Annotated in this window: 49 protein-coding genes and 1 pseudogene (1 of these 50 cut by a window edge); 19 read left to right on the forward strand and 31 right to left on the reverse strand. The window is 65.1% G+C overall.

Annotated elements, in window-relative coordinates:
* The 3 genes from HEP74_RS05945 to HEP74_RS05955 form a co-directional block, all read left to right on the forward strand.
* A protein-coding gene (locus tag HEP74_RS05945; protein ID WP_185815619.1) for a RebB family R body protein crosses the window boundary here: on the forward strand, window positions 1-20 show its end. It extends 307 nt beyond the left edge of the window; 20 of the gene's 327 nt are visible here — the last part of the coding sequence; its start codon lies beyond the left edge, outside the window; the stop codon is at window positions 18-20.
* A gap of 86 nt (window positions 21-106) precedes the next feature.
* The gene (locus HEP74_RS05950) at window positions 107-448 is read left to right on the forward strand and encodes a RebB family R body protein (RefSeq protein WP_185815620.1); all 342 of its coding nucleotides are present in this window, start codon (window positions 107-109) and stop codon (window positions 446-448) included.
* A 232-nt stretch (window positions 449-680) separates the two neighbouring features.
* Window positions 681-1,541, forward strand: a complete 861-nt coding sequence (locus HEP74_RS05955; protein WP_221893165.1) for a Crp/Fnr family transcriptional regulator — start codon at window positions 681-683, stop codon at window positions 1,539-1,541.
* Window positions 1,542-1,643: 102 nt separating this feature from the next.
* On the opposite strand, the gene HEP74_RS05960 is transcribed toward HEP74_RS05955, so the two are convergent.
* From HEP74_RS05960 to HEP74_RS05990, 7 genes are all read right to left on the reverse strand, one after another.
* On the reverse strand, window positions 1,644-2,177 hold the full coding sequence (locus HEP74_RS05960; RefSeq protein WP_185815621.1) for a hypothetical protein: 534 nt from the start codon (window positions 2,175-2,177) through the stop codon (window positions 1,644-1,646).
* 134 nt (window positions 2,178-2,311) lie between these two features.
* Entirely contained in the window at window positions 2,312-2,545 is a 234-nt protein-coding gene (locus HEP74_RS05965) for a hypothetical protein (protein WP_185815622.1), read from the reverse strand.
* A 67-nt stretch (window positions 2,546-2,612) separates the two neighbouring features.
* Window positions 2,613-3,020 (reverse strand): DUF2251 domain-containing protein, encoded by a 408-nt coding sequence (locus HEP74_RS05970; protein WP_185815623.1) that lies wholly within the window; start codon window positions 3,018-3,020, stop codon window positions 2,613-2,615.
* Window positions 3,021-3,078: 58 nt separating this feature from the next.
* Entirely contained in the window at window positions 3,079-5,805 is a 2,727-nt protein-coding gene (locus HEP74_RS05975; protein WP_185815624.1) for a hypothetical protein, read from the reverse strand.
* Complete coding sequence (locus HEP74_RS05980; RefSeq protein ID WP_185815625.1) at window positions 5,802-6,239, reverse strand: hypothetical protein; 438 nt, start codon at window positions 6,237-6,239, stop codon at window positions 5,802-5,804. Before HEP74_RS05980 ends, HEP74_RS05975 begins: the two co-directional genes overlap by 4 nt.
* A gap of 171 nt (window positions 6,240-6,410) precedes the next feature.
* A complete protein-coding gene (locus HEP74_RS05985) occupies window positions 6,411-6,848 on the reverse strand; it encodes a hypothetical protein (RefSeq protein ID WP_185815626.1) in 438 nt (145 codons plus the stop codon).
* A gap of 107 nt (window positions 6,849-6,955) precedes the next feature.
* Window positions 6,956-7,864: a LysR family transcriptional regulator gene (locus tag HEP74_RS05990; RefSeq protein ID WP_185815627.1), complete on the reverse strand. Its 909-nt coding sequence runs from the start codon at window positions 7,862-7,864 to the stop codon at window positions 6,956-6,958.
* 111 nt (window positions 7,865-7,975) lie between these two features.
* Between HEP74_RS05990 and HEP74_RS05995 the strand changes: the two genes are divergently transcribed.
* Window positions 7,976-8,842, forward strand: coding sequence for an NmrA family NAD(P)-binding protein (locus HEP74_RS05995; RefSeq protein ID WP_185815628.1), 867 nt, complete (start codon window positions 7,976-7,978; stop codon window positions 8,840-8,842).
* Window positions 8,843-9,135: 293 nt separating this feature from the next.
* Here HEP74_RS05995 and HEP74_RS06000 read toward each other — a convergent pair whose 3' ends face one another.
* The 3 genes from HEP74_RS06000 to HEP74_RS06010 all read right to left on the reverse strand — a co-directional run bounded on the left by HEP74_RS06000 (window position 9,136) and on the right by HEP74_RS06010 (window position 11,329).
* Window positions 9,136-10,473 carry a sensor domain-containing protein gene (locus HEP74_RS06000; protein WP_185815629.1) on the reverse strand — a complete coding sequence of 446 codons (1,338 nt, stop codon included), beginning with the start codon at window positions 10,471-10,473 and terminating at the stop codon, window positions 9,136-9,138.
* 211 nt (window positions 10,474-10,684) lie between these two features.
* Entirely contained in the window at window positions 10,685-10,891 is a 207-nt protein-coding gene (locus tag HEP74_RS22040; RefSeq protein WP_185816522.1) for a SymE family type I addiction module toxin, read from the reverse strand.
* A 102-nt stretch (window positions 10,892-10,993) separates the two neighbouring features.
* Complete coding sequence (locus HEP74_RS06010; RefSeq protein WP_185815630.1) at window positions 10,994-11,329, reverse strand: hypothetical protein; 336 nt, start codon at window positions 11,327-11,329, stop codon at window positions 10,994-10,996.
* A 483-nt stretch (window positions 11,330-11,812) separates the two neighbouring features.
* Here HEP74_RS06010 and HEP74_RS06015 point away from each other — a divergent pair, with 483 nt between their 5' ends.
* Both HEP74_RS06015 and HEP74_RS06020 read left to right on the forward strand, forming a co-directional pair.
* Window positions 11,813-12,637 (forward strand): DUF5694 domain-containing protein, encoded by an 825-nt coding sequence (locus tag HEP74_RS06015; RefSeq protein WP_185815631.1) that lies wholly within the window; start codon window positions 11,813-11,815, stop codon window positions 12,635-12,637.
* A gap of 261 nt (window positions 12,638-12,898) precedes the next feature.
* Window positions 12,899-14,053, forward strand: coding sequence for an MGDG synthase family glycosyltransferase (locus tag HEP74_RS06020; RefSeq protein WP_185815632.1), 1,155 nt, complete (start codon window positions 12,899-12,901; stop codon window positions 14,051-14,053).
* Between the two features lie 161 nt (window positions 14,054-14,214).
* Here HEP74_RS06020 and HEP74_RS06025 read toward each other — a convergent pair whose 3' ends face one another.
* From HEP74_RS06025 to HEP74_RS06045, 6 genes are all read right to left on the reverse strand, one after another.
* Complete coding sequence (locus tag HEP74_RS06025; protein ID WP_185815633.1) at window positions 14,215-14,709, reverse strand: hypothetical protein; 495 nt, start codon at window positions 14,707-14,709, stop codon at window positions 14,215-14,217.
* Entirely contained in the window at window positions 14,699-15,001 is a 303-nt protein-coding gene (locus tag HEP74_RS21745; RefSeq protein WP_255427897.1) for an RNA polymerase sigma factor, read from the reverse strand. The genes HEP74_RS06025 and HEP74_RS21745 overlap by 11 nt, the downstream gene beginning before the upstream one ends.
* Window positions 14,943-15,284: an RNA polymerase sigma factor gene (locus HEP74_RS22095; protein WP_524540770.1), complete on the reverse strand. Its 342-nt coding sequence runs from the start codon at window positions 15,282-15,284 to the stop codon at window positions 14,943-14,945. Before HEP74_RS22095 ends, HEP74_RS21745 begins: the two co-directional genes overlap by 59 nt.
* A 194-nt stretch (window positions 15,285-15,478) precedes the next feature.
* The gene (locus HEP74_RS06035) at window positions 15,479-16,183 is read right to left on the reverse strand and encodes a transposase (protein WP_185815634.1); all 705 of its coding nucleotides are present in this window, start codon (window positions 16,181-16,183) and stop codon (window positions 15,479-15,481) included.
* A 123-nt stretch (window positions 16,184-16,306) separates the two neighbouring features.
* On the reverse strand, window positions 16,307-16,747 hold the full coding sequence (locus HEP74_RS06040; protein ID WP_185815635.1) for a hypothetical protein: 441 nt from the start codon (window positions 16,745-16,747) through the stop codon (window positions 16,307-16,309).
* 439 nt (window positions 16,748-17,186) lie between these two features.
* Window positions 17,187-17,435, reverse strand: a complete 249-nt coding sequence (locus HEP74_RS06045) for a SymE family type I addiction module toxin (protein ID WP_185815636.1) — start codon at window positions 17,433-17,435, stop codon at window positions 17,187-17,189.
* 594 nt (window positions 17,436-18,029) lie between these two features.
* Between HEP74_RS06045 and HEP74_RS06050 the strand changes: the two are divergent.
* Window positions 18,030-18,332: pseudogene (locus tag HEP74_RS06050) on the forward strand (ATPase); the annotation flags it as partial.
* Between the two features lie 157 nt (window positions 18,333-18,489).
* On the opposite strand, the gene HEP74_RS06055 reads toward HEP74_RS06050, so the two are convergent.
* The 12 genes from HEP74_RS06055 to HEP74_RS06110 all read right to left on the reverse strand — a co-directional run bounded on the left by HEP74_RS06055 (window position 18,490) and on the right by HEP74_RS06110 (window position 40,886).
* On the reverse strand, window positions 18,490-19,266 hold the full coding sequence (locus HEP74_RS06055; protein WP_185815637.1) for a hypothetical protein: 777 nt from the start codon (window positions 19,264-19,266) through the stop codon (window positions 18,490-18,492).
* Window positions 19,267-19,464: 198 nt separating this feature from the next.
* Window positions 19,465-20,238, reverse strand: a complete 774-nt coding sequence (locus HEP74_RS06060; protein WP_185815638.1) for a cbb3-type cytochrome c oxidase subunit 3 — start codon at window positions 20,236-20,238, stop codon at window positions 19,465-19,467.
* Window positions 20,239-20,337: 99 nt separating this feature from the next.
* A complete protein-coding gene (locus HEP74_RS06065) occupies window positions 20,338-21,069 on the reverse strand; it encodes a hypothetical protein (protein WP_185815639.1) in 732 nt (243 codons plus the stop codon).
* Window positions 21,070-21,383: 314 nt separating this feature from the next.
* Window positions 21,384-23,231, reverse strand: coding sequence for a glycoside hydrolase family 35 protein (locus tag HEP74_RS06070; RefSeq protein ID WP_185815640.1), 1,848 nt, complete (start codon window positions 23,229-23,231; stop codon window positions 21,384-21,386).
* Between the two features lie 121 nt (window positions 23,232-23,352).
* A complete protein-coding gene (locus HEP74_RS06075; protein WP_185815641.1) occupies window positions 23,353-25,695 on the reverse strand; it encodes a GH92 family glycosyl hydrolase in 2,343 nt (780 codons plus the stop codon).
* Between the two features lie 138 nt (window positions 25,696-25,833).
* The gene (locus HEP74_RS06080; RefSeq protein WP_185815642.1) at window positions 25,834-27,279 is read right to left on the reverse strand and encodes a glycoside hydrolase family 125 protein; all 1,446 of its coding nucleotides are present in this window, start codon (window positions 27,277-27,279) and stop codon (window positions 25,834-25,836) included.
* Window positions 27,280-27,415: 136 nt separating this feature from the next.
* A complete protein-coding gene (locus HEP74_RS06085; protein ID WP_185815643.1) occupies window positions 27,416-30,103 on the reverse strand; it encodes a glycoside hydrolase family 3 C-terminal domain-containing protein in 2,688 nt (895 codons plus the stop codon).
* 41 nt (window positions 30,104-30,144) lie between these two features.
* Complete coding sequence (locus HEP74_RS06090) at window positions 30,145-32,844, reverse strand: beta-mannosidase (RefSeq protein WP_185815644.1); 2,700 nt, start codon at window positions 32,842-32,844, stop codon at window positions 30,145-30,147.
* Between the two features lie 16 nt (window positions 32,845-32,860).
* Window positions 32,861-35,344, reverse strand: a complete 2,484-nt coding sequence (locus HEP74_RS06095) for a family 20 glycosylhydrolase (RefSeq protein ID WP_185815645.1) — start codon at window positions 35,342-35,344, stop codon at window positions 32,861-32,863.
* A 55-nt stretch (window positions 35,345-35,399) separates the two neighbouring features.
* Entirely contained in the window at window positions 35,400-36,455 is a 1,056-nt protein-coding gene (locus tag HEP74_RS06100; protein WP_185815646.1) for a glycosyl hydrolase family 18 protein, read from the reverse strand.
* Window positions 36,456-36,469: 14 nt separating this feature from the next.
* Window positions 36,470-38,164, reverse strand: coding sequence for an alpha-L-fucosidase (locus tag HEP74_RS06105; protein WP_185815647.1), 1,695 nt, complete (start codon window positions 38,162-38,164; stop codon window positions 36,470-36,472).
* A 103-nt stretch (window positions 38,165-38,267) separates the two neighbouring features.
* Window positions 38,268-40,886, reverse strand: coding sequence for a TonB-dependent receptor (locus HEP74_RS06110; RefSeq protein WP_185815648.1), 2,619 nt, complete (start codon window positions 40,884-40,886; stop codon window positions 38,268-38,270).
* A gap of 893 nt (window positions 40,887-41,779) precedes the next feature.
* On the opposite strand from HEP74_RS06110, the gene HEP74_RS06115 reads away from it, so the two are divergent.
* Window positions 41,780-42,802, forward strand: coding sequence for a glucokinase family protein (locus HEP74_RS06115; protein WP_185815649.1), 1,023 nt, complete (start codon window positions 41,780-41,782; stop codon window positions 42,800-42,802).
* Window positions 42,803-43,167: 365 nt separating this feature from the next.
* Here HEP74_RS06115 and HEP74_RS06120 read toward each other — a convergent pair whose 3' ends face one another.
* The 3 genes from HEP74_RS06120 to bioA form a co-directional block, all read right to left on the reverse strand.
* Window positions 43,168-45,786, reverse strand: coding sequence for a TonB-dependent receptor (locus HEP74_RS06120; RefSeq protein WP_185815650.1), 2,619 nt, complete (start codon window positions 45,784-45,786; stop codon window positions 43,168-43,170).
* Window positions 45,787-46,275: 489 nt separating this feature from the next.
* Complete coding sequence (locus HEP74_RS06125) at window positions 46,276-47,007, reverse strand: 16S rRNA (uracil(1498)-N(3))-methyltransferase (RefSeq protein WP_185815651.1); 732 nt, start codon at window positions 47,005-47,007, stop codon at window positions 46,276-46,278.
* Window positions 46,998-48,389: an adenosylmethionine--8-amino-7-oxononanoate transaminase gene (gene bioA / locus HEP74_RS06130; protein ID WP_185815652.1), complete on the reverse strand. Its 1,392-nt coding sequence runs from the start codon at window positions 48,387-48,389 to the stop codon at window positions 46,998-47,000. The genes HEP74_RS06125 and bioA overlap by 10 nt, the downstream gene beginning before the upstream one ends.
* Window positions 48,390-48,463: 74 nt before the next feature.
* Here bioA and nudE point away from each other — a divergent pair, with 74 nt between their 5' ends.
* The 11 genes from nudE (at window position 48,464) to HEP74_RS06185 (ending at window position 56,825) form a co-directional block, all read left to right on the forward strand.
* Entirely contained in the window at window positions 48,464-49,018 is a 555-nt protein-coding gene (nudE, locus tag HEP74_RS06135) for an ADP compounds hydrolase NudE (protein ID WP_185815653.1), read from the forward strand.
* Window positions 49,015-49,815, forward strand: coding sequence for a 3'(2'),5'-bisphosphate nucleotidase CysQ (cysQ, locus tag HEP74_RS06140; RefSeq protein WP_185815654.1), 801 nt, complete (start codon window positions 49,015-49,017; stop codon window positions 49,813-49,815). The genes nudE and cysQ overlap by 4 nt, the downstream gene beginning before the upstream one ends.
* A 272-nt stretch (window positions 49,816-50,087) precedes the next feature.
* Window positions 50,088-50,867 (forward strand): nucleoside triphosphate pyrophosphohydrolase, encoded by a 780-nt coding sequence (mazG, locus tag HEP74_RS06145; protein ID WP_255427957.1) that lies wholly within the window; start codon window positions 50,088-50,090, stop codon window positions 50,865-50,867.
* Window positions 50,864-51,187 carry a YnfA family protein gene (locus HEP74_RS06150; protein WP_185815656.1) on the forward strand — a complete coding sequence of 108 codons (324 nt, stop codon included), beginning with the start codon at window positions 50,864-50,866 and terminating at the stop codon, window positions 51,185-51,187. Before mazG ends, HEP74_RS06150 begins: the two co-directional genes overlap by 4 nt.
* Before the next feature lie 246 nt (window positions 51,188-51,433).
* The gene (locus HEP74_RS06155; protein ID WP_185815657.1) at window positions 51,434-51,736 is read left to right on the forward strand and encodes an Mpo1-like protein; all 303 of its coding nucleotides are present in this window, start codon (window positions 51,434-51,436) and stop codon (window positions 51,734-51,736) included.
* Window positions 51,737-51,802: 66 nt separating this feature from the next.
* Window positions 51,803-52,771, forward strand: a complete 969-nt coding sequence (locus HEP74_RS06160) for an SPFH domain-containing protein (RefSeq protein ID WP_185815658.1) — start codon at window positions 51,803-51,805, stop codon at window positions 52,769-52,771.
* A 3-nt stretch (window positions 52,772-52,774) separates the two neighbouring features.
* On the forward strand, window positions 52,775-53,206 hold the full coding sequence (locus HEP74_RS06165; RefSeq protein ID WP_185815659.1) for an NfeD family protein: 432 nt from the start codon (window positions 52,775-52,777) through the stop codon (window positions 53,204-53,206).
* A 261-nt stretch (window positions 53,207-53,467) separates the two neighbouring features.
* Window positions 53,468-54,574, forward strand: coding sequence for a glycine cleavage system aminomethyltransferase GcvT (gene gcvT, locus HEP74_RS06170; protein ID WP_185815660.1), 1,107 nt, complete (start codon window positions 53,468-53,470; stop codon window positions 54,572-54,574).
* Window positions 54,575-54,674: 100 nt separating this feature from the next.
* The gene (gcvH, locus tag HEP74_RS06175; protein WP_053838778.1) at window positions 54,675-55,070 is read left to right on the forward strand and encodes a glycine cleavage system protein GcvH; all 396 of its coding nucleotides are present in this window, start codon (window positions 54,675-54,677) and stop codon (window positions 55,068-55,070) included.
* A 670-nt stretch (window positions 55,071-55,740) separates the two neighbouring features.
* Window positions 55,741-56,028 carry a hypothetical protein gene (locus HEP74_RS06180; RefSeq protein WP_185815661.1) on the forward strand — a complete coding sequence of 96 codons (288 nt, stop codon included), beginning with the start codon at window positions 55,741-55,743 and terminating at the stop codon, window positions 56,026-56,028.
* A 338-nt stretch (window positions 56,029-56,366) separates the two neighbouring features.
* Window positions 56,367-56,825 (forward strand): histone H1-like repetitive region-containing protein, encoded by a 459-nt coding sequence (locus HEP74_RS06185; RefSeq protein WP_179566365.1) that lies wholly within the window; start codon window positions 56,367-56,369, stop codon window positions 56,823-56,825.
* Window positions 56,826-57,323: the final 498 nt, after the last annotated feature.

Below are 57,323 nucleotides of genomic sequence, written 5' to 3' on the forward strand. Positions count from 1 at the left end.
ACGCGTTCACCAATAAGTAAGCGTCGGCCCGCTTGCCGTCGCCGTAGCGCGGCGACGGTAGCGCGGAGCGCGAGCCTGCTATTCCTTTCCTATCGAGGAGCGTTTCATGGCTTATCCCACCGCAGTCAACAACCAGATCACCGATGCCGTCACCCAGTCCAACGTCAAGGTCATCGGCGAGGCGCCGGCCTTCGCCATGGGCTCGATCTACCAGAGCCTGGCGCACTCCAGCGGCATCCTGTACGAAAACGCGGTCGCCTCCCAGCAGCAGCAGAACACGCTGGCGCAGGCGGCCAACAACCAGGGCGTGATGCAGATCTACAGCCTGGATACCACCGCCGCGGCGGGGGCGTCGGAGAAGATCGGGCAGACCGGCGTGTCCGACAACCTCACCAGCCTGATGACCGTGCTGCAGGCGTTCAAGGGCGGCACGCCGACGGGTCTCTGAGCCGGCGCTGGCCGGCATCCGGAACGGCGTAGCGCTCGGTTGCGCCGTTCCTTCTGCGCCGTGTCGATACCGCCGCGCCTGGGCGCGCGGGGCAGCGGCACGCAGCGGCAGCGCCACCGTGCTGCTTTCCATCAATCATGACCCGTCAAGGCCGGCCTGCGTCGCGGTTGCCGCCATGGCCGGGCACGTCGATGCCGGGTGCCGCGCAATGCGGGGCCCGAAAAGGGGGGCTATGGACGTTCTTGCAGTCGCCGCGCCGATGGCCGAAGACATCGGCGATCCGATCCACGGCAGTGTCGGCCTGCAGTCGCATGCAACGGACGATGGCTACCGCTCGCTGCTGGAGCGGTCGATGCTGTTTCAAGGATTGCCTGGCGGACTGCTCGACCATCTCCTCGACCACGCCAGCGAATGCGAGTTGGCGCCCGGCGCCGTGCTGTTCTTCAAGCACGACCCGAGCAGTTTCGTCGGCGTGCTGGTGCGTGGACGCCTGTACAAGGTGCTGTATGGCCCCGATGGGCAGGAGCTGATCGTCGGCACCATCGAACCGGGTGGGTTGGTGGACGAGGCCGCACTGCTCGAACCGCACGGGCGCAGCTTCACCGCCATCGCCTTCGGCGCCAGCACCGTGCTGAAGCTGTCGCGCCGGCATTTCGCGCCACTGATGGAATCGCCGTTGCTGCGGCAACGCATCGAAGCGCTGCTGCGCCTGCGCCTGCGGCAGACGCTGGATAGCCTGGAAAGCATGTGCCTGCACCGGCTGGAAGTGCGCCTGGCGCGCTACGTGCTGCGCCAGCTGGAGGTGCAGGAGTGGCAGCGCGGCGGCAGCTGCGCGATCGCGCTGCCGCCCAACCAGAGCATCCTGGCGGCGATGCTCAACGTCAGCCGCTCCAAGCTCAATGCGCAGCTGCAGCAATGGAAGCGCAGCGGCCTGGTCAGCCGCCGCCGCAACCTGCTGCGCATCCACGACCTCGACGCATTGCGCGCCAAGGCATACCTGCACGCCAACGCGCCGCCGCGCACGCCGGCCTGGCACGGCGAGGACGGACTGCGGCCGGCCCCGTGCCTGCCGTTGTTGCCTTGCAGCGGCTAGCGCATCGCCGATGCACAGCCCCCCTGTAGGAGCGGCTTCAGCCGCAACAGATTGCCTCAATAGCGAAATGCCGTTTGCTCGATCGAACGATTCGACGGCTCGTCACTGCTCGTCCTCTGGCCGCAAAGGCGTGTGGACCCAATCAAATGCGGTCAGGACTTCTGCAGCCAGAGCATCGAACTCTTCACGATAGTGATGCTCGTGTAGTGCGGGGATCTGGAGATCGCCAGGAACAAAACCGAGCGACATGAGTTTGGAAGAGAGCCGATCGATTGGTCCGTAGCCGAAGAGTTGGTTGTGTCTGTCCCAGACCAGCGTGGCCTTGTCGCCTGGAGAGTGTGCCCAAAGATCGAAGCGGGCGTCGCCAGACAGAAATGGGCCAAACCGAGCGAGAAAGTCGTTGACTTGAGCGAGCGTCAGGGACCGGCTTTGATAGCGACCCGGTCGAGCTTCGCCGCGCGGTGTATGGAGTACATAGAGTAGAGAATACGGCGGCTCCAGGCATCCGACCATGTGTCCAAACAAAGAAGGATCGCCGCCAGGAACGCCAGCGACGATGCATTCGCCGACGGCAAAGACCGCCTGGTGCGAGTGGGCGACCCAGTTGCCATCGACAAGGTGTCCGAGACGGTACATGCGTGGTCTATTCCTGATCGAGCCTCACCAAGAAGTGGCGTCTAGAGTTGTTGCCATGACAGCTGCGATATGTTTCATGTGCACCGGATGCTTGGTTAAGTCGCGCCGCGGGTGCGGTTTGGGTGGCTAGGTCGTCAGTCGAGGCCTGCGCCTAACAGCCTGCCAATACGTTTGGATGTGACCACCATGATGATGCCGACAAACAAGTAACAACCATCGGCCGCAAAGAGATGCGCCGTCATGGCTCTGGTAGTCAGGCCTGCAAGTTTCTCAACGCCAAAGAAGATAAAGCTAAGTACCATCAAGCCAGCCAGGCCTGCGCCAACCATCCTGATCAGCAGGGCGGCCAATTTTTGATACTCGGTCATCTCTAGCGCCACGCCAGCCAGGCTGCAATTTCACTATGGCGCACTGCTATCTGACTCTGTCCGCGCATCACGCGAACAACTCCACGGCGGCATCGCTCCACTCATGCCCATGCAGCCCCCAGGGAGTGTTTTCCGGCGCGGGCGGGAATCCAGTGCGGCAATAGCCGCGCTTCGCTTCGAAATCGAAGATCGCATGCGGATAGTCGTTGATCAGCAGTACCACCTTCTTGCTGTCCTGGGACCAGCCGATCTTCACTTCGGAAGGCGTCTCCCTGTCGGCGACGTCGGCAGCGTTGTAGATGTGCAGCGCGTCCTGGATCGGGTTGTCATCCGCCGACGGGTCGACCGCATAGAAATAGCCAGTGTCGCCGTCGTCCTCGAAGACGGCCACGAACGGCTGTTCGGGCGCCTGCGCCTCGACGACCAGGGCGGTGCCGACGATCAGTTCGCTTTCGGCGGTGAGGGTGATTGGCATGTTCGTTCGCTCAGGTGTTGGACAAGGCAGCGCTATCGCTCAGCGCCTGTAAGATTATTTACACCGCCGGTCCTCCACGACCGGGGACATCTTGATTGCGCTGCGTCGCTTCCTGCGCAAGCTGCTGCTCCTGGTGCTTGTTGAACGCCAGCGATTGCTGCGACGTTTCCTGCAACGAGGGCACGGGTTCGTTGGTATTGACCGAGGCCCTGAAGCCCGGTGTGGTCCCCGTCACCCATAACGTGTCCCCCGCCAGTCGTACGCCATCGATCTTGCCGGCGTCGGTCATGCCCTCCTTTTTGCTCAGCAGCATGGCGTGGGCGACATGGTCGTCCGCGATATGGGGTGGCGTGCCATCCCTGAGCTTCGCGAAGAGCGCCTGATCGTTCGGGGGCAGTTGCCCGAGGGGCGAAGCCTGCTTGTCGGTGTGCTCGGTAGCGGCGGATGTCGGTGAGCCGTGCGCCGGCAGGGATGCGTGTGGCAGGGGTTCCTCTGGTTTGGTCCCGCTTGGGATCGCCGGGTCTTTGCCTTGCAGTGCCGGCTTTTCTGCCTGCTTGATGTCTTCCGCGGTGGTGATCGCTTTGGGCACCATCTTGCTGTCGGACAGGAAGCCGTCGCGGCCATCGTCCATCATCGTCACGATCGCGCTGTTCGGCCCCGGGCGGCCGGTCTTGGGGTCGGGCTGCAGCATCAGGGAATACGGCTTGCCGGCATCCAGACCGTCGTGGGCGTGAGTGCGGGAGACGGCGGCCGTGGCGGCGTCGATCTCCGCTTCGGTTCGCGCAATCCCGGCGTTGGCGTAGGCGCCGGCCACCATGCCGCGCATCGTCGTGGCTTTCGGCAGCGTCGGATTGGCCTGCGCTTCGGCCGCCATGGCGGCGTATTCCTGCAACCCGGCCTGCTGGCTGCGATGCACTTCGTTCAATTCGTCGCGGACGTTGCCCTGGGCCTGGTTGGTGCCGTAGATCATGCCCGGCGTCGCCCACTCGCCATTGGCGCCACGGGTGTAGGTGTGGCCATCGGACGCCTGCAGGGAGTCGGTCTGCGCGCTGGCGTGCTTCACCGCGGCCGGCATGTCGCCGTGCTGGTGCCAGCCGAACTGGTTGTAGGCCACTTCGTAGCGGCCAGCGATCGCGGCCGGCGTGTTGGCCGCGTTCTGGGCGATGATCAATTTCGAGGCCTGGTCCAGCTCGGCCGCGCGTTGCGGGGTAGCGGTTTCGGCATGGGTAACCTTCATGCCGTGCTCGATGTATTGGTCGACGACCGTCCGCGACCAGGTGTGGGTCTGCGGATTGCGGTTCCAGTGTCCTTCCCCGTCCAGGCTGGGGGCTTCGCCTTTGCCCGATGGGATGGAGTAGGGGTTCTGCGGCTGCGACAGATTCGCCAGTCCCAATTCGTAGGACGCGTTGGCAGACTTGTAGTTCAGTTGGTTGGCCAGCACGTCGCCGGCCACGTATCTGACTTTGCTGTAGGTGGCGCTTCCGCTTTCCGGCGATGCTGTGGTCGTGGCCTTGATCTGTTGCGTCTCCGCCACCCGCGACCAGGTGCCTTTCGGATCGTTGGGATCGCGGCTCCATTCGTTGCCGTCCCGGTCCTTCTGGGTGAAGACGCTGTCGATATCCTTCTGCTGCGCCCATTTCTCGCCCAAGAAGGCACCGCCGACGCCACCAGCCACGCCGCCGATCGCCGACGTGACAAGGGCGCCCGGGCCGCTCGGCGAGCCACCCGCCAGGCCGTATCCGGCGCCAGCCAGGAAGCCGACGGCGATGCCGCCACCGATGCCGCCGACGTTGCGGCCGACGAAATGAGTTTTTGCCGACTCCGCACCTGTCGCGTTGCCCTGCGCTTCCAGCTTCACCACTTGATGGCCGGTGGTGGAGAAGTCGTACGCCAGCGCGGCCACCGCGATCACCGTCCCGCCTTTCGCCAACATGCCGGGACGCAGGCCCTTGGACGCCGCCACCGCTTCACCGGTGATGGCCGCTTCTCCCACCGACGCCGCAGGCGCGCCGAATCCGGTGGGCGCCCGGGTCAGGCCCGCGTTTGCCAGTTCGGCGGCGGGCGGGAATTTGGCGGCATCTGCGCCTAGGGTTGCGGCGGCCTCGCGCGAAATCGTGACCCTGGTGATCTTTGGATCAGCGTTCTCGGGCGACACGAAGATGCCCTTGGGCACTGCCTCTACGAACTGCGCCTGTACCTTGGGCAGCACGGCATCGGCCCCGCCTTGGGCGTAGGTGGCTTTTAACTCGCCTATTGGCTGCCCGCCCAAGGTCCTGACGTTGGGATTCTCCAGGATGGCTGGCAGTTCCACCTTGCCGAAGACACGCTCGATGTTGGCGTTTGTGGCGACTACCTTAATGTCGCCGCGCAGCGAGCCTGCGAATTCATGCGACGCTTCGCCCCAAAGGGAGCCTTCCAATGACGTCGCGCTCCTGGCGACAGCCTTGGGATTGCCATACAGAAAATCACCAGCGGACTTCCCGGCCTGCTCAAGACTTTGGCCCTGTCCTTTGAAGAGGCGCTCTGCCGCATCGTGGATGGCGGTTTCGACCTGCTTGTCGCCAAGGAATTGCGCCCGTGGCGTGTTGTTGATGATGGGCTCGCCTGTCTTGCCCGCAAGCTCTTTGGCGATCGTCTCGGACGATACCTCGCCGACCGGGCGGCTATAGAGGATGCCTCCCTCACCTATGGCTTTGGCGGGATATTGGCGTGCGACCGCCTGGATTTCCTCCAGCGATTGGGCTCTTCTGATCTGCTCGATCTGCTTGGAGTAGTCGTCGCTCATGTCGCGGCTCCATCATCGGCAACTAGAATCCAGCCATCCCTGAAAAGGACTTGCCCCATGAAATGGGCGTCCGGATACTCGTTTAGAAGGGATGGCCTATTTGGATAGCGGATCCCGGCAGCGATCAGTTGAGCTATCAGGGTATGGATGATGCTCGCCTCTGTTGCCGCGAAGATCCGACACGTCCTCCCCCGCATCGGCATTCCGATGTCGCCGTCGCGGCCATAGCCAAACGAGACCACTTCGATGTTGAAGTCGTTGCCATTGGGCAGGAACGCCCTTTGGATTTCGCCGAAGTATTCTTCGCCATCCACCTCGATCGCGAATGTCTCATGACGCTGTTCATCCATGATGCCGCGCACACCGCCCGAAAATCTGGCGCGCCCTTCCGGGAATTGCAGCCAATCGAAGGTGGAGTGGTTGGATAAGTCCATGTCTAGTGCTCCATGTTGGATCATCGGAAATTACAACGTTGCGCGGGCTTCAAGTTGTCGGTCTGGTCAAGCGGTTCGCTTGATGCCTGGCCGACGAAGCCCTGCGCTCCGAGTCGGCGATAGCTTCTGCCATCACAGTGAGGATTTCAAGAAAGGCGCCTATGGCTGCGATCAGGGGGTGATTCGATCATCCTTGACTAAGGCCCAGTCCTTGCTGAAGCTCACTTGGCCCATAAAGTGGGCGTTCGGATATTCCGTCAACAGAGATGGCCTGTCCGAAAATTGAATGCCAGCAGCGATCAATTGAACTGTGAGTGCCTGAATGTCGCTTGCCTGTGTTGCCGTGAAGACGCGGCATGTTCTCCCCTGCATCGGCATTCCTATGTCGCCGCGGCGGCCGTAGCCAAACGAGACGATTTCGATGTTGTAGTCATTGCCATTGGGCAGGAATACGTTTTTAACTTCGCCGAAGTACTCTTCGCCATCCACCTCGACGGCGAACGTCTCATGGCCCTGTTCATCCATGATGCCGCGGACCAGGCCAGAAAATCTGGCGCGCCCCTCCGGGAATTGCACCCACTCGAAGGTGGGATGGTCATGTAAGTCCATGCTTGTTGCTCCTGTCGGGCGAAGGGTAGGGGGCTAGGGATCAATTGCCTCCGTCCCCTTTTGTTCTACAGCCGGTCACCACCTCGCCTGGGTCGCCTGGCCCCAACTCACCGCAGCAGGCCGACCACGAAGTCCAGCAGCGCCCGCGTCTTGGCCGGGACGTGGTGTCTCGTGGGGTAGTAGGCGTGCAGTGGAAAGCGCTCGTCCTGCCAATCAGGGAACAAGGGCACGAGCTTGTTGCCGGCGAGGTAACTCTCGGCGCCCAGCTCGAACAGCTGGGCGATGCCGTGGCCAGCCAGGCAGGTGCTGTAGAGGGTGCCGGCATCGTTGACAGTCAAGGCGCCACGGGCCGCGACGGTGAGCTTTCGCCGGCGCTGGTGGAATTCCCAGGGGAATGGTCGACCAGTGATCGAGTCACGAAACAGGATGCACCGGTGGTGAGCTGTCTCGAGTTCGCGAGGATCGGTCGGCCGCCCGTAGCGTCGGAGATAGGACGGCGACGCGACGGTCAGCACCCGTGTATCGAGCAACTTGCGGGACACCAACGACGAGGGTTGCGGAAAACCAAAACGGATCGCCAGGTCGAACCCGTCGGTCACCATGTCGCCAAGGTCATCCCGGCTGCGCAGTTCCACCTCGAGATCCGGATGACTGTCCAGAAAGGCGCCCAGCATGGGTCCAAGGACCAGCCGGGAAAAGAATGGGTCGATGTTGACGCGCAGCCGACCGCGTACCGCGGCAGTGCCTCCCGCCGCGCTGCTGGTGGCCTCTTCGAGCGCACCGACCAATGGCATGACCTGCTCGTAGAAACGGCGCCCCTCGTCCGTCAAACGCACGGACCGGGTGCTGCGCTCGAAGACACGGATGCCCAGCCTGCTTTCGAGTCGCGCCACGGCCCGGCTGACGCCGGATTGGGACATGTCAAGCGCTTCCCCGGCCCGGCTGAAGCTGGCCATGTCGACGACGGCTGCCATGACGTCGAGGCCTTCGAGCAGTTGCGGGTCGAACATTGCCATTGATGACTGCCGCGCATGAACAAGATTCCTCCCATGCTATCGCCTTTCGCGGAGTTCGTATCCAGACTTCCGCTCAACGCTACGCACCCCGCGTGGCATCAGGAGAACACCATGTTTGTCATCACCGGAGTGACCGGCCAGGTCGGTGGTCAGATCGCTAGAGCGTTGCTGACCGAAGGCGTTTCCGTGCGCGCCGTTCTGCGGGACGCGACCAAGGCGTCGACGTGGGCCAGTCTCGGTTGCGAGACGGCATTGGCCGCGATGGACGACGCCGCGGCGTTGGCGGACGCATTCGCTGGGGCCGAAGCCGTGTTCGTGCTCTTGCCGCCCGTGTTCGATCCGGCGCCGGGCTACGCCGAAACCCGGGCCAATGTCGCAGCGCTGGTCACGGCACTGCAGCAGGTACGGCCGCAGCGTGTGGTGGCGCTTTCCACCATCGGCGCCCAGGCGAGGCAAGACAGTTTGCTGGTCCAGTTGCAGATCATGGAACGCGCCTTTGAAGCGCTGCCCATGCCGGTCGCCTTTCTGCGCGCCGCGTGGTTCATGGAGAACACCGCGTGGGACATCGACGGTGCGCGCTCGCTTGGTGTCGTGTCGAGCTTCCTGCAGCCGCTGGACAAGCAGGTGCCCATGGTGGCGACGGCAGACGTCGCCGCGATGGCGGTTCGGATGCTGCGCGAGGTCTGGGAGGGACGCCGGGTGGTCGAGTTGGAAGGGCCGCGCCGCATCACGCCGTTGGCGCTGGCCGCCGCCTTGGGCCGGGTGCTCGGGCGCGATGTCGTGGCGCAGCCGGTACCGCGGGCGACCTGGGACGCGCTTTTCCGCTCACAAGGCATGGCCAACCCAGAGCCGCGCATCCGGATGCTGGACGGTTTCAACGATGACTGGATCGAATTCGAAGTCGGCTGTGAGGCATCGCTGAAGGGCACGACGGAACTCGAGACGGTGTTGCGGGGCCTTGTCTCGGCGAGCGCCTGATGCGCCAGGAACAAAGGGGGCGCAGGTAATTAAGCGACCAAATCCCATGGGTTGCCGTGGTAGTGCCTGACGGCATGCGCGGTAGGCGACGAGCAGGTTTGGATCTTTCCCATCGTCATGTGAGTTGCCATGCGGAGTCGGCGGCGCATGGAGCTTCCAGGCATTCCGATGCATGTCGTCCAGCGTGGGGTCAATTCTCCTGGACGACGAAGATCGACATGGCTATCGCGGTCTGCTGTGCCACGTGTGTGAGCGCTTTGGCATGCGGGCACGCAATGGTGGACAGATACCCGTCAATTCCCTTTGACATTTTTGACAAAATACATCGCTTTGTCGGCATGTTCGAGAAGCTGATGCTCGTCATTGCCGTGCTCAGGATAGTGCGCGATCCCAATGCTCAGCGCGATGTTCAAGCTGTGGCCGTCCAGAATAAAGGGATGATCGAATGCGTCGCGAATTTTTTCCGACACCCGCGTTACGTTCTCCGGTGAAGAGGTGCCGCGGAGCAGAACAACAAACTCATCGCCACCGACGCGAGAAACGGTATCCGATTCGCGAATGCATTGCTTCAGGCGTACGGCGACCTCTTTCAGCAATAGATCTCCGATGCGGTGACCCAGTGCATCGTTCACCTCTTTGAATTTATCCAGATCAAGATAGAGCAAAGACAGTTGCCCCTGCTCTCGTCGTGCCGCTGACAACGCAACTTTCAGGCGATCGTGCAAAAAGACGCGGTTGGGAAGCGTGGTCAGCTGATCGTACTGCGCCATATATTGCAGTCGAACTTGCATTTGCTGGCGCTCGATGGCGGTGGCAATTTGAGTCGAGACGAACTGCAGCAGTTCCTGATCCTGTTCGCTGTAGCAGACACCACCCGGATAGCTTTTGACCATGAGCAGGCCAATTGTCCCTTTATGCGATTTGAGCGGAACACTCAGCCAGCAGAAAGGATTCATCCCAAAGGAGAGGCGCAGCAACTTCAGGCGATCAACCATCGTCCCAGGTGTCAGCAGCAGCGGCTGGCCGGTATGAATAATCTCGGCGTAGAGCGACCCGGGGATCAGGTTGAAAGGCTCCGGCGTTTGCAGGTGCTCATCCACATGATAGGGGAAGCTGAGTTGGTCGGTTTCATCGTCGTAGAGCGCCACGGAGAAATTATCTGCGGGCAGGAGTGTGCCGACGATCTGATGGATGCGTTGGAATAACTTGAGAAGATCTTCCGCGGTTTGCGCTGCTTCGGAAATGGAGTAGAGCGCAGACTGCAAGGATTCGGATCGCTTGCGTTCGGTGATATCGCGCGCAACCCCAATACGCAACTGATCGGCCGGCGACCAGCGCGCTGACCACATGATGTGGACGACTTTCCCAGTCTTGTGCAAGTACCGGTTCTCGAAATGCAGCTGAGGCTGGCCTGCCATCACCGCCACCAGAGAGTTGCGAGTCAGTTCGCGATCTTCGGGCAGCATCATGTCGAACATGTTCTTGCCGATCATTTCCTTCGGCGTATACCCGAAAATTCGCTCGCACGAAGCGCTCGCAAAGACGACGTGGGCTTCAAAATCCACCGCAAAAACGGCATCCATCATAAGATCAATAAAGCTGGCTGACGGCGCGTGGGGGTTGGGTTCCATGAAGAATTATAAGGCCTGAATGGCTAGGAAAACCGGGACAGAGTGCGCTTGTCGTGCCCGGTGCAGGAGGTTGCTGGGGTGCTTCGTTTGGGGGTACGGCACTGGCTCCAGCTCAAAGCGGAGGACCGCATATGCCATGCCAGTCCCAGCTGGATCTCCCCGGTGTCGCCCCCGGTGTCTCATGGGAAATTACATGCTGACCCTAGCCGTGTCAGTCCTTGCTGGCTACGCTCACCACCAGTTCGCCGTTGCGCACCTGCACGCGTAGCGTGCTGCCGATGGTAAAGGCCAGTTCCTCCATCCAGAGGCCGACCAGGCGCAGACTGGGCGTACGCTTGCCGCTGGCGGAGTGGCCACAGCCAACGGTGCACGTCTGCGGCGGGCGCGGGCGGCGGGGCGCACGTGGCGGGCGGGTCAGTTCGGCGACGAGGAAGGGTTAGCCGTCTCGTTGCATGCAAATTCATTCCGTAGCAGCACGCGCGATTTATAGATTCTCATGTAGTGACCTTCGACGTTGATCTCACCGCGGGTAAACCTTATCAAAGAGCTCAACAGGCCATGGTGCGAGTAGCTTAGCCAACTCTGGACCCGGCGAGACGGACTGAACACTGGAATACATGACGGCGTCGCCGTAAGGAACGCGTAGGCAGATCGCGAGTTTCTCTCTTTCGTCATTGACATACAGCCACCAATCTTCATCGCCGCCAAAAGTACGTGTACTGTCGGTCTCGACGTGTAATGGATTTCCGAGGTGCGAGCGCAGTGCCTCACGCTCGACCCCTCTTGCCCACCCCAATACCCAGAGTAGCGGTGCGTCGGGCTTGCTGTCTTCAATCAGCATGGGGGAAAGGGACATGACGGCTAACGCCTGAGTTAAGCCGGCCCAAAGCGGGCCGGCGACTGCGTGCCAGCGTAGCGTAGGCTTGAAGGTGCTGCCACGCTTTGGGCTGGGTTTGAACGAATTGTCAGATCGCACTGGCCAATTCTGGCTCTTGAAGCTAGAGAGCCAGTGCTCGTAGTTCTCTCTGGGTGGCATTAGTCCTGATTGCCGCGGGCTGTAACCGGGGGTCGGGTTCACTGGCCCCGTTCCTGTCCTGGCATGGCCTGAGTCGCGGCGAGCGCGTGTTCTGTCGCCCTGCGGATGCGCTGTGCGCGGGACGGTAGCCGGCAAGGCGCGGAGTCCTTTGGGCGTGGTAGCAGAAGCAGAGGCACAACGGCGACGTTGCGTGCCGGCTTTTCGTCTGCCCAGGCCTGCGATCAGCAACCCCTATGCTCAACGCGCGAACGGGTGCTTTAATGCCGGAGCCGCCATCGGCTTTACCTTACTGGAGCAAGCACCTTGAACGTTCACCGATTTTTTGTCGTCGCTCTGTCCGCTTGCCTGACCACTGTGCCCGCGCTCGCTGCCGCCGCGACGCAGGCGCCCGTCGCCCCTGCGAAAGTGATGATGCTTGGCTCGTTCCACTTCGAAAATCCGGGGCGGGACATGGTGAAGTTCAAGGTCTCCGACGTGATGTCGAAAGACAATCAGGCCTACCTCGCGGGCCTTGCCGCGCGGCTCGCCGCGTTCCGCCCTACCGACGTGCTGGTGGAATGCGATCCATCCGAGCAGGCGAACTACGACGCCGCTTTTGCTCGCTACCGCGACGGTCAGTCGACTCTGCCGGCTAACGAAACCCACCAAATCGGCTTCCGCGTCGCCAAAGCCTCAGGGATTGCGCGAGTAACGTGCTTCGACGAAGGTAAAGTCGGCTGGGAAGCCGATCCGATGTTCGATTACATCAAGGCGAACGACCCGGCAATGCAGGCGACGATGGATGCCACGTTCAAGGCTCTTTCCGAGCGCGCCGACCGCGAGCAATCGACGTTGCCGCTGGCCGAGCTGCTGCGCCTGACGAACGATCCCGCGCGCGACCGCGAAAACAAGAATCTCTACATCAGCACCAATGCAGTGGATGCCGGTGGCAGCTTTGTCGGTGCCGACGCGGCGGCCAGTTGGTGGCACCGCAACTTCCGCATGTACGCCAACGTGCAGAAGGCCGCGCAACCCGGCCACCGCTTGCTGGTGATTGCTGGATCCGGCCATACAGCGATCCTCAAGGACCTGTTGGCGATCGACATGCAGCGCACTGCCGAGGACGTGAACGGGTATCTGGCGCCGTAAGTCGACCTGGCGTTAAGGACAGCAGCGGGGCTCAACAGTGGGGCCAGAAGAAATATGTGCTCTAAATTGATATTTCCTCTGGCCCGTTGTTGGCGATCCTCATTGGTGTGGCAACCGTGAAGATGCGCCATGCGCGCGCTTTTGCAAGCCAACGCCGCTGCACAATGTTGATTGCCAAGAACTAAAGCTGGGGAAGCCTCAGACTCTGCGCCCTGTGTTTCCAGTTTCATCCCCCGACACCGACTACGCCGACCTCCAGCCATGACCAAAGTTCTGATCCTCAGCGTAAGCGCCGGCAATGGCCACGTGCGCGCAGCACAGGCGCTTGCTGCCGCCGCAGCCTCTCTCGCTCCCTCGTGCACGGCTGTACATATCGACACCATGGCCCATGTGTCAGGGGCGTTCCGCCGTATCTACACCGAGTGGTACATCCAGCTCGTGAATCGCGCGCCCGAACTCTGGTCGTATCTGCATCAGCGCAGCGACGTCACGCCGCATCACGCGGCGTCGCAGCGCTTGCGCCGCAGCATTGAGCGGCTGAGCACCGGCGCGCTGCTGCGCGAGATTCGAAACGCGAAGCCCGATGCCGTGATTTGCACCCACTTCCTGCCGGCCGAGTTGCTGATGCGCGAACGCAGAAACGCTGGCCTCGACTACCCCGTCTGGTTGCAGATCACCGACTACGACCTGCACAACATGTGGCTCGTTCCCGAGATGACCGGCTACCTGGCGGCGAACGAAGAGGTCGCGTTCCGGCTTCGCGCACGGGGCATTCCGGCCGAGCGGGTGCACGTCACAGGAATCCCGGTGATGCCGGCATTCTCGAAGCCCGACGCACCGACGCTGGAGCACGATGCGTGCGCGGCTGCCCTGGGTCTGGACCCATCGCGTTCCACGCTTCTGATGGCCTCAGGCGGCGCTGGCGTTGGCGATCTTGCGAGCATGGTCGAACGTGCCCTGGGCATGGCAAGCGATTTCCAGGTGATCGCCGTGGCGGGCCGCAATGCCGAAACGCACGCCAGACTGGCGGCGCTGGCGCTTCGCCATCCGGGCAGGATGATTGCGGTGGGCTTCACCGACGAGATGCACAAGCTCATGGCAGCTGCCGATCTGGTCGTCACCAAGCCTGGCGGCCTCACCGTGTCCGAATGCCTGGCGCTGGGCAAGCCAATGCTGCTGATCTCGCCAATCCCTGGCCAAGAAGAACACAACGCCGGCTTCCTGATGGAAGAAGGCGCAGCATGGCTGGCCTACGATGCCATTGGCCTTGACTACAAGGTCGAACGGCTGATGGCCGATCGGCCGAAATTGCGAACCATGGCCGCGTGCAGCCTTGCGCTCGGCAAGCCCCAGGCAGCAGCAACGGTGCTTCAACGTGTGCTGCAGAGCATGCCGCATGATGCGGGCCGTAGATAGAGTGCCCATCCGCGGCACACTCGTTTAACGGTGTCAGGTTCACTTAGGAAGTCAGCATGACCCCGTTACTACTGTGTTGCGTTGACCGGTTGAATCCACCGCCGGTAGCGGACATTGCCCAGCGTCTACTTCCGACTTGGCATCGCCAGCGCCGTCCGCGTTCATTCCTGTTCTCTTATCTGGCGTTCAAGCTCTAGGCGCCGAGCCTGTAGCCAGGCGACGTGGCGATAAGCCCGGACGAGAACCGCCACCGCAAGAACGAGCATCCCGACACCTACCGCCGCGGCCGCGTAGAAGGTCGCGCTACCCGTGGCGACGGTCATTCCCAGTGCACCGGCGGCAAACACCGCGGTGAAAGCCACTGCCATCCAACCTGCCACGATGCGGTGATTGGCCAGCAGAGGCCTGCGCTGCCGCAGTACCCAGAGCGCATAGGCCACCCAGCAGGAGCCAATGCACAGCATGACGACAAGCGCGGCCTGGGTGCGATCCGACAATGCCGGTTCGGTTGCCAGCAGTGCGCCCAGCAACACGCACATCATTAGTGCCGCCAGCAACAACGCCATGTGGCCATATCGCGACCGCGGAGAAAGCAGGCGTGATGTCAGTTGCTGCAACTCCGTATCGAGGGAGATCGACGAAGACTTATTGATCATGGGTAGAGTCCTCCAGAAGGATTTGTTTGCGTAGCAGCGTTCTTGCGCGGAACAGCCGCGATTTGACGGTACCGACCGGGATGCCGAGGGCATCTGCGATGTCGACCAGCGAAAGTTCTTCCAGATAGAACAGCGTCAACACTTCGCGCTCGACGATCGGCAGCAATGCCAGGTTGGTCGTCAGCGTCCGCTCGAGATCCTCATCAGCGCCGCTATCGTCGATAGATGCGATCTCATCTACATCGATGCCGGTATCCACTGGCATGGCATAGCGGGTTCGCAGGCGATCCATGAACGTGCGATGCGCGATCCCGAACAGCCAAGGACGGAATTGCGCAGCTTCCCCGCAGCCTCGCGATGCCCTGTATGACGCGCAACCAGACGTCCTGGGTCAGATCGTTGGCCAGTTCCGGGTCATTGCCTAGCTTCAGCGCATACCGATGCAACGAGCCTGACCAGCGGCGAATAAGATCGTCGAAGGCCGCGCGCTCACCCAGCTGACAGCGGACCACCAGCAACTGATCGGCACGCTGGCGGTTGGTGGTGTCTCGCTCCAATTCCTGATTCTCCTTCACTCGTCGCCAAGGTAGTCGGGGAACGGGGGAAAAGGTTCATTGGGCGCTGTTCAGCTGCCTCCATGTTCGACCATGGGGGTCCGAACGTTCCTGGTTGGAAAACCAGAATCTGGCGCTGTCAATGGCGCTTTCGACCCAAAGCGGGCATCGGCATCTCCAACCGGTCATCCGGTTTTCGAGCTTCAGGGGCAGGTTCACCTATCGGTTGAGTGGGATGCTTTGCGCGGGCGGTGTGCTGGCCTGATGCCTGCGAAGCGCTGGGTCTTGGCTTGGACCATAGCCTGGAAAGTGCTGGTGCCGAGCGCGCGTTGCTGTTGCAGGTAGGCGCGGATGGCGTCCACCTCCTCCGGGGCCAGGGTTTCGTGCAGTAGGCTGCGGTAGGCGTGGCTGCGTTGGGAGGCATCGGCGCCAAGTGCCAGGAAGGCGGGATGTGGATGCAGGGCCGAATGGGTCCTCAGGCCGAGATTTGCCTGGCAACTGGACCAGCGATAACGCGCCGGGTCGTCCATGATTGCTGCACGCACGGGGTTTAGCTCGATATAGCGGTAGCAGCGCAGCACATAGTCCTCGCTGTCGACTAGGCACGCCTTGTAGCGTCCCTCCCACAGCGTGCCGCTCCTGTCGTGGCGTCCATTGAATAAGGAAACATAATTGCGGCCAAGTCGCTGCATCAGGCGCGCAACACCCTGAGCCGTTTTCGGGGTAAGCAGCAGATGGACGTGGTTGTCCATCAGGACGTAGGCATGCAGCGTGCAGTCGCAGTGGTGTAGGGCATCGCGCAGCAGCTGCAGGTAGCGCAGCCGATCACCGTCATCCAAAAAGCAAGGCAGGCGGTTGTTCCCGCGCTGGACCACATGCTGCGGAATGCCAGGAATGGTGATACGAGGGAGTCGGGCCATGCGATCCAGCGTCGCCTTTCTCGATGGTCAGCGCAGTCCGAACAGGTCTCGCCCCGTGATCGGAAGACACCATGTCTGCGCATCGGAAAAGTCAACCTGGTCCCGTTACTCCCTCCTGAATTTTTAGGGCCTGAGCGCTAGTAGTGAAAAGATGATGCTGAACATGATGCACATCGTGATGTGCTGGCTGATTACCCGCAGAACTTCGGTATGGCCAATAGATTTTTGATCCAGAACAGACCTCGCATATCCCTTGATCTGAAGGAGGAGAGAGAGATTCATCGCATACAGCGCAGGAACTACCCAGAAGTACCGTGCAAGGCGTGGGTCGTGCCACAAGAGCAACAAGCCAGCAGCCATGATCAGGTAGCCAATGCAAGAGGCAAAGAACTGCCTGACCTTTCCTAGCCGGTCCCACGCGTCTTGCAGTGAGCGGAGTTTCGCGATCTTTGCCTGATTTCCCGCAGCACGAGAAATGAAAGCGGGCGAATCCACTCTGATGAAGCAACCAATAAAAAAGATGGTACCCATGAGGGTGCATACAAGTCCTAGAGCCAGAATCATGGATTAATTTTTCCTGGGATGTCACGTTTGATTAAGAGTCGGGTCATTGCCACGCCCGCTTAAAGCCAAGGGTTGGTCTCATCGTGCGAAAAGTACCACGAAATATATTATGTTTCCATGCGGTCTTCTTGCCAATGGGGCGCTCAACGGCCTCATGCCCGCTATGCTGGAAACTATGAGTGAGAATTTGTAGATTTTTGAAAGTGCACTCTAACCTTGTTTTCTGAACAGGTCTCGCCAAGCGATTGGAAGACACCGTGTCCGCGCATTGGAAAAGTTAACCTGACCCCGTTATTGCCGGCAGCGATGATGTCGCCATGCGCGGCGATGGTGCGGATCAGGCCGTCGAGCGCATCGGCCTAGTCGAGCGTGATGCCGAAGACAAAGCGGTTGCACGCCATCTCAGCGATCCTCCGGTGCGTGGTGGGCGATGGCCGCGTCAGTCCTTGCTGGCCACGCTCACCACCAGTTCGCCGTTGCGCACCTGCACGCGCAGCGTACTGCCGATGGCAAAGCCCAGTTCCTCCATCCAGCGGCCGCCCAGGCGCAGCGCGGGCATGCGCTTGCCGCTGGCGGAGTGGCCGCAGCCCACGGTGCATGTCTGCGGCGGGCGTGGGCGGCGGGGTGCGCGTGGCGGGCGGGCCAGCTCGGCGGCGATGGCGGCCGCGGCGTCTTCAACCGACATCATCGGCGTGAATGGTGGCTCGATGTAACGCAGGAATCCGGCCGGCTCGGGCGCGGGAACGGGCTTCGGTTGGCGCGTTGCACGTTTGCGGGCAGGCGGGGTGCGGGGAGTGTGGGGCGGGATGACGGTGGACGCATGGCACAGCCTCCTTGGCAGACAGGAACCCGCGCCGAACGGCGACGGGATGTCGGGAGGTTAGAAACCGCACAGAGCCGGCGGGCTTATTTCCCCGAAGGGTGTTGTATTCGCCGCCCTCCCGACGCAGACAGCGCGTCGGAGTGTGCCTGCGAACAGGCACAAAAAACCCACCGGTTTGACGGAGGTGGGTGCCGCTCTGTGAGGAGTTTCTACGCTCCTTGGAGGGGATGGTGCTACTGGTTTTTTAGGATGTCAACTGGGTTGGGACGTGGCGCTGGATGCGGTTTGTAAGTGGTACTGCCCCCTCGCTATCCGAACGTGCACGGGGACGTGCTGCCGCATGTCGTGCATGTGGCCGGCTGAGGGGCTGCTAGGGAATTAATTGTCCACGTCCCATTCCGCTCAACGCCCCATTCGCTCAAATTGAGGCTATCGTAGAAGGTAGAAATAGGGGGGGGTATGAGCGTTCAATACACCTGCGCGAGATTTTGGCGATGCGCCTTACAGGTCAACCCTGTCGGCTACAACGGCACCTATAGGGGGAGCGACCACGGGCTGGATGAAAGCGGCTACAACCAAGCACTGCTTCGAAAATGCCTCGAACTGGGCATCACGGTTGTTGGCCTTGCTGACCACGGCAGCGTGGCCAGCGTTGACGCTTTGCGTCAGGTGTTGCAGTCGCAAGGAATCGTGGTTTTTCCCGGCTTCGAGATCGCCTCCAACGACAAGACTCATTACGTCTGCCTCTTCCCTGAGGACACCGACTAACGGGGTCAGGTTCACTTATCGGTTGAGCTGGATGCTTTGCGCGGACGGTATGCGGGCCTAATGCCTGCGAAGCACTGGGTCTTGGCTTGGACCTTGTAACGGGTCAGGTTCACTTAGGAAGTCAACCTGACCGCGTTATTGTCGTTAGTCTTCATTGCACATCAAGGGTCAGCGGCGTCTCCAAGATTGTGGAAATAAATCCATTGATCGTTTCTTGGCCTCCGCCGAGATTGTTATAGACCCCGACAACTCGAGGTACTACGGTGATTTTCCCGTCGTATATCTTCGCTTTGATTGCACCAATGGCCATCAGGGCATTTTGAATTGTCGTTGGATTTATTTCACTCGGAATCGGTATCAGCGGCGAGATTCCTTCTCCGCTTAGGCCGAGGGATTGGATAACCAACGTTCCAGATATCTGCTTTGCTTGGGCGGCTACGCCTAATGCAAACAAATTTCCAAGATCAACACTTCCTTCTTTTACTGTGACGTTGGCAGTGAGTCGCAACCCGACACCCACGTAAACAGGCACTACAACATCTGGATTGGGCTCTGTGGTTAGTGCAACGGAAACTCTTTTGCCATCCGCCATGGGCGTTTTCTTTACCCCAAATGATTTTGTTGTGAATTTCGTGTAGTCAAGAATAACAACATAGTTGTTGCCTGCTACCCCTGCTGTAGCTGATCCAAACGAAATGCCGGCCTTTCCATCAAGTTGACCAATAGCTAACCGCATCGTCTCGTCGGGAAGGGCTTCCAGTCTCTTTTCTCGCGTGGCGGTTGCCGGTGAAACCGTAACTGGCAGCGAGTCAATTGGGTTATATCCATAGCTTTGTGCCGGCCCCCCGGGGTTGGCTGGAATAGTAAATGAAGTGCAGCCACTTAGCGCCACGGCTATGAGGCAAATAATTGAAAGATTCTTTCGCATGAGACTCTCCTTGATTGTGAAAGCCAATGTCCGAGTTAAGCAGGCCTGCGAAGCGGCTTTCGCTTGAATGGAAGACTAACGGGACCAGGTTCACTTAGCGGTTGAGTTGGATGCTTTGCGCAGGCGGTGTGCGGGCCTGATGCCTGCGAAACGCTGGGTATTGGCTTGCCGTGTGACGAGTGAGATTCACTTAGGAAGTCAACCTGACCCCGTTTCTGGTCCATCTTTGGCGGCTAGAATATTTAGTCGATCGCGCATGGAACGTAGTCTCGCTTTCAGATCACCTAACGTAAGGACGGAAAGCGTAAGCATTGCAAGCAGTAACGCCACCAAATATGGCATCTCCTCTGGGCGTAACTCTGTTGGACTTATGCTCTTCGGAGTTGGGCTGAGGGTATAGGCGACGAACGCTACTGCGACGCAAGAAGCCATTGCAACCGGTCTAGCAATGGAGACCGCTCGCGACGTCTCGATGTCTTTCATACCCACCACTCGCGCGGCCGGTTCATAACGGCCCTTAGAGTCACGAACCAAGGCGCGGCAGAGGAATGTATCACCAGGATTCAGCAAACACCTTTCAATCTGAAGTTCTCGGCCCTGTGAGCTTGTTGCCACGACCAGACCCTTGGGGGATGGCTCGGATATCTCGGCGTGCAAAACGGCTGCACCCTCTTCAAATATGAGAGTAACTGGACGCTCAAACTCTTCAGCAGTTATAGGCTGATTCCCGCTGTTGGTTATGCGGACAACGATGACAGAGGCGCTCTCTAGAACGTCTCCATTGAACTTAACCTCGAGCCCTTCGATTTTTTCAGTGCCGATTGTGACTAGCGGAACGCGAGCAACACGCTCAATCAGAAGACGCTTCCTTGGCCGCTGCAAGGCGTAAACCCAAAATGTCGCGCCGATAGCGATGAGCGCTAAGACTGCCCCAACAAAAGTCCAGATGCTATCCCGTAGTAGCTCGTGCATAGATTGAGGATTTCTTGATTCATTGAATGAGCAGTGAGTGAATACGCGTAACGTCTGAATTAAGCCGCGCCGCGAATCGGCGTCGGCTTGAATGAATTGTTAGCCCGCATCAGTGTCGTTACCAGCCGGATGCTCCTTGTTGGCGCCCGCGGCAGCAAAGACAACAATTTTTGCAAGCTGGTTAACTTGATCTTGCAGTTCGGCAATCTTTTCCGGTGGGTCGCCCGCCTCGATGGCATCTCTTTTTGCGACCATTGCATGGGCCAAAAACTCTCCGGCAGGCTCCGCTGCGTTCTTGAACTTGCTGGGTGGGCCAGGGCGCCTCACTATCGCTTGGGCGAACCGACCCTTTAGTGCATAGAGGAGAAAGAGCGTCGCCTCCTCAAAGGTCGCTCTAGGATTACTCCTATCTGCCAATGGGGTTATGAACTCGTGGAGCTTTTCAAGCTCTAGTACGTCAGGAACTCGACGGGGTGGCACCAACTCTTTGGGCGGTGCCAATTCCCGGCAGCGATCAGCGATGTGTGTACTGTTGAAGCTAATGTCTTTAGCCAGGTGCGCGAACTCGTTTCTGATCTTTGCTACAAGTGAAAGACGCTTCCTTTCTGAGTCGTCGATTAGTCCAAGCATGAAGGCGATCTTGACCCGGGCCATATACGACCCAAGTTCCTGTCCAGGCGCAAAGACGTCAAATCCGGGAGCGTGGTCCACGACCATAACGGCCGCAAGAAGCGTGCAGAGTGCGTCATCCAGAGCCGCAGCCGCGACAATTGCCGCGGCACGGTCGCTGGAGCCCGCAAATTCTGCATCTAAGACTTCAAGAGCGGTCATGTGTGCGCGGGCTAACTACTATTCGGCGACGAAATGGTGTGTAAAACAGGTGCGTAGCGCATCGATACCACTACTTTTCGGGGCAGCATGCATCCCAAATTCGATCTTCCGCCATTCCCGCTGTCGCATAATTCTTACATCTAACCCCACGGCCATTCCCGGTGCATCCCCGCACGAGTCTGACGCTAACACTTGTTGACGATCGTCACAAGTTAAAGGCCGCTCGGCGTAACCGCCGGCGGCCTTAATTTGTAGACAAGTTGTTTGATCCCGCGCCATCCCGACTTTGCCGGATGGCGCGTTCCCCGGATAACTCAGTTACCCGGCGCACTCCAAACCTGCCCCTTAACCCCACGCACGCTCGCATCCGCCGCGCCATCCAGATCGAACACAATCACGCTGTTCTCGCCTTTGCGCTGCATCGGCGCCGGAAAATACAACGCCCGCTGCGGCCCGATGTTCCAATGCCGGCCAAGGTTATGGCCGTTGGCCCAGGCGAAGCCTTTGCCGAAGGCCTGCATGTCCAGGAAGGTGTCGGCGGGCGTGCCGATCTTGACGGTGCCGCGGTGGAAGGCGGGGCCGTCGACCTTGGCGGTGGTCCAGCCGGTGAGTTTGCTCGGGTCGTCCATCGGCAGCGGGAAGGTCTGCCAGCCGGTCAGCGGCTTGCCGTCGAGCAGCACGGGGTCGACCAGGCCGGCGCGGCCGTCGGGCAGGTGGGCGCCGTAGTTGATGCGGCCGCCGTTCTCCAACAGCACGTCCACGGTGTGGGGGCCGGCGGGGATGTCCACGTCCACGGCCACTTGCTGCAGGCGGCGCTCGGCGCTGCCGGCCAACTTACGATCCACGTAGACGCGGGCGTAGTCGCGCACCTCGCCCAGGTACAGGCTGCCCTTGCGCGGGCCGGTGACGGTGGTGCGGTAGAGGATGTAGCCGTAGGCCTGGCCGTAGCGCTCCATCGGTTGCGGGGTGTCGGTGGTGGCGGCCGGCGCGGGCAGGTTGTCCCACAGCGAGGCGGATTCGCGCAGCGGGGTGGCCGGCAGTTCGGCGAAGCGGATCGGCTTGGGCAGGGCCGGCGGCTGCACGCCGGTGACGCGGGTGATGGCGTCGCGGAACAGGGCGAACTTGGGCGTGGGGCGGCCGGCTTCGTCCAGTACGGCGTCGTAGTCGTAGCTGGTGGTCTGCGGGGCGTAGTGGTCGCTGGCGTTCTTCTGGAAGTTGGCGCCGTTCATGAAGCCGAAGCTGGTGCCGCCGACGAACATGTAGATGTTCGCGGAATGGCCCTGGCGCAGGATCCATTCGAATTCGCTGGCCTGCTTGTTGGCGTCGGTGTTGGCGTGCTTGTCGCCCCACTGGTCGAACCAGCCGGCCCAGTATTCGCCCACCATCTGCGGTTGGCCGGGGCGGAACTTGGCCAGGCTCTGGAACGCTTTCTCGGCTTCGCCGGGGCCGAAGTTCACCACGGCCAGGGTGTCGGGCAGGGTGCCGTTGGCGAGCACGTCAGCGCCGTCGGCGGTGAACAGCAGGGCCTTGTCGAAGCCGGCCTTGACGAACATGGCGCGGTTGGCCTGCATGTAGACGTGGTCGTCGTCGTAGGAGCCGTATTCGTTCTCGACCTGCACGGCGATGATGGGGCCGCCGTTGTGGTTGAGCTTGGGCTTGACCTGCGCGGCGACGGCGTCGAGGTAGGCCTGGCTGGCGGCGAGGAAGCGCGGGTCCTGGCTGCGCACGCGCATGCCCGGTTCGGCGAACAGCCAGGCCGGGTAGCCGCCGGCTTCCCATTCGGCGCACACGTAGGGGCCGGGACGCAGGATGACGTTGAGGCCTTGCGCGGCGGCTTCGTCGATGAAGGCGGCCAGGTCGTTGTTGCCGCTGAAGTCGAACTGGCCCTGGCGCGGTTCGACCAGGTTCCAGAACACGTAGGTCTCCACGGTGTTCAGGCCCATGGCGCGCGCTTTCTGCAGGCGGTCCTTCCAGTAGGCGCGCGGGATACGCTGGAAGTGGATGGCGCCGGAAATGATCTGGTAGGGCTTGCCGTCGCGGGTGAAGTGTTCGCCCTGGGTGGCGAAGGCGGGCCAGGGCGTCGCTGCGTGCGTCGGCTGTGCGGATGCCGGGAGGGAGAGCAGGAGCGACAGGGCAAGGGCGGACAGGGAGCTGCGCAGCATGTGGGGGTCTCTGGCGGTGGTGAGGTTGGGCTTTTTTGTAGGAGCGGCTTTAGCCGCGACCGTGCGTTGCCGGTGGGTTTTGGTCGCGGCTGAAGCCGCTCCTACAGAGAGCTTGGGGGGCTCAAACGAACGAGGGCGGCAGGTCTTCCTTGGCTGCGCCGAATGCCGGATTCGGCTTCGGGCCCATCTCCAGTTCCAGGGTGCCGCCAGCGGCTAGGTCGGCGTGGCGCAGCCAGCTGCGGGTGTACGGCTTGCCGTTCCAGCGGGCGCGCTGGATGTAGACGTTGGCGGCGCTGTTGCCGTGGGCGACGACGCTGAGGGTGCGGCCGTTGCCGACATCGACGTCGGCGCGCTTGAACAGCGGGCTGCCGAGCACGTAGGTGGCGCTGACCGGGTCCACGGCGTAGAAGCCCAGGGCGCTGAGCACGAACCAGGCGCTCATCTGCCCGCAGTCCTCGTTACCGGACAGGCCGTTGCGCGCGTCGTGGTATTGCTCGCGCAGCAGCCTCCGCACCATGGCCTGGGTCTTGTACGGCTGCCCGGCGTAGGCGAACAGGTAGGCCACGTGGTGGCTGGGTTCGTTACCGTGCGCGTACTGGCCGACCATGCCGTCGATGTCCGGCGGCGCGTCGGCCGGCAGTTCGGAGCTGGTGGAGAACAGTTCGTCGAGCTTGGCGACGAAGCCGTCGCGGCCGCCGAACAGGTCCATGTAGCCGTACAGGTCGTGCTGGTTGAGGAAGGTGGCCTGCCAGGCGTTGGACTCGGTGAAGTCGCGCCATTTCGCCATGTGGCCCATCGCGCGCGGATCGAACGGGGCGGCCCAGTCGCCGTTGCTCAGCCGCGGCTGCACGAAGCCGCTTTTGCGGTTGAACACGTTGCGGTAATTGCGCGAGCGTTCGCGCAGGGCGCTTGCCTCCTTGGTGGCGCCGGCGGCCTGCGCCAGGTGCGCCACCGCCCAGTCGTCGTAGGCGTATTCGAGGGTGCGGCTGACCGCTTCGTCGACGGTGTCGCTGGGGATGTAGCCGCGCTTGCGGTACTCGTCCAGGCCGTGCGTGGTGTCGTCCATGGCGCGCTTGCGGTAGGCCGGCCAGGCGGCGGCGTAGTCGATGCCGGTGAAGCCCTTGGCGTGCGCTTCGGCCAGCACCACGGCGGAGTGGTAGCCGATCATGCAGCCGGTTTCGACGCCTTGCAGCGGCCAGATGCCGACGCCGTCCGGGCATTCGTTGGCGCCGCGCACCAGGCACTGCACCAGGTCGGGCACGCGTTCGGGTTGCACCAATGTCAGCAACGGGTGCAGTGCGCGGTAGGTGTCCCACAGCGAGTAGGTGCTGTAGTTGTGATAGCCGGCGGGCGCCTGGTGCACCTTCAGGTCCATGCCGCGGTAGCGGCCATCGGTGTCGCTGAACAGGGTCGGCGCGAGCAGGCTGTGGTACAGGCCGGTGTAGAAGATGCGCTGCTGCGCGTCGTCGTCGCTGTCGATGCGCACGCGCGCCAGTTCCTTCTCCCACGCGGCCACGGCGGCGGCGTGCACGCGCGCGAAATCGAAGTCGGGCAGTTCGGCGTCGAGATTGGCCAGGGCGTTGTCGGCGCTGACCGCGGAGATGCCGACCTTGACCAGCAGCGGCGCGTCGGCGGCGTCGGGGTAGTGCAGCGCCACCTTCAGGTGGGTGCCGTCGGCTTGGTGCGCGTTGGCGGCCAGCGGCTGGTCTTCGGAATAGAGCTGGGCCTTGGCGAACGGCCGCGACAGGCGCATGGCGAAGTAGAGGTAGCGGCCGGTCGCCCACTGGTACACGCGGCGCCCGCCGGTCAGGGTGCGCGCATCGACGATGCGCAGTTGCGCGTCGCTGACCCGGGTCGCGATCTCCGGCTTGTCCTGCATGCCGTGGCACAGGTCCAGCAGCAGATGCGCCGGCTTGCCCTTGGGGAAGTGGTAGCGGTGCAGGCCGGCGCGTGCGGTGGCGGTCAGCTCGGCGTGCACGCCGCTGTCCTTCAGGCGCACCCGGTAGTAGCCGGGCGAGGCGGCTTCGTCGGCGTGGTCGTAGCGCGAGCGGTAGCCGGCGTCCGGATCTTCCAGCGTGCCGGGGACCAGCTTGACGTCGCCGGTGGCGGGGACGACCAGGAAATCGAGCAGGTCGCCGACGCCGGTGCCGGACAGGTGGGTGTGCGAGAAGCCCATGATCGAGCCGTCGGACTCGTGGTAGCCGGAGCACGAATCCCACACCGCGTTGTAGGTGTCCGGGCTCAGCTGCACCATGCCGAACGGCAGCGTGGCGCCGGGGAAGGTGTGGCCGTGGCCGCCGGTGCCGATGAACACGTCGACGTGGCGGGTGAGCGCGGCCTTGGCGCGCGCATCGGCGGGCAGCGCATAGCTGCCGGCGCGCGCTTGCGCCAGGCGGGCGATGCCGCTGCTGCCGAACAGGGCCAGGGCGATGGCGCCCTGCAGGAAACCGCGTCGTGTGGCCATGGTGCTGTCCTCGGGGTGTGCAGCGGAGAGGGATGGTGTTTCTGTAGGAGCGGCTTCAGCCGCGACCTTGGCGTTGCCGGTAAGACTCGGTCGCGGCTGAAGCCGCTCCTACAGGGGGCGGTCAGGGGGTGGGGGTGGTCAGGCTTTCAATAGGTGCGGTTTGCGCTGGTGCAGGTCGACGATCAGTTCGCCGAACAAGGTGTTGGCCCAGGCGAACCAGTCGCGGGTGAATTTGCTCGGGTCGTCCTTGTCGAAGGCTTCGTGCATGAAGCCGCTGCCGGCGTCGGTGCTCTTCAGCCAGGCCAGGCATTGGCGGATCTGCGCGTCGTCGTCGCTGGCCAGTGCGTACTGCATGATCGACATCGGCCAGATCGTGCCCATGCCGCTGTGCGGGCTGCCCACGCCCTCGGCGGCGCGGCCGCGGTAGAAGTACGGGTTGCGCTCGCTCCACGCCAGCTGGCGGGTGCGCAGGAACAGCGGATCGCGGCGGTCGCAGCAGCCCAGGTAGGCCAGGCTCAGCAGGCCCGGCGCGTTGGCGTCGTCGATGAACAGCTGGTTGCCGTAGCCGTCCACTTCGTAGGCCCAGAACGGCTGCCCATCGGCATCGCGCATCTGCCCGAATTTGCGCGTGGCCGTCTCGACTTCGTCGGCCAGCGCGCGGCATTCGCCGGCGAAGGCGGCATCGTGGTGCAGCGCTTCGCTCATCGTCGCCAGCTGCCGCAGCGAGGTCACCGCGAACAGGTTGGCCGGCACGAACAGCGGATACAGGCAGGCGTCGTCGGACGGGCGGAACATCGAGTGGATCATGCCGTTGGGCTTGGTCGGCTGGCCGTAGCCTTCCAGCACCAGGGTCTCGGTGGCCAGCGGCGAGGGGCGCTGGAAATTGTAGGGGCCGCGGTCGTGCAGGCGCTGCTGCTCGCGGAAGGTCTTGACCACCACGTGCATCGCCGCGCGCCAGTCGTCGTCGAACGGGGCGGCGTCGCCGCTGGCGCGCCAGTATTCGTGCGCCAGCCGGATCGGGTAGCACAGCGAATCCACTTCCCACTTGCGCTCGCCGACGCCGGGCTTCATCTCGGTGATGTCGGCCACCGACCATTTCAGGCGCTGGCTCTTGCCGTCGGGCAGGAACGCATTGGCGTAGGGGTCGAGCTGGATGCAGGCGGCCTGGCGCTGGATCAGGCCATGGAACATGCGCCGCAGCGCCGGGTCGCGTTTGGCCAGCGGCACGTACGGATGCACCTGCGCGGAGGAATCGCGCAGCCACAGCGCCTCGATGTCGCCGGTGATGACGAAGGTGTCCGGCTTGCCGTTGCGGGTGCCGATTTCCACGGTGGTGTCGAGCGTGTTCGGATAGCAGTTCTCGAACAGCCAGGCCAGGCGCGGATCGCCGATGCCGGCTTTGACCGTGCGCAGGTGCTTTTCCACCGCGGCGCTGACGAAGCGCCGTTGCGCCGGCGCTGGGCGCTTGCTGGGCAAGCCGGCCGCGGATGCGCCGGACGCGGCGAAGCCGGGCACGGCGCTGGCGAGCAGGCCGGCGCCGGCGGCGCTGCCGAGCAACTGGAGGACATCGCGGCGGGAAGGCATGGGTGACTCCTGGTCTGGTTTATACGGGTGAGCGCATTGCTTTGCTTTTCTGTAGGAGCGGCTTCAGCCGCGACCGGGTGTTACCGGTGAGTCCCGGTCGCGGCTGAAGCCGCTCCTACAGGGGCTCATGTTTCGATCACCGCGGGATGGGCACGCTGCCCTGGATCGAAAACGCGGCCGCGTCGCCGGGCGCCCCGGTGCCGGGTTGGCCGCCGCCGACGAAGATGCGGTAGTCGCCGGGCTGCACCGCGCGCTGGCCGGCGCGATCGACGTCGCTCAGCTGCCGCGGCGCCAGCTCGAAACTCACCTCGCGCGACTCGCCCGGCTGCAGCGTCACCCGCTGGAAGCCGACCAGACTGCGCAGCGGCGATTGCGCGCGTTGCGGGTATTCCAGGTACACCTGCACCACCTCGTCGCCGGCACGCGTGCCGCTGTTGCGCACCTGTGTGCTCACTCGCAGGTTGGCGCCGGCCTGCAGCGTCGTGGTCGACAGCTGCGGCGCGGCGTAGGCGAAGCTGGTGTAGCTCAGCCCGCTGCCGAACGCGAACAGCGGCTCGCCCTTGAAGTAGCGGTAGGTGCGGCCCTTCATGTCGTAGCTGACGTAGGCCGGCAGGTCCTTGGTGGAGCGGTAGAAGGTGACCGGCAGGCGGCCGCCCGGGTTGACGTCGCCAGCCAGCGCCTGCGCGATCGCGGTGCCGCCGGACTGCCCCGGATACCACGCCGCGACGATCGCATCGGCATGCTGCTTGGCCCAGTTCAACGCCACCGCGCTGCCGCTCATCAGCACCACCACGAGCGGCTTGCCGCTGGCCTTGGCGCGCTCCAGCAGCGCCTGCTGCGCCGCGGGCAAGGCGAGGTCGTTGCGGTCGCCGCCGTCGAAGCCGGGCACGTCGATGCGCAGTTCCTCGCCTTCCACGTCCGGCGACAGGCCGACGAAGGCGACCACCGCATCGGCCTGCGCGACCGCGCGTTCGGCCTCGGCCAGTTGCGGCGCGGCCGGCGCCAGCCATTCCAAGCGCAGGCCCTGGTCCTGGCCGCGGTGCTCCAGTTCCAGGCGGATGCGGCGCGGGCGCGTGTCGTCGAAGTGCAGCACGGTCTCGACGTTGCGGCCGTCGGCGTTGTGCATGCCGGCCGGCAGGTGCTTGTCTTCGGCGTTGCCGGCGACGACCAGCTTGTCGTCGATGTACAGCCGCACCGGATCGTGGCCGGTGCAATCGAAGCAGCGCGCCACGCGCACCGCCAGGGTGTAGTCGCCCGGTCCGGGCGGCAGCAGTTCGCCGCTCCAGCGCACCGAGTAGCGGTCCTTGTCCACGCCCTTGGCCGGCGCCACCTGGTCCCAGTTGAAGCTGACCACGCGGTCCTGGCGTTGCGTGCGCGGATTGCCGGCCAGATCGACGTTATCGAAATACTCGCCACGCAGGCCGGGCTTGCCGTCGCTGCGCAGGGCGGTCTCGGGGATCATGCCGGGCACGCCGGCGGCGAGCGGCGCGCCTTGCGCGTAGCTCACGTTCGCGGCGCCGAAGCGTTCGCGCAGGCCCAGCAGCGGCGTCACCGGCGCGGCCGAGGTGCCCTGGTAATTGGCTTCCAGCGCGGCCAGCGCGTCGGCATTGGGGCCGATCACCGCTAGCCGCAAGCCCGGCTTCAGCGGCAGGGTGGCGTTGCGGTTCTGCAGCAGCACCAGCGATTGCTGCGCGGCCTGCAGCGCCAGTGCGCGGTGTGCGGCGCTGTCCACGTCCTTGGCGCCCAGCCGCGCGTACGGGTCCTTGCGCTGCGGCTGCAGTTCGCCGAGCCGGTAGCGCGCCGCGAACAGCCGCACCAGCGACCGGTCGAGCAGGGCTTCGTCGGCGTCGCCGCGCTCGATCGCCTGGCCCAGTTCGGCATAGGCGTGGCCGCAGTTGAGGTCGTGGCCGGCCTTGAGCGCGGCGGCGGACGAGCCGGCGTTGTCGGCGCGGAAATAATGGAACTGGGTCATGTCGTCGAGCGCGTCGCAGTCGGAGACGACGAAGCCCTTGAAGCCCCAGTCGCCCCGCAGGCGGCCGTTGAGCAGCCAGTCGGCGGCGCAGGCCGGGGTGCCGTGCAAGGAGTTGTAGGCGCACATCACCGAGCCGGCACGGCCGTCGACGATGGCGGCGCGGAACGCGGGGGTGTAGGTCGCTTCCAGGTCGCGCGGCGACACGTCCACGTCGAAGCCGTGGCGGCCGGGTTCCGGGCCGCTGTGCACGGCGATGTGCTTGGGCGTGGCGATGGTGCGCGGGTGGCTGAGGTCGTCGCCCTGCAGGCCGTGGATGAAGCCCACCGCCAGCTGCCCGGTGAGGTAGGGATCCTCGCCGTAGGTCTCCATGCCGCGGCCCCAGCGCGGGTCGCGGAAGATGTTGATGTTGGGCGACCAGATGGTCAGCCCGGCGTAGCGCGGGTGGTCCTTGCCGGGGCGGCCGGCGAGATTGAACTTGGCGCGCGCTTCGGTCGAGGTGACCGTGCCGACCTGCTCGAGCAGGGCGGTGTTCCAGGTGGCGGCCAGGCCGATCGCCTGCGGGAACACGGTGGCGTAGCCGTTGCGGGCGATGCCGTGCAGGCCTTCGCTCCACCATTCGTAGGCCGGCACGCCCAGGCGCGGAATCGCCGGCGCATCGTTCATCGCCTGCGCGACCTTTTCCTCGCGCGTCATCTTCGCCACCAGCGCGGCGGCGCGGTCCTCGGCGTCGTCGGCATGCGCAAGCGGCGCAGCGGCCAATCCAAGCACATACAGCCCCCGCAAAATCCCCTGTAGGAGCGGCTTCAGCCGCGACCGCGCAGTGTCCGCATCGCGTCGCGCGCTATCGCTCATGGTTCCCCGGATTTCCTTGTGCAGTGTCGGTGCCATCCGCATCACTTCGCCTCCGCCGGCTCGGGCGGCGACCCGGTGAGGGTTTCTGCCAGATCGCGCACCTGCAAGGCGCTGCGCAACTGCTCCAGCGTCGCGTTGCTGCGCACGTGCACGGTCAGCGGCTCGCCGGGCAACAAGTCGAACGCATTGTCGGACAGCGTGGCATCCAGATCGCCGAACGCCAGCCACACCTCGCGCGCCAGCGTGGCGCTGGTCAGGGTCAGCGCGTAACCGTCGCCATCGGCGCGCAGTTCGCTGCGGATGTCGGGGCTGGGCAGATGCAGGTTCTTGGCCGCGTCGAAGAACACCAGGTTGCGCGACAGCACGCGCGCGCCGTCGAGCAGCTCGAATACCGCGACACTGCGCTTGGGATCGGCGCGGCGCAGTAGCTGCGCATCGCTGAAACTGCCCACGCGCACGCTGGACAGCGGCGCCAGGGTCACCGGTTTCTCGCTCTTGCTCAGCACCTTGCCGGACACATCCATCACCCGCATGCGCCAGCGCGCGGCCAGCGGCACGGTGCGGTCGGAGACCAGCGTCACCTCGGTCTGGCCCTTGTCGTTGCGCAGCGCGGCGATCAGCTCCGGCGCGTAGAAGCGCTTGGCGTGGTAGTGCAGCGCCTTCCAGCGGCCGAAGTAGTCCAGGCTGGACCAGGACGCGCCCGGCCACACGTCGTTGAGCTGCCAGTACAGCGTTCCCATAGACTGCGGCCGCGACGCGCGCAGGTGCTCGGCGGCCAGGGCGATGCCTTCGGCCTGCATCAGCTGGCTCAGGTAGACGAAGCTCTCGAAATCCTTGGGCTCACCGAATTCGCGGCGGATGTACAGCAGCAGGCGCTGGTTGCCGTTGCCCTTGTCGAACTTCTGGTGCGCGCGCATCACCGGCGATTCCGGCTGCAGGTCGCCGGGTTCGGCGAAGGCGCGGATGGTGCGCATCTCCGGGAACGACTGCAGGCCGTACTCGGACATGAAACGCGGGGTCACGTTGAGGTATTCGGTGACCGGCAGCGCCGGACCGCCCCAGACTTTCCAGTAGTGCATGTCGCCGTCGTCGGGCTGGTCGGCGGCGCCGTCGAAATCGGTGCCGGGCGAGGTCGCCCAGTACGGGGTGTCGCTGTCGTACTTGCTCACCGCCTCGCGCAGCACGGTGCCGAACAGCGTGGTCATGCCGCGTTCGATGCGGCTGCGTTCTTCCGGATCGATCGACTGCTTGAACTTGACCCGGTCGCCCCAGTTTTCCCAGCCGGTCTGCACTTCGTTGTTGCCGCACCAGATCACGATGCTGGGGTGGTCGCCCAGGCGCTTGACCTGCGCTTCGGCCTCGGCGCGGGTGTTTTCGCGGAACGCCACGTCGTAGGGCGGGATCGCGCCGCCGAACATGAAGTCCTGCCAGATCATGATGCCCAGGCGGTCGGCGTCCTCGTAGAAGCTGTCCGGCTGGTAGTGGCCGCCGCCCCACATGCGCAGCATGTTCATGTTGGCGTCGCGCGCCGATTGCAGGATGCCGCGCATGCGCGCCGCATCGACCCGGCTGGGGAAGCTGTCGAACGGGATCAGGTTGGCGCCCTTGGCGAACACCGGGATGCCGTTGACCACGATCGCGAAACCCTTGCCCCACTTGTCCTGGTCGCGGCGCAGTTCGACGCTGCGCAAACCGGTGACGCGCTCGGTGGCGTAGCTGTCGCCGCCGGCGTCGCGGATGCGCGCCTTGAACGTATACAGATCCTGCTTGCCATAACCGGACGGGAACCAGCGCTGCGGCTTGGCGATGCGCACCGGCACGGTGAGCGTGTTGCTGCCGGGATCGAGCACCGCCTTCTGGCTCAGCTGCGCCACGCGCTGGCCGTCGGGGCCGAGCACGTCCAGCTCCAGCTGCACCTCGCCGCTGCGGCCGGCCTGCACCTCCAGTTGCGCGAGCAGTTGCGCCGCGTCCGCATCGACGCGTTGCTGGGCGATGTGCAGGCCTTCCACGCGCAGCGCGTCCCAGGCTTCCACGCGCACGTCCTGCCAGATGCCGGCGGTGACGATGCGCGGGCCCCAGTCCCAGCCGAAGGTGTAGGGCGCCTTGCGCACGTAGGTGGAGCTGTGGCGGGCGACGGGTTCGTCGCCGAACGCCGAGTCGTAGGCGCCGGGCAGCGCGTACGGCTGCTTGGCCAGCCATGGCTGGAGCTTCTTGATCGGCGAGTACAGCCGCACTTCCAGCACGTTGTCGCCGCGCTTGAGCAGCGGCTTGGCGTCCACCCGCCACTGCCGGAACATGTTGTCGGCGGCGAGCAGTTTCTTGCCGTTGAGGTAGACCTCGGCGAAGGTGTCCAGACCGTCGAACACCAGCTCCACGTGCTCGCGCGCGAGCAGCGCGGCGTCGGCCTTGAAGCGGGTCTGGTATTGCCAGTCGCTCAGGCCCGCCCACTGGATCTTGGCCTCGTTGTCGCGATAGAACGGATCGGGCACTACCCCGGCCGCGATCAGGTCGGTCTGCACCGTGCCCGGCACCTGCGCCGGCAGCCACTGCGCGGCCTTCGGGAATTCCTTGGCGCGCACCTCGCCCGGCGCCAACCGCACCTGCCAGCCCTGTTGCAGCGGCAGCGTCGTCGGCACCGCGGCCTGGCCCATCGTGGGCAGGCCCAGCGCCAGCAGCAGCCCGAGCCGGGCGGGAAGGCACAGGTGCGGCGCGGAACGGTAACTGCGGTGCGGCTGGGTCATGCGTGGGTCTCCAGGGTCAACGCGCGGCGGCGGGGGGCGCCTGCGCGGTGGTTTCGATCAGGTGGACGGCGCCGATGGCGTAGTACGGGCCGTTGATGCGGGCGGTCGAGCGCAGGCACAGGTCGTGCGTGCCGGTCTGCTTGGGCAGCGGCGCTTCCAGCGAGAACTGCTCGCCCAGCGCCTTGCCGCCCGGCAGCGGGATCCGCGCCAGCAGCTTGCCCTTGCAGTCGCCCAGGCGCACTTCCAGTTCGCCGTGCGCGGTCTTGGCCGGGTACTGCTTGACCTTGACCTGCTCGTGCGCCAGCCCGTAATTGCGCGCCAGCCGCGCGGCATCGATGCGGATGCGGGCGATGCCGTCCAGGCGCGCGTCGGCGTAGCGCCAGCAACCGCTGAACAGGTCGATGTTGAACACCGGCGTGTCCTTGCCCGACATGTCCGGCAGCAGCGGCACGCGCAGGCCCAGGCTGCCGTCGGCGCAGGAACTCAGGCCCTGGGTGTCGCGGCTGAGCAGGCCGGGGCGGTCGAGGATGCGGGTACGCGGCGCGGCCAGCACGCTGCCGTCGTCGGCGAAGGTGGCCGCGCGCACGGTGACCGGCAGGGTCACGTCGAACGGCTTGTCGTAACGCGGCGAATCGGCGGTGGGCTCGCTGCCGTCGGTGGTGTAGCGGAAGCTGCCGAACTTGGCCTGGTTGCCGAGCGCGATGCTGGCCTTGCCGCTGTCCAGCGCGGCGTTGTCGCCGCCCTGGATGGCGATGTCCGGCGCGAACGCGCCGTCGCCGTAGTCGATGCCCAGCGCGCGGTAGCGGTTGAGCTGCGCCGGCAGGCGCTGCAGGAAGCCGTCCCAGCCGCGCGCCGCCGGCGGCGACCACGCCGCCTCGGCCAGCGCGCCAAGGCGCGGGAACAGCGCGTGGTCGATATGCCAGGCCGAGGGAATGTATTCGGCCCACAGCGCGGCCTGCGCGCCGAGCACGTGCTTGGCTTCCTCGGCGTTGAGCGCGGCCGGGACCGGATCGAACTCGTAGACCTTCTGCAGCGGCAGTACCGCCAGCCGGCCGTTGGGCTCGTCGTTGCGCGCGCTCTGCAGGTTGTCCAGGTACAGCCAGCCGGCCGGCACCAGCACCACGTCGTGGCCCTGCTTGGCCGCGGCCACTGCGCCATCGACGCCGCGCCACGACATCACCGATGCGCTGGCCGGCAGGCCGCCTTCCAGGATCTCGTCCCAGCCGATCAGGCGCCGGTCGTGCTTGGTCAGGTAGTCGGACAGCTGCTGGTTGAACCAGCCCTGCATCGCGTGCGCGTCCTTGACCCCGAGCTTGCGCATCTGCGCGCGCACGGCGGGCGAACGCTCCCACTGGTCCTTGACCGCTTCGTCGCCGCCGATGTGGATGTACTGCGAAGGGAACAGCTGCAGCACTTCGTCGAGCACGCCCTGAATGAAGGTCATGCTCTTTTCGTCGGTATTGAACAGGTAGGGATTGACCCCCCAGTCCACCGACACCTTCGGCCGCTGCCGGGTCACGCCGACCAGTTCCGGGTACGCCGCCACCGCCGCCTGCGCATGCCCGGGCATGTCCAGCTCCGGCACGATGGTGACGTGCCGCGCGGCGGCGTAGGCCACCAGGTCGCGGATCTGGTCCTGGGTGTAGAAGCCGCCGTAGCTTTCCGGCACGCCTTGCGTGCCGGCGCCAGGCGGGGTGCGCCAGGCGCCGATCTCGGTGAGCTTGGGATAGCGCTTGATCTCGATGCGCCAGCCCTGGTCGTCGGTCAGGTGCAGGTGCAGCACGTTGAGCTTGTGCTCGGCCATCGCGTCGATGACGTGCTTGACCGTGTCCGGGCTATGGAAATGGCGGGCCACGTCGAGCAGCAGGCCGCGCCAGCCGAAGCGCGGCCAGTCGCGGATCTTGACCTCGGGCACGTCCACTTCGCCCTTGCCGGCATCGGGGGTGAGCAGCTGCCAGGCGCTCATCGCGCCGTAGAACAGGCCGCGCTCGTCGCGCGCCTGGATCAGCATGGTGCTGCCGTCCACGTCCAGCCCGTAGCCTTCCGGCGCTTCCACCGGGGCGTTGGGGTTCATCTGCAGGCGGATGGCGCCATTGGCCGGAATGGTCTCGGCGCGCACCTCCAGCGACAGGCCGCGGGTCTTTTCCAGCAGCGCGGCCAGTTGCCGGGCCACGCGCATGGCCGCGTCGTCGTCGGTCGGCACCGACAGGGTGCTGCCGGTGCCGATGGTCAGCGTGGCGCTGCCGCGCTTGGCCTGCGCCGGTGCCGGAATCAGCGGCAACGGCGCGGTGCTGACCGGTTTCGGCGCAACCGGTGCGGGTGCAGCGGCGGGCTTGGCGGTGTCCGCCGCGGCGGGGGCCTTGCGGTCGCAGCCGCTCAGTACGGCAACGAGGGCGAACAGGGCAAGCCCCAGCCACGTGGTGCGGGACGCCGCCGCGGCGCCCGCCGGGGCGGTCGTCGGGCGGTGTGGCGTGCGCTGGCGTGCACCTGCTGCAATCATTCGGTCTACCTCGTGCTGTGCGGACGCCTATCGTAGTGGATCGGCGCGTAACGGATCAGCGCGATGCGGTCGGCAGCTCGTCCCACACCTTCGGATCCTCGGCGCCCAGCACCCAGCAGCTGAAGCCTTCCAGGCCGTATTGCTTGACCATGTCGTAGCGCGCGCGGAAGCTGCGCGCATCCGGGCGGAACACCCACTCGCGCATGTCGTCGCGGTAGAAATAGAACCACGACTCCTGCTCCTGCGCATCCCACTGCACGGTGGCGTTCTGCTCGATCGCCAGCGGGAAGGACTCGTCGGCGTCGATGTAGGTCGCCGAGATGTTCGACGCTTCGGTGCCGTCTTCCTTCACCGGGTTGCCGGTGTACCAGCGGTAGCCGTAGGTGGCGATGCCCAGCGACAGCTTTTCCTTCGGCACCTGGGTCAGCGCGTAGTCCAGGTGCTTCTTCATCCACACCATGCCGTCGACCGGGCCGGGCGTGGTCCAGCGGGTGTGCTGGTCGTAGGTCATCAGGCTGACCAGATCGACCGCCTGGCCGAGCGCCTTCAGGTCGTAGGCGCCGCGCCAGTATTCCCACATCCACTTGGAGAACTGCCCGCCTTCGGCGTAGCCCGGCGCGTTCGGCACCACCGCCACCGACATCTTGAAGCCGGCCTTGTGCAGCGCGTCGGCGGTCTGCTTGACCATCAGCGTGTAGGCGTCGCGGTCGGTCCAGGCGATGTTCTCGAAATCGAACTGGAAGCCGTAGTAGCCGTTCTTTTTGCCGTGGATCAGCAGCGAGCCGATCATGCGCTTCTTCGCATCCTCGTCGTGCATCAGCTTGTGGAAGCCTTCGCGGCCGGTGGTCATCGACAGGATCGGCATCACCCGCAGCTGCTTGCGCTTGGCGATGTCGTAGATGTACGCGTTGGGGGTGCCGTTGACCAGGCCGTTCTGGTCTACGCCGTACCAGGTCGGCACCACCACGTCGATCTTGTCGACGTTGGCCAGGAACGAGTTGGTCGATTTCTGCGTGCTCATCAGATAGAACAGCGCGGTCGGGTTCTTGGCCATGGCGGGGGTACAGACCATGGCCAGGGCAAGCAGCAGCCCTGCGAATCGCTTCATCATCGGGGGAATATCCGTCAGCGGGTGGAAGTGGGGGAGGGCAGGTCGATGCGGAACACGTAGGCGTGTTCGCCGGCCGGCTTGGCCGGCAGGGTCAGGTGCAGGCCGTCGGCGCGCTGTTCGAACGGCACCTTCTTGCCGGTGGCGAGCAGGGTCACGCCGCGCACGCCGTCGGCGGGCGTGAGCGAGCGGATCACCGCCTTGCCGCCGGCCGGCCAGCCCAGCTCGATCGCGTACAGCGCGCCGTGGCCGGTGGTGAAGCGGAAATCCTCGGCGGTGTACGGCTTGGTCTTGGTGTCCTGGAAGGTGCCGCCGACCACTTCGGTCGGGCCCTCGCCATAGGTGCGCCACGGCTGGCTGTCGTAGATCGCCTCGCCATTGGTCTTCAGCCACTTGCCGATCGACAGCAGGATGTCGCGTTCGGTATCGGGGATCGAGCCGTCGGCGCGCGGACCGATGTTGAGCATCAGGTTGCCGTTCTTGCTGACCACGTCCACCAGCATGTGCACGATGAAGGTCGGGGTCTTGTAGGTGTCGTTCTCCACGTAGCCCCACGAGGCGTTGCTGACCGAGGTGTCGGTCTGCCAGTGGGTCGGATGGATGCCGGTGAGCTGGCCACGCTCGATGTCCAGCGTGCCGGCGCCTTCCGGGAACGCGCCGAGCTTGTAGTTCACCACCACCCCGTCGCCGCGCGCGGCGCCGTGGTTGTAGTAGTACGACAGCATGGTTGGCAAGGTGCTGCGGAAGGTCGGGTGCGCGATCCACCAGTCGAAATAGATCAGCTCCGGGTCATAGCGGTCGATCAGCTCGGTGGTGCGCGCCAGCCAGTCGTCCAGCCACGCCTGCGACACCGGCGTCCAGTCGTTGACGACGTCGGCATCGTCCTTGCCCGGCAAGCGGATCTGCGCCGGGCCGTACAGGCCGGCGTAGCGCGGATCGTTGACGTCCGAGTCGAAGGTGCGGCCGCCGTCGAAGAACCAGTTGTGCTCGGCGCGGTGCGAGGACAGGCCGAAATGCAGGCCTTCGGCGCGGATCGCCTTGGACAGCTCGCCGATCACGTCGCGCTTGGGACCCATCTTGCTCGCGGTCCAGTCCGACAGCTGCGAGTCGTACATCGCGAAGCCGTCGTGATGTTCGGCCACCGGCACCACGTAGCGCGCGCCGGCTTCGCGGAACAGCTTGGCCCAGCCCTGCGGGTCGAACTTGGGCGCGGTGAACAGCGGGATCAGGTCCTTGTAGCCGAAGGTGGACTGCGCGCCGTACTTTTCACGATGGTGCGCGTAGTCCTGGCTGTCCTTGGCATCGGGTTGGTACATGTTGCGCGAGTACCACTCGTTGCCGAAGGCCGGCACCGAGAACACGCCCCAGTGGATGAAGATGCCGAACTTGGCGTTGTCGTACCAGCCGGGCGAACGGTAGTTCTTCAGCGAGGTCCAGTCCGGGCGGAACGGTCCCTTGCGCGCGCCGGCGTCGGCTTCGCGCACCAGCCGCGCGCGTTCGGGCGCGTACTTGGCGGTGGCCTGCAGCCACTGCTGGTCGATCTGTTCGGGACTGAGGGTGGTGGCGGTGGGCGCGGTCGGCGACGGCGCATCCGCGGCGCAGGCGGGCATGGCCGCCAACGCGAGAATGAGGGAAAAGCTGCTTGCCAGAGTCTTGCGTACAGCTCCGGCGTGGCGGGATCGGTCCGCGCGCAGGCGGGTCTCGGACGTCATGGAACTGCACTCCTCTGTAGAAAACGCGATGCCGGCGCAAACGAAACGCCGGGCAAAAAAAGGGCGCGCCACCGTGGAGGGTCGGTGGCGCGCCAGTCCTACATCAGAACTTGAAGTTCAGCTGCGCCTGGTAGCCGCGGCCGTTCTTGTACATGCCGATCGGCGCGTACTTGACCTCGTTGTACCAGTAGTACGTGGAGTCGAGCAGGTTGGTGGCGCTGACGCTGACGCTCATCCAGTCGTTGATCTCGTACGAGGCGGTCAGGTCGAGCTGCTTGTACTCGTCGGTGAACACGTTCGAGTCCAGGCGGCCGATCTGGGTGAAGTACTTGGAGCGGTAGCTGTAGTTGACCCGCACCATCCACGGACCGTTTTCCCAGTACGGGATCACGTTGTAGGTGTTGCGCGACAGGTACGGCAGGTTCAGGCCGTCCTCGGAGCTGGACTCGGCGTAGGTGTAGTTCGCCTGCAGGCCGAAGCCGTAGCCGAACGCCTGCTGGTAGTTCAGCGACGCGCCCTTGACCTTGGCGCCGGTGGCGTTGATCGGGCGGGTCACGCTGTACGGCTGGTTGACGATGCCGTTGGTCGGGTCGCTGAGGATCTCCGTGGTCGTGGTGCTGACGATGTAGGAGCTGATGTCGCGATAGAACACTTCGGCCGACAGCATGCTGGACGGAGCGAAGTACCATTCGGCGGCCAGATCGTAGTTGGTCGACTCGTACGGCTTCAGGTCCGGGTTGCCGCCGCTGGCGGTCAGGTCGCCGCTGGTGCTGTTGAGCGAGAACGAACCGGCCAGGTCGCTGTAGCGCGGGCGTGCCATCACCTTGGCCGCGGAGAAGCGCAGCACCTTGGTGTCGTCCAGGTCATAGGCGATGTTGAAGCTGGGCAGCGGCTTCTTGTACTCGTTGCTGACCTGCTGGAAGGCGTAGGTCGTGCCGCCATCGCTGGTCTGGTAGTACTGCGACTTGTCCTTGGTGTCGGCGTAGCGCAGGCCGACGTTGCCGCGGAACTTGCCGGCTTCGAAGTTCATCTGCGCGTACAGGTCGCTGGTGATTTCCTTGACGTCGTAGATCTGGCCGAACTTGGGCGTCAGCGCCGCCTGCGGCAACCCCTTCAGATAGTCCAGCACCGAGTTGAGGTTGGCGGTCGGCCAGTTGACCAGGTCGCCGCTTGCGCCCAGGCCGTCGTACAGGCCGCCCGGCGTGGTGCCCGGGTTGAAGCCGGTCAGCAGCACGTCCTGGTTGGCGAAGATCGCGTTGCCGCGCGAGTTCTGGCCGTTGTCGTGGTTGATGTACTTGTAGCCCACCAGCACCTTGTTGAACGGGCCCCATTGCAGATCGCGGGCCGCATCGAACTGGAAGTACTTTTCCTTGTCCTCGGTGGTGGTGTACTCGAGGCCGCCGGCCTGCTGGCCGGAGGCCAGGCCCCAGTTGGAGGCGCTGTTGTTGTCGTAGGTGACGCCGGTGTGGCTGCCGTCGTAGTTGAAGTTGTAGCCGCCGTCCTGCAGCAGGAACTTCATCAGGTACTCGGGGTTCTTGCCGCCGGTGGCCTTGGTGGTGCCGGCCTGGGTGGTGAACACCCAGTTGTCGCCGTACCAGTCGTGGCGCAGGTTCACGCTCTTGGTGGTGACGGTGCTTTCGCGATAGTTGGTGTCGAGCTGGGCGTAGGGCTGGCCGGCGGCGCCGTCGGTGACGGTGCCGGAGCTGATGTAGCCGTTCTGCACGTTGGCGCTGGTGACCTTCTTCAGATCGTCGTTGCAGGCCGGGCAGACGTAGCGCGATTCGCTGAAGTTGTTGTACTTGCCCTTGATGTAGATGCCGGTCAGGTTGAACTCGTTCTGCTCGTTCGGCTTCCACTGCAGCGCGCCCTGCAGGCCATTGCGCTCGCGGGTCTGCTGGAAGTAGGCGCTGTTGATGCCGGCCGGCACCTTGGCAGTAGCAACGTTACCACCGTCGCCCGTGATATTGGCGGTGGCGGGGATATTGGCGCCGGTGGTGTAGCCGAAGAACTCGATGCCGGCGCGCGAGATGTCCTGCTTGTCGTGGGTGGCGGAGATCAACGCGCCGAAGGTCTCGTCGTCGTTCTTCCAGCTCCACAGCGCCGAGCCGCGCGGGTTGCCTTCTTCCGAGCGGTCGTTGTAGTTGTAGCCGACCGAGCCGCGGATGGTGTTCTTCGGCAGGTCCAGCGGCTTGCGGGTGTGCACGATCACGGTGCCGCCGATCGAGCCTTCGTCGATGCGCGCTTCCGGGGTCTTGTAGACCTCCATCAGGCCGATGATTTCCGGCGACAGCAGGGTGTAGTTGAAGGTACGGCCGCTGGTGTCGGACGGGTTGCCGCCCCAGTCGCCCGAAGCGATGGTCTGGCCGTTGAGCAGCACGCGGTTCAGCGCCGGATCGGTGCCGTTGATGCTGACCTTTTCGCCTTCGCCGAACTGGCGGTCCACGCTGATGCCCGGCAGGTGCGCCAGCGACTCGGCGGCATTGGTGTCCGGGAACTTGCCGATGTCCTCGGCGCTGATCGCGTCGACGATGGAGTTGGCCGAGCGCTTGACCGCCTGGCTCTTCTCCAGCGAGGCGCGGTAGCCGGTGACGGTGATGGTGTCCAGTTCCTGGACGTTCTTCGACTCTGCGCCGGAAGCGGGTGCTTCCTGCGCCATAGCATTACCGGACAGGTACAGCGCGGCCATGATGCTGATGGCTAACGTGGTGGTGCGGCTATTCATTGGCTAAACCTCTGGGTTAGTACATGGGCATGAGGTGCCAACCGATGTTCCGGCGTGCTGGCCGCTGCCCGGCCTGTTGATTGCGCGGCACCTTGCGGTGGTTGCGCGTATCGCGTTTCGGTGCGCGTCGTCCGGTCGTTGACGCGGAAGTAGCCGGCCGGCGGCACCGAGGGCGCCGGTCCTTCCTTGTTTCCTGTTGAGTGACAACCAAATCCAGCAAAACCGTGCAAGGTGCAGTTGCCTGATGCGCGGGCGGGAGTCCCCCCGTTCCGTGCACCGGCGTTGGAGCCGTTTGCCTTCGTTGCGGGCCGCGGCCAGCGAACCTGCTGGCGCGGCCCTGCCAGGCACTGGATCGCGATGCACCGCTGTCCCGTGTCCCTGAACGAGGCGTGTCTTGAAGATGTAAAACTTGTATGCGACCGAGTCTGGTATAGCGTTGACAGCGTTGTCAACACTTACTTCACGGTATTTTGACAATTCTCGGCACGGATGCGACGGCAGGTGTCGAAGATGAACCGGCTTAGTTTCCTGTACGCTGCGTAGGTACTTGTGCGGGAAAGGAAATCCACGCTGAGAACAAGGCCGGGTGGCGCGTTCGCGACTGCCTGCGCGCTGGGCTGCGACGCGCAACAGCACGACCTGCATCCCAGAATTTGTGCGTTGCGGCGAATTTTCGCACGCCGTTTGCACCGGCTTTCGGGCGTTCCATCGGCAATGTCGGTGTCCTGTCGGAATAGCGCGACGAATCGGCCGCGATGGCTTATCGTGGAAGCAGTGACGGTAGAGCGACATTTGGGTGAATTTCATCTTGACAACGTTGTCAAGGTGGTCTGAAACTCGATCGATCAACAGGCCCCATCGGCTGCGCCCTGTGGGGCGCAACGGGAGAATACGTGTCCGCAAGCAGTTCACCAGTGGCAGCGGCCGGACCGCGCGCCGAGCCTTTCATCGCCGCCGACGTCGGCGGTACCCATGTGCGTATCGGCCTGGTGTCGCGCGGCGATGCCAGCGACAGCGTGCAGACGGTCAAGGTGCTGGACTATCGCAAGTACCGCTGCGCCGACTATCCGGGCCTGACCGAGATCATCGGCGAGTTCCTGTCCGGCGTGCCGGGTCCGGCGCCGACCCGTGGCGTGATCGCCAGCGCCGGCTATGCGCTGGAAGACGGCAGGGTGATCACCACCAACCTGCCGTGGAGCCTGTCGCCGCCGGAGATCCGCGAGCGACTGGGCATGCAGGCGCTGCACCTGGTCAACGATTTCGAAGCGGTGGCCTATGCGGCCTCGTCGATGGATGCCAGCGAAGTGTTGCATCTGACCGGCCCGCGCAAGGCGCAGCGCGGACCGGCGCTGGTCATCGGCCCGGGCACCGGGCTCGGCGCGGCGGTGTGGATTCCGACCAATGGCGGCGCCGTCGTGCTGGCCACCGAAGCCGGACACGCGGCCCTGCCGATCGGCAGCGAACTGGAGATGGCGATCGCGCAGCGGCTGTTGCGCACGCGCAGCTATGTGCCGGTGGAACACCTGCTGTCCGGCCCCGGTCTGCTCAATCTCTATAAGGTGTTGTGCGAGCTGCACGATGTCGCGCCGGCGCATGCCGCGCCCAGCGAGGTCACCGCGGCGGCGCTGGCCGGCAACGATCCGCTGGCGCACGAAGCGCTGTCGGCGTTCTGCGGCCTGCTCGGCAGCGTGGTCGGCGACATGGCGCTGCTGTACGGCATCCAGAGCGGCATCTACCTGGCCGGCGGCTTCCTGCCGCAGATCGGCGAGTTCCTGGCCGCCAGCAGCTTCGTCGAGCGCTATTTGAACAAGGGCGCGATGCGCCCGGCGCTGGAGCAGATCCCGGTGAAGCTGGTGGAGCACGGCCAGCTCGGAGTGATCGGCGCGGCGAACTGGTTCCTGCAGCAGCAGCGCTAGCGCTCGCGGCGCGCGGGCTGCGTTGGCGAGATGGGAACATGGAATCGCGGCGCGCGGCGTGTCGGGGATCGTCCGTCGCCGCTGAAAGGACCCTGGAGAACCTCGCGTCCGGAATCGGTGCGATACGGCATCATCGGCATTGCCGTTCTCCTGTCGCGGCTGAAGCCGCTCCTACAGGAGCGAGCGGTGCGGCTTCTGTAGGAGCGGCTTCAGCCGCGACAGAAAGTCGAAGCGGTCGCGAAGCCGCCGGTAGCGACCGCAAGCGCCGTCGCAGCGACGTTCGCTGGTGCCGCGATGACGAGCCCGCGGAGCGCCGATGCCTGCGACAACAGCGGCGGCCCGTGCGGCCGCCGCCATCGCCGCGGTTATAGCGTGAAGTGCACGCTGAGCATGTAGCCGCGCCCGTTCTTGTACAGATAGTAGGGCTGGCTCTCCTGGCCGACGTAGCTGTAGTAGGTCTCGTCGAGCAGGTTGGTGCCTTCCAGCTGCAGCTTGACCTTGTCGGTGATGGCGTAGGACACCGACGCATCGAGCTGGGTGAAGTCGTCGGTCATCTGGTTCGCGCCCAGGCGCCCGATCTGGGTGAAGTAGGCCGAGCGCCAGCCCAGGGTCAGCCGCGCCTCCCATGGCCCTTTCTCGAAGTAGGGGCTGAGGTTGTAGCTGTTCTTGGAGTTGTACGGCAGGTTGTAGTCGCCCTGGGTATCGGCCTTGGAGTAGGTGTAGTTCGCCGCCACGCCGAAGCCGCCGCCGAGTTCCTGCTGGTAGCTCAGCGACACGCCCTTGACCTTGGCTGCGCCGGAATTCTGCGGCAGCGTCACCTCGTAGATGTCCTCGCGGTTGTAGGTGTTGTTGTGCAGCGGTTGCTGCACCAGGGTCTGCAGGATGTAGTTGGAGATGTCGCGGTAGAACAGCTCGCCGGCAAGCACGCTGTTGGGCGCGAAATACCATTCCAGCGATGCGCCGTAGTTGGTGGAGCGGTACGGATCCAGCGCCGGATTGCCGCTGCTGGCGGTGAGCTTGTTGTCGTCGGCGTTGACGTAGGGGGTGAGGTCGGCATAGCGCGGCCGCGCGATCACCTTGGCTGCGGCCACGCGCAGGATCAGCGCATCGGACAGGTCGTAGGCGAAATTTAGCGACGGCAGCCATTCGCCGTAGGACTTGTTGTAGCGCAGCGGCGCGTAGGCGCTGCCGTCGTACTGGTAGCCGCCGATCGCGTCGCGGGTGTTGACGTAGCGCACGCCGATGTTGCCGCGGTAGTTGTAGCCGGAAAAATCCGCCTGCAGATACGCGGCGCGGTTGCGCTCGACCACGTCGAAGCTGCTGCCGTAGCTGGGCGCGAGCGTGTCGCTGCCGGGCAGGCCGCCGACGTAGTCCACCAGCGCGCCAGGGCTTTGCCGCGGCCAATGGCGCATGTCGTCGCTGACCGACAGGCCGTCCAGATAGCCGCCGGGCGTGCCGCCGCCATAGACCGCGGCCAGCGTGGTGTTCGGGTCGGCGGGGAAGCTGTCGTAGTACATGTCCTGCGCGGTGCTGTGGCGCGTGGCCTTGACCCCGGCGCGCAGCTTGGTGATCGGCCCCCAGGCCACGTCGTGGTCGAAGTCCAGTTGCGCGTAGCGTTCCTTGTCCAGGTTTGGATAGCGGTTGACGGTGGCGCCCAGCACCGACATCGCGTCCAGCGCCGATGGCGGCACTGCGTAGTCCACGCCGACGTTGCGGTGATCGATGGCGTAGTCGTAGCCGCCGTTGCCGCGGAAGGTGAGGCCGTAGATGCGATCGGCGCCGCCGGCCGAGCGGGTCGCGCCGACCTGGCCGGAGACGTTCCAGCCATCGCCGTGCCAGTCGCCGCGCAGGGTGTTGCTGCTGGTCTTGACCGTGGTCTTGCGCACGTACGAATCGAGGATGGTTTCGGCGTTGTTGCCGTAGGCGCCGGAGGTGGCGATGCCGTCGGTCACGTCCAGTGCGGTGGCGTTGGCCGGCACGAAGTTGGCATAGCGGCTCTGGTTGACGTTGTCGAAGGTTTCCTCGACGTAAAGGCCGGTGTAGGTCAGCTCGAAGGCGTCGTTCGGCTTCCACTGCAGCGAGCCGGTGACGCCATCGCGCTTGCGGGTCTGGGTGAACAGCGCGCTGTTGATCGCGGTGGGGTAGACCCCTTGCTTGCCGGCGGCGACCGCATCGGGGAAGCCGGCGCCCTGGATGTCGCTGTAACCGAAGATCTCCACGCCGTCGCGGCGCAGCGAGCGCTCCGAATGCATCACCGAGCCGAGCACGCCGAGCGTGCCGGCGTCGTTCTTCCAGTTGTATAGCAGCGAGGCGTTGGGCTTGCCGTCTTCGGCGCGGTCGTTGTAGCCGTAGCTGACGCTGCCGGTCAGCAGATTCTTTTCCAGTTCCAGCGGCTTGCGCGTGTGCAGGATCACGGTGCCGCCCAGGCTGCCTTCGTCGATGCTGGCCTGCGGGCTCTTGTAGACCTCGGCGCTGCCGATCACTTCCGGCGCCAGCAGCGAGTAGTTGAACGAGCGGCTGTCCGGATTGTTCGGATCGCCGCCCCAACTGGTGGAGGCGATACTCTGGCCGTTGAGCAGCACCCGGTTCAGCGCCGGATCGGTGCCGAGGATCGAGACCTTCTCGCCCTCGCCGAACTGGCGATCGACGCTGACCCCGGGCAGGTGCGACAGCGATTCGGCGACGTTGGCGGCGGGAAACTTGCCGACGTCCTCGGCCGAGATCGCATCAACGATCGCATCGGCATTGCGCTTGATGTTGAGCGATTTCTGCAGGCTGGCGCGGTAGCCGGTGACCTTGACCGCATCCAGTTCCTGTACCGCCGCGGGCGCGGCTTGGTCGCTGGCGGCGGTGCCGCTGTCGGTCGCGGGCGCTGTCGCGGCGTCGTTCTGTGGCGGGGGGACTTGCTGGGCGAAGACGCTGGCCGGTGCGGCCAGCGCCGCGGCGATGGCGAAGGCCAGGGGAGCGAGGCGGGTGTGGTTCAAGCGGGCGGTCTCCGAAAGGTGCGCAGGACGCGAAAGGCCCGCCGGCGTGGCGGCAGGCAAGTGATGCCCTCGGCCCGGATGCGGCGCGATGGGCGAATGGAAAACAAAGGCGAGGCGTGCATGCCGCCGAGCGGCGGAGACGGCGTGTCGGCATCGGCGCTGGTTTGCGTGCCGGCGCGCGTGCCGCACATGGGCGCGGCAGCGGCGGATGGCGCACGCGGCTGCGCGTGCGTGGGTTGTGCGGACCGGCGGCCATGCGCTGGCGGGCCGTGTCGTTCGTTGCGCCGGTTCAAGCCGGAAGCACCCCGCGCGATGGCTCAGGAGCGCCGACTGTGTCGCGCTTGTCCTTCGTTGTCAACGCGCGTTGCGGTTAAATAATCGCTAAGAAAAGTGCTGTTTTAAAGGTGAAATCGACAATTCGCGCGGCTTCGGTAGCACCGTCGCAGCACGCCTTCGGTCAACGATGTCTACGCGATTGCGTGCGCCGGTTCACAGGTCGCCGCAGCGCGCCTGCAATGCCGCGATCGCGGCCAGGCCGGCGGTCTCGGTGCGCAGGATGCGCGGTCCCAGGCGCAGGCCGGCGAAGCCGGCGGCGTGCAGCGCGGCGCGGTCGCGCGGCGACCAGCCGCCCTCCGGGCCGATCGCGATCGTCGCCGCGTTGCCGGCGATGTCCAGCGTGCGCAGCCGGTGTTCGCCTTGCGGATCGAGAGTGAGCTTCAGCTGCGTGCCGGTCACCGTAGCGGCGGCGTCGGCCAGCGCCAGCGGCGCGGCCAGGCTGGGCACGCGCGCGCGGCCGGACTGTTCGCAGGCCGAGATCACCACGCTGCGCCAGTGCGCCACGCGCTTGTCGGTGCGCGCCGCATCCAGCTTCACCTCGGTGCGCTCGGCCCAGACCGGCACGATCGCAGCCACGCCCAGTTCGGTCGCCTTCTGCAGGATCAGGTCCATCTTCTCGCCGCGCGCCACGCCCTGCAGCAGGGTGATCGCCAGTGGCGATTCGTTGTCCGCCGGCTGCGCCGCGCCGATCCGCGCGCTGGCGCCGCGCTTGCCCACCTGCAGCAGTTCGGCGTCGTAGTCGCAGCCGTCGCCGTTGAACAGCACGCAGCGGTCGCCTTCGCGCAGCCGCAGCACGCGCAGCAGATGCCCGGCGACGTCCTCGGGCAGCACCACGTCCTCGCCTTCGCGCAGCGGCAACTCGACATGGCAGCGGGTCAGGCGCATGCCACGGCCTCGTCGATCGCGGCCAGGGTGGTCTCGGCGAGCAACGCCAGCTGCGCGTCGTCCACGCAATACGGCGGCATCCAGTACAGCACGTCGCCCAGCGGGCGCAGCACCACGCCGCGCTGCAGGGCGGCACGGTACGCGCACAGGCCGACCCGCGCGCCGGCCGCGAACGGGGTGCGCTTGTCGCCGTTGCGGGTCAGTTCGAACGCCACCACCATTCCGGCCTGGCGCACGTCGGCCACGTGCGGATGGTCGTTGAACGGTGCCGACAGCGCGCGCATGGTTTCGGCGGTGCTGCGGTTGCGCGCGAGCACGTCGTCCTGCTGGAAGATCCGCAGGCTGGCCAGCGCGGCGGCGCACGCCAGCGGATTGCCGGTATAGCTGTGCGAGTGCAGGAAGGCGCGTTCGCGGCTGTCGTCGAGGAAGGCGTCATATAAGTGTTGCGTGGCCAGCACCGCCGACAGCGGCAGGAAGCCGCCGGTCAGGCCCTTGGATAGGCACAGCAGGTCCGGCATCACCCCGGCCTGCTCGCACGCGAACAGGGTGCCGGTGCGGCCGAAGCCGGTGGCGATCTCGTCGGCGATCAGGAACGCGCCGTTGGCGTCGCACAGCTCGCGCGCGCGGCGCAGATAGGCCGGGTCGTGCATGCGCATGCCGCCGGCGCACTGCAGGCGCGGCTCCAGGATCACCGCGCAGATTTCGCCCGGATGGCGGTCGAACAGGTCGGCCAGCGCATCGGCGGCGGCATCGGCGCGCTGTCGTGCGCTCTGCCCCGGCGCGGCCAGGTAGGCGTCGGGCGAGGGCGCGAACAGCGCTTCGCACAGCAGCGGCGCGTACACCCGCCGGTACAGCGGGATGTCGCCGACCGCCAACGCGCCGATGGTTTCGCCGTGGTAGCCGTTCTCCAGCGCGACGAAGCGGGTGCGGCGGGTCTCGCCGCGGTTGTGGAAATAGTGGAACGCCATCTTCAGCGCCACTTCGACCCCGGCCGAGCCGTTGTCGGCGTAGAACACCTTGGCCAGCGGCGCGCGCCCGTCCTGGCGCGGCGCCAGCGCCAGCAGCTGCTCGGCCAGTTCCACCGCAGGCGCGTGGCTGAAGCCGGCCAGCATCACCTGTTCCAGCTGGGTGGCCTGCGCGGCGATGGCCGCGGCGATGCGCGGCTCGCTGTGGCCGAACAGATTGGTCCACCAGCTGCTCACCGCATCCAGGTAGCGGTTGCCTTCGTGATCGATCAGCCAGGCGCCTTCGCCGCGCGCGATCGGCAGCAGCGGCAGGGTGTCCGGATGCTCGCGCATCTGCGTGCAGGGGTGCCACAGCACCGCAAGGTCGCGTTGCCGCCAGGCGGCGGCAGTCTGTGATGCGGTCAGGTCTGTTAGCATTTCGCGCTCATGAACAGGTTCTTCGCTCCGTGCATTCTATCGGTCGACGCTGCAAAGCGCCGCGGGGTGCCGGCGTGAGCCGTCCGTTGCCGATCATTCACGCGCTGCGCGAGCGCGGCGAGTCGGCCATGGAGCGCAAGGTCGAAGAGCTGGACCTGGAGTTCAGCAACGGCGAACGGCGCGTATTCCACCGGCTCAAATCCCCGGGCCACGGCGCGGTGGTGGTGGTGCCGATGCTGGATGCGCAGACCGTGCTGCTGGTGCGCGAGTACGCCGCCGGCGTGCATCGCTACGAACTGGGCCTGGTCAAGGGCCGCATCGATGCCGGCGAGACGCCGCTGCAGGCGGCCGACCGCGAACTCAAGGAAGAGGCCGGCTACGGCGCCCGGCAACTGCAGGTGCTGCGCGCGATGACCCTGGCGCCCACGTATATGAGCCACCAGTCCTGGCTGGTGCTCGCGCAAGATCTCTATCCCGAAAAACTTGCCGGCGACGAGCCGGAGGAACTAGAAGTGGTGCCCTGGAAACTGGCTGAACTGGATCAACTGATGTTGCGTGAGGATTTTTCCGAAGGGCGTTCGCTGGCGGCGCTGTTCATCGCCCGCGAGTGGCTGGGTCGTAGCGGATGATCCGCATCACCGCAGACCTGCGCGAAACCGTCATCGCCATCGCCATCGACGCCGCCGCGGCGATCATGGCCGTCTACGCCACCGGCTTCGAGGTCGAGCACAAGGCCGACGCCAGCCCGCTGACCCAGGCCGACCTAGCCGCGCACCGGATCATCGTCGAAGGCCTGGAACGGCTGACCCCCGACCTGCCGGTGCTGTCCGAGGAATCGGCGCACATTCCATGGGACGTGCGCGAGCACTGGACCAGCTACTGGCTGGTGGACCCGCTCGACGGCACCCGCGAATTCGTCAAGCGCAACGGCGAGTTCAGCGTCAACATCGCGCTGATCCACCAGGGCGCGCCGGTGTTCGGCGTGGTCCAGGCGCCGGTCGATGGCCGCGTCTGGCACGCGGTGCGCGGCGAGCAGGCGTACCGGCGCGACGGTTTCCGCGACACCGCGCTGAACACGCGGCGTCCGGCTAGCGCGCCGCTGCGGGTGGCGGCCAGCCGCTCGCACCGCGATCCGCGCACCGACGCGCTGCTGCTGCGCATGGGCGAGACCGAGGTGATCGCGCAGGGTTCGTCGCTGAAGTTCTGCCGCATCGCCGACGGCGAGCTGGACGTGTACCCGCGCTTCGGCCCGACCTCCGAATGGGATACCGCCGCCGGCCAGTGCGTGCTGCAGGCGGCCGGCGGCACCCTGCTCGCCGCCGATACCGGTAAGCCGTTCCGCTACAACCGCCGCGAATCGCTGCTCAACGGCGATTTCCTGGCGCTGGGCGATCCCACGCTGCCGTGGCGCAGCTGGCTGGGCTGAGCGGACGCTGCCGCCGGCAACGGCGGTGACCTGCGAGCGGCGTCGCGGCTGACGCCGCCGCAATGCGCGCCTTCGGCAACCAGGCGCGATGACGGCGTCGTGGCCATGCGCCGCAGGACGGTCGCATGCGCCGCATCGCCGCTCGCCATGCCGCCGGCCGCTCATCGTGCGGGTCGCTCTGCCACACTAACCGGCAGGCGGCGCCGTTGCCGTCGCATCGGAACCCGCACGTGACCGCAGCCCGCTACGACCTTCCCGCCCTGCTCGAGATCATGGCGCGCCTGCGCGATCGCGAGCATGGCTGCCCCTGGGACCTGGAGCAGGATTTCGCCAGCATCGCCGCGTACACGATCGAAGAGGCGTACGAAGTCGCCGACGCGATCGACCGCAACGACCTGGGCGAGCTGAAGGACGAACTCGGCGACCTGCTGCTGCAGGTGGTGTTCCATGCGCAGATGGCGCGCGAGCAGGGCGCCTTCGGCTTCGACGATGTGGTGACCGCGATCTGCGACAAGATGGTGCGCCGGCACCCGCATGTGTTCGGCGACAGCCAGGTCGCCGACGCCGAGCAGCAGACGCTGAGCTGGGAGCAGATCAAGCGCGACGAGCGCGCCGCGGCCGGCAAGACCGACAGTTCGGCGCTGGCCGGGATCGCCCGCGGCCTGCCGGAATGGCAGCGCGCGGTGAAGCTGCAGGCGCGCGCGGCGCGGATCGGTTTCGACTGGCCAGGGCCGGAGCCGGTGCTGGAAAAACTGCAGGAAGAACTGGAAGAAGTGCGTGCGGAATTCGCGCGCGGCGCGGTGCAGGACAACCAGGCGCGGCTGCAGGACGAGATCGGCGATCTGCTGTTCGTCTGCGCCAATCTCGCGCGCCACGCCCAGGTCGATGTCGGTGCTGCGCTGCGCCATGCCAACCAGAAATTCGAACGCCGTTTCCGCGCGATGGAGCAGCTGGCGCAGCACGACGGCAGCGCGCTGGAGGGTCTGTCGCTGCAGCAGCAGGAGGCGTACTGGCAGCGCGCCAAGCGCCAGGAGCGCGACGCGGCGCAATGAAGACGCTGCTGCTGTTCGTGCTGACCGCGCTGGCCGAGATCGTCGGCTGCTATCTGCCATACCTGTGGCTGCGCGAGCAGGGCAGCGCATGGCTGTTGCTGCCGGCGGGCGCCAGCCTGGCCGCGTTCGTGTGGCTGCTAAGCCTGCATCCGGAAGCCAGCGGCCGCGTCTACGCCGCGTACGGCGGCGTCTACATCGCGGTGGCGCTGCTGTGGCTGTGGGCGGTGCAATCGGTCCGACCCACGCGCTGGGACCTGCTCGGCGCCGGCCTGTGCCTGCTTGGCATGGCGGTAATCATGTTCGCGCCGCGGCAGGCCTGACGCACGCGCAGCGCGCGCGATCGGCGCCTGTCGTGCGTCGCGATCTTCCAGCGCGATGGCGGCGAACCGTGCCGAGAGGCGACGCTCGCATGTCGCAGGCGGCGCTTGGCGATGCCGCGTGTGACCACGCTGGAGGCGTTCGCTGGCAGCGGCGGGCCGGCCGCGCAAGCGCCGACACCCCTTCTTTAATGCGGGTACCAACGCGGCGTATGCTAGCTGCCTGCGTTGCCTCGGGAGGGCCACCGCATGCGGCGTTTCGCCAGCTTCCGCGAGTTCTATCCATTCTATTTGAGCGAGCACCGGCATCCGCTGTCGCGCCGGCTGCATTTCGTCGGCAGCGTCGCGGTGCTGCTGGCGGTGCTGCTGGCGATCTGCACAGGACAGCCGCGTTGGCTGTGGATCGCGCCGCTGTGCGGCTACGGCTGCGCCTGGATCGGGCATTTCTTCTTCGAGAAGAACCGCCCGGCCACCTTCCGCCACCCGCTGTACTCGTTCGCCGGCGACTGGGTCATGTTCAAGGACATGCTGCTCGGGCGCATCCGCTGGTAGCCGGCGCCGTCCCGGGCGCTCGCTATACTCGCTGGATAGACCCTTTCGGTTAAATGGAGCAAATCGATGCCGTCCACCTATTTCCTCGCGCTGGTGATCCTGGTCGCAGGCGTGATCGTGCTGTTCAAGACCGTGCGCATGGTGCCGCAGGGATTCCAGTGGACGGTGGAGCGCTTCGGCCGCTACACCCACACCCTGTCGCCCGGCCTGCACTTCCTGATTCCGGTGGTCTACGGCCTGGGCCGCAAGGTCAACATGATGGAGCAGGTGCTGGACGTGCCCAGCCAGGACGTGATCACCAAGGACAACGCGGTGGTGCGGGTGGACGGGGTGGTGTTCTTCCAGGTGCTGGACGCGGCCAAGGCCGCCTATGAAGTGTCGAACCTGGAGATCGCCACGATCGCGCTGGTGCAGACCAACATCCGTACCGTGATCGGCTCGATGGACCTGGACGAATCGCTGAGCCAGCGCGAGACGATCAACGCGCAGCTGCTCAACGTAGTCGACCATGCGACCAATCCGTGGGGCATCAAGGTCACCCGCATCGAGATCCGCGACATCCAGCCGCCGCGCGACCTGATCGATTCGATGGCGCGGCAGATGAAGGCCGAGCGCGAGAAGCGCGCGCAGATCCTCGAGGCGGAGGGCTCGCGGCAGTCGGAAATTCTGCGCGCCGAGGGCGAGAAGCAGGCCGCGGTGCTGGAGGCCGAAGGCCGCAAGGAAGCCGCATTCCGCGACGCCGAGGCGCGTGAGCGCCTGGCCGAGGCCGAAGCGCGCGCCACCACGATGGTGTCCAAGGCGATCGCCGAGGGCGACGTGCAGGCGATCAACTACTTCATCGCGCAGAAGTACGTGGAGGCGTTCAAGGAACTGGCCACCGCGCCGAACCAGAAGTTCGTGCTGATGCCGATGGAGTCCAGCGGCATCATCGGCTCGATCGCCGGCATCGGCGAACTGGCGCGCGAGGCGCTGAGCAAGCAGCAGTCCGCGCCGCCGGCGGTACCGCGCGGCATGCCGCCGCGCAGCGGAGTCTGAGCGATGCGCGCGGAGGTGGTGGCGTGGGGTGCGCTGACCCTGCTGCTGTTCGCGGCCGAGGCATTGGCGCCGGGCGCGTTCATGCTGTGGATGGGCTTCGCCGCCGCGGCGGTGTTTGTGGCCGTGCTGGTGCTGCCGGGCATCCCGCTGCTGCTGCAGATCGGTGCGTTCGTGGTGCTCAGCTTCGTCTCCATCCAGATCTACCGCACCTGGTTCCGCGGCCGCGACCGGGTCAGCGACCGGCCGTTGCTCAACCGCCGCGCCGAACAGTTGATCGGCCGGGTGGTGACGCTGGACCAGCCGATCCAGGCCGGCCGCGGCCGCGCCAAGGTCGACGACGCGTTCTGGGTGGTCGGCGGCCCCGACCTGCCGGCCGGCAGCGCGGTGCGCATCGTCGGAGTGGATGGCATGACGTTGCTGGTGCAGCCGGAGTAAGGCCGGGATTGGGGATTCGGAATTTGGAGGCTACCGTGCGTGCGCGGCATCTCCGCATGCTGCATGCATCCGTTGTAGGAGCGGCTTCAGCCGCGACACAATCTCTGATTCTGATAATGCCTGTCGCGGCTGAAGCCGCTCCTACAACGGCGTGCCTTCGGGCTGGATCGTATGCGGCCGCCCCGAATCCCCCAATCCCGAATCTCCAATCCCGGCCGCTCGGCGGCGATAATGGGCGACTTTCCCTCACGGACCCGCGCCATGACCCAGAAGACCATCCTCAACGACAGCCATCGCGCCCTCGGCGCCAAGATGGTCGACTTCGGCGGCTGGGACATGCCGATCCACTACGGCTCGCAGATCGACGAGCACCATCAGGTGCGCCGCGACGCCGGCATGTTCGACGTCAGCCACATGACCGTGGTCGACCTGCACGGCACGCAGGTGCGCGGGTTCCTGCGCCACCTGCTGGCCAATTCGGTGGACAAGCTGAAGCTGCCGGGCAAGGCGCTGTACACCTGCATGCTCAACCCGCAGGGCGGGGTGATCGACGACCTGATCGTCTACTACATGTCCGACACCTTCTTCCGCCTGGTGGTCAACGCCGCCACGCGCAGCAAGGACCTGGCCTGGATCGGCGAGCAGGCGCAGAAGTTCGGCGTGGAGGTGCGCGAGCGCGAGGACTTCGCGATGATCGCGGTGCAGGGCCCGAATGCGCGCGCCAAGGCGATCGGCCTGCTGCGCGAGGACGATCGCGCCGCGGTGCAGAAGCTGGGCCGCTTCGCCGCGTTCGAGGCGGTGTCGAGCGACGGCGTGGCGCTGTTCGTCGCGCGCACCGGCTACACCGGCGAGGACGGTTTCGAGATCGTGCTGCCGCAGGAGCAGGCGGTGGCGTTCTGGAACGCGCTGCTGGAAGCGGGGGTCAAGCCGGCCGGGCTGGGCGCGCGCGACACGCTGCGCCTGGAGGCCGGCATGAACCTGTACGGGCAGGACATGGACGACAGCGTGTCGCCGTACGAGGCCGCGCTGGCCTGGACCGTGGCGCTGGACGAGGGCCGCGTGTTCATCGGCCGCGACGTGCTCGAAGCGCAGAAGGCCAACGGCGCGCCGCGGCAGATGATCGGCCTGGTGATGGACGACAAGGGCGTGCTTCGCCACGGCCAGAAGGTGCTCACCGCGCAGGGCGACGGCGAGATCCTGTCCGGCACGTTCTCGCCGACGCTGGGCAAGGCGATCGCGTTCGCGCGCGTGCCGGCCGGCGAACCCGGGCAGGTGCGGGTGGACATCCGCGGCAAGGAAGTGCCGGTGCGCGTGGTCAAGTTCCCGTTCGTGCGCGAAGGCCAGGTCCAGCCCGGTGTCCTCGAGTGAACCGGCCGCCGCCGCAATGCGCCCGCGACGTCGTTGCGGAGCATCCGGTTCGCTACACTAGCCACCCATCCCCGATACCGTCTTTTTCCGGAGCAGCCCCATGAGCGAGATCCCTGGCGACCTCAAATTCCTCAAGTCCCATGAATGGGCGCGCGTCGAAGGCAACGGTCGCGTCACCGTCGGCATCTCCGAGCATGCCCAGGGCCTGCTCGGCGACCTGGTTTACGTCGAGCTGCCCAACGTCGGCGACGACGTCGTCGCCGGCAACGGCGTGGCCGTGGTCGAGTCGGTCAAGGCCGCCTCGGACGTGTACAGCCCGCTCACCGGCAAGGTGGTCGAGGTCAATGCCGCACTCAGCGACAAGCCGGAGACGATCAACGAGGACGCCTACGGCGAAGGCTGGATCTTCGTGCTGGAGATCGCCGATCCGGAGCAGTTGAACGAACTGCTGACCCCGGACGACTACGCCGAGCTGCTCGAGGAAGACGGCCACTGAGCCGAGCTCCACTTCGCGACAGCCGAACCGGCCGCCTTGTGCGGCCGGTTTTCGTTTGCGCCGCACAAAAGAAAGCGGCAGCAGGAAGCGGAGCGCGCTTTCGGTAGTGCGGAGGTTTGCCGATCGGGCGATCGGCATCTCTCTGAGTGGCCGACATAGCGGCGATCGGGTTTGACGCAGGCGGCGGATGCGTCAGGCCAGGGCGAGGATGCCGGCCGCGCCGCACGCATCGATGCGCACGACGTGGTCGCCACGTGGCGGAAAGCGACGCCGCTGCAGCGGCAGCGGGACGCGGCGAACCGCGCGTCGGTTTTTTGGCAGTGACGGTGATGTGCATCGCAGTCGGGCGCCGCGGGCGAGGCGTCTGCCGATCGCGGCAGCGCTCGCTGCGCTGCGGCCAGCGTCGGCCAGACGCGTCGCGTTCGTCCGGTCGGATGTGTTCGTCGTGGCGCGCATGCGCAGTGCTGCGGGTCGGTCGAGGCGAACATGCACGCCGCTGGCGGACGCGGTGGCGAGCGCAAACGCGACGCGCCCGGTCGCTCGTGCGTGATGTGCCGGTGAGGAGCATGCGCAGACATGCGGACGCTACAACGGCATCGTCGTCGTCGCCGCGATGCAGTGCGAGGCGCCGCGCACGCGCGCTCGCAAGCGCCGAACAGCGCGAAAAAGTTTGCGCAGTTTTGCGCATTTGCTCTTGTGCGATGCCGGAACGGCGCATGCCGCGAAAAGTTTTTTTCAGCTCGCGGACAGGCTCGCGTATGCGCGCCGGGATGCCGCTGGCGCCGCGCGCGGCAGCGCGCGAAATGGCCGGTCGCATCGGCGTGTTGCAAAAAAGCGCGGGAATTACCGCTGTTTTTGTTTGCGCCGAAGTTTCGCCGCGGGTTTCGCAACGGCTGTTGTCGAGGTCCGGCGGCTGCCGATCGCGACGATCGATGAGGTCGCGGCACGCAACGCCTGAAAAAAAATTGCGTAGAACTGTTGACAGTAAAAAAAAGCGTGATTAGGTTTCGCCCAGCAGACGTTGCTGCGCAAGCGAGTGAATCGGATCGACATCAGAACGCGAAGCACAACTTGGACCTCCACCAGGAACCTGACGATGGTGGATCAGGTGTCGCTTCCCTCCGAGAAACGCAACGTCTCCCCTGGCACGACACCCGTATCGAGCTTCGATACGGGTGTTTCTGTATCCGACCCGGCCCGCACTACGCGCCGGCGGATCCTGCAGGCGGACCATCGCCGCGGGTTTGCTTTAACTGGGCGTTTTCAATCCATAGTTCACTGACGAGGAGCCATCCCATGGCCACGAAAAAAGCTGCGAAAAAGAAGCCGGCCGCTAAGAAAGCGGTCAAGAAGACTGCCGCCAAGAAGCCGGCAGCGAAGAAGGTCTCGGTAAAGAAGGCGGTCAAGAAGGTCGCCAAGAAAGTCGCCAAGAAGGTCGCCAAGGTGAAGAAGGCCATCAAGAAGGCCACCGCCAAGAAGACCACCGCGAAGAAGGCGGTAAAGAAGACCGCGAAGAAGGCGACCGCCAAGAAGGCCGCCACCAAGAAGACCGCGAAGAAGGCCACCGCGAAGAAGGCGGTAAAGAAGACCGCGAAGAAGGCCGTCGCCAAGAAGGCGGTAAAGAAGTCGGCTGCCAAGAAGCCGGCCGCGAAGAAGGCTGTCGCCAAGAAGGCCGTCGCGAAGAAGAAGCCGGTTGCCCGCAAGAAGAAGACCGCTCCGGTCGCGCTGCCGGCAACGCCCGCGCCGCTGATCTGATCTGATCCATCCCGATAGCCGTACCTAGAGCTCTCTCCCCGGTGCCCAGCGGGGAGGGAGCTTTTTTATGGGCGTCCGCTTGCCGTCGCCGTGGGGAGCTGCTTGCCATGGCGCCTAGGTGCCACGCACCTGCCGCCCATCTGCCACCGACGTGTCGCCTGCATGTTGGCTAGTCCTCAAGCCGGCGGTGTTGCCGCCATCGCGCTCTGTCGCCGCCTGGCGCGTGCCTGATCTGTACTGAATTCCGACTGCGCTGCAGCCGACGATGCTGCGCGAGTTCGCCAAGCGGTTGTCTCACTGCCGCAGACGACGTGGTCGACGATGCCGCTCGGTCCTCCTGCGCGCGAGGGCATTCGGCGGCGCTGCCATGTCGCACTGGGAGCCTCTGCGTTTTCAAACCCATCCGCGCCGTGCTTCACGTGCCCGTTGCTGCGCTGGCGGCGCCTGTGCGAGCGCGAGAGGGTGGATGCTGTGACTTGCTGGCAAACCCATCGCTGC

It is taken from the genome of Xanthomonas sp. SS (genome assembly GCF_014236835.1).
Lineage (GTDB): Bacteria > Pseudomonadota > Gammaproteobacteria > Xanthomonadales > Xanthomonadaceae > Xanthomonas_A.

Bases quoted from the DNA above. Each gene is read 5' to 3' on its own strand.
- HEP74_RS05950 (WP_185815620.1), top strand. From the start codon at position 107: ATGGCTTATCCCACCGCAGTCAACAACCAGATCACCGATGCCGTCACC.
- HEP74_RS05955 (WP_221893165.1), top strand. From the start codon at position 681: ATGGACGTTCTTGCAGTCGCCGCGCCGATGGCCGAAGACATCGGCGAT.
- HEP74_RS05960 (WP_185815621.1), bottom strand. From the start codon at position 2,177: ATGTACCGTCTCGGACACCTTGTCGATGGCAACTGGGTCGCCCACTCG.
- HEP74_RS05965 (WP_185815622.1), bottom strand. From the start codon at position 2,545: ATGACCGAGTATCAAAAATTGGCCGCCCTGCTGATCAGGATGGTTGGC.
- HEP74_RS05970 (WP_185815623.1), bottom strand. From the start codon at position 3,020: ATGCCAATCACCCTCACCGCCGAAAGCGAACTGATCGTCGGCACCGCC.
- HEP74_RS05975 (WP_185815624.1), bottom strand. From the start codon at position 5,805: ATGAGCGACGACTACTCCAAGCAGATCGAGCAGATCAGAAGAGCCCAA.
- HEP74_RS05980 (WP_185815625.1), bottom strand. From the start codon at position 6,239: ATGGACTTATCCAACCACTCCACCTTCGATTGGCTGCAATTCCCGGAA.
- HEP74_RS05985 (WP_185815626.1), bottom strand. From the start codon at position 6,848: ATGGACTTACATGACCATCCCACCTTCGAGTGGGTGCAATTCCCGGAG.
- HEP74_RS05990 (WP_185815627.1), bottom strand. From the start codon at position 7,864: ATGGCAATGTTCGACCCGCAACTGCTCGAAGGCCTCGACGTCATGGCA.
- HEP74_RS05995 (WP_185815628.1), top strand. From the start codon at position 7,976: ATGTTTGTCATCACCGGAGTGACCGGCCAGGTCGGTGGTCAGATCGCT.
- HEP74_RS06000 (WP_185815629.1), bottom strand. From the start codon at position 10,473: ATGGAACCCAACCCCCACGCGCCGTCAGCCAGCTTTATTGATCTTATG.
- HEP74_RS06010 (WP_185815630.1), bottom strand. From the start codon at position 11,329: ATGTCCCTTTCCCCCATGCTGATTGAAGACAGCAAGCCCGACGCACCG.
- HEP74_RS06020 (WP_185815632.1), top strand. From the start codon at position 12,899: ATGACCAAAGTTCTGATCCTCAGCGTAAGCGCCGGCAATGGCCACGTG.
- HEP74_RS06025 (WP_185815633.1), bottom strand. From the start codon at position 14,709: ATGATCAATAAGTCTTCGTCGATCTCCCTCGATACGGAGTTGCAGCAA.
- HEP74_RS21745 (WP_255427897.1), bottom strand. From the start codon at position 15,001: ATGGATCGCCTGCGAACCCGCTATGCCATGCCAGTGGATACCGGCATC.
- HEP74_RS06035 (WP_185815634.1), bottom strand. From the start codon at position 16,183: ATGGCCCGACTCCCTCGTATCACCATTCCTGGCATTCCGCAGCATGTG.
- HEP74_RS06040 (WP_185815635.1), bottom strand. From the start codon at position 16,747: ATGATTCTGGCTCTAGGACTTGTATGCACCCTCATGGGTACCATCTTT.
- HEP74_RS06045 (WP_185815636.1), bottom strand. From the start codon at position 17,435: ATGATGTCGGTTGAAGACGCCGCGGCCGCCATCGCCGCCGAGCTGGCC.
- HEP74_RS06055 (WP_185815637.1), bottom strand. From the start codon at position 19,266: ATGCGAAAGAATCTTTCAATTATTTGCCTCATAGCCGTGGCGCTAAGT.
- HEP74_RS06060 (WP_185815638.1), bottom strand. From the start codon at position 20,238: ATGCACGAGCTACTACGGGATAGCATCTGGACTTTTGTTGGGGCAGTC.
- HEP74_RS06065 (WP_185815639.1), bottom strand. From the start codon at position 21,069: ATGACCGCTCTTGAAGTCTTAGATGCAGAATTTGCGGGCTCCAGCGAC.
- HEP74_RS06070 (WP_185815640.1), bottom strand. From the start codon at position 23,231: ATGCTGCGCAGCTCCCTGTCCGCCCTTGCCCTGTCGCTCCTGCTCTCC.
- HEP74_RS06075 (WP_185815641.1), bottom strand. From the start codon at position 25,695: ATGGCCACACGACGCGGTTTCCTGCAGGGCGCCATCGCCCTGGCCCTG.
- HEP74_RS06080 (WP_185815642.1), bottom strand. From the start codon at position 27,279: ATGCCTTCCCGCCGCGATGTCCTCCAGTTGCTCGGCAGCGCCGCCGGC.
- HEP74_RS06085 (WP_185815643.1), bottom strand. From the start codon at position 30,103: ATGAGCGATAGCGCGCGACGCGATGCGGACACTGCGCGGTCGCGGCTG.
- HEP74_RS06090 (WP_185815644.1), bottom strand. From the start codon at position 32,844: ATGACCCAGCCGCACCGCAGTTACCGTTCCGCGCCGCACCTGTGCCTT.
- HEP74_RS06095 (WP_185815645.1), bottom strand. From the start codon at position 35,344: ATGATTGCAGCAGGTGCACGCCAGCGCACGCCACACCGCCCGACGACC.
- HEP74_RS06100 (WP_185815646.1), bottom strand. From the start codon at position 36,455: ATGATGAAGCGATTCGCAGGGCTGCTGCTTGCCCTGGCCATGGTCTGT.
- HEP74_RS06105 (WP_185815647.1), bottom strand. From the start codon at position 38,164: ATGACGTCCGAGACCCGCCTGCGCGCGGACCGATCCCGCCACGCCGGA.
- HEP74_RS06110 (WP_185815648.1), bottom strand. From the start codon at position 40,886: ATGAATAGCCGCACCACCACGTTAGCCATCAGCATCATGGCCGCGCTG.
- HEP74_RS06125 (WP_185815651.1), bottom strand. From the start codon at position 47,007: ATGCGCCTGACCCGCTGCCATGTCGAGTTGCCGCTGCGCGAAGGCGAG.
- bioA (WP_185815652.1), bottom strand. From the start codon at position 48,389: ATGCTAACAGACCTGACCGCATCACAGACTGCCGCCGCCTGGCGGCAA.
- cysQ (WP_185815654.1), top strand. From the start codon at position 49,015: ATGATCCGCATCACCGCAGACCTGCGCGAAACCGTCATCGCCATCGCC.
- mazG (WP_255427957.1), top strand. From the start codon at position 50,088: ATGGCGCGCCTGCGCGATCGCGAGCATGGCTGCCCCTGGGACCTGGAG.
- HEP74_RS06150 (WP_185815656.1), top strand. From the start codon at position 50,864: ATGAAGACGCTGCTGCTGTTCGTGCTGACCGCGCTGGCCGAGATCGTC.
- HEP74_RS06155 (WP_185815657.1), top strand. From the start codon at position 51,434: ATGCGGCGTTTCGCCAGCTTCCGCGAGTTCTATCCATTCTATTTGAGC.
- HEP74_RS06160 (WP_185815658.1), top strand. From the start codon at position 51,803: ATGCCGTCCACCTATTTCCTCGCGCTGGTGATCCTGGTCGCAGGCGTG.
- HEP74_RS06165 (WP_185815659.1), top strand. From the start codon at position 52,775: ATGCGCGCGGAGGTGGTGGCGTGGGGTGCGCTGACCCTGCTGCTGTTC.
- gcvT (WP_185815660.1), top strand. From the start codon at position 53,468: ATGACCCAGAAGACCATCCTCAACGACAGCCATCGCGCCCTCGGCGCC.
- gcvH (WP_053838778.1), top strand. From the start codon at position 54,675: ATGAGCGAGATCCCTGGCGACCTCAAATTCCTCAAGTCCCATGAATGG.
- HEP74_RS06185 (WP_179566365.1), top strand. From the start codon at position 56,367: ATGGCCACGAAAAAAGCTGCGAAAAAGAAGCCGGCCGCTAAGAAAGCG.